Raw genomic sequence first — 57,671 nt, 5'->3', positions numbered from 1 at the left:
GTCACCCAGCACGATAATTAAAAACATGAGGAACGCTCCAGCGACAAATGTAGACAGTCGCGTTCTACCACCTGATTTGACGTTAATGACAGACTGACCAATCATCGCACAACCAGCCATGCCTCCGAAAAATCCATTAATGAAATTAGCAATTCCTTGCCCGCGGGCTTCTCTGTTTTTTTCACTATCTGTAGCGGTCATATCGTCTACAATCGTTGCAGTGAGAAGTGTTTCTAGTAAACCGACAATCGCTAAAGCAACTGAATAAGGTAATATAATCATCAATGTCTCGAGTGTAAATGGCACATCGGGAATGATGAAGTTTGGTAATGATTTTGTTATTGTACCTAGATCACCTACTGTTTGTAAATTTGTACCTGAGTAGATTGCAACGATACTCAAGACCACAATCGCGATAAGTGGAGCAGGGATTGCTGTGAAAAATCTAGGTAAAATATAAATAATAAGCAATGTAATTGCAACGAAAACATACGTCATAGTTGAAATGCCAATGAAATGAGGGACTTGAGCCATAAAAATGAGAATTGATAGGGCATTCACAAATCCAATCATGACGGCATTCGGAATGAACTTCATCAGCTTGGCTACTTTGAAGATGCCAAAGATAACTTGTATTACACCCGTTAGAATTGTTGCGGCAAGTAAGTAATCGAGTCCATAGTCACGAATAAGCGGGGTCATTAGTAATGCCATGGATCCTGTTGCTGCTGAAATCATGCCAGGACGTCCGCCTGTAAAAGAAATTACGACAGCAATGATGAAAGACGCATATAACCCAACCATCGGGTCAACGCCTGCGATAATCGAAAAAGCAATGGCTTCAGGAATGAGTGCGAGTGCTACGACTATACCTGCGAGAACATCAGCTCGCACATTCGAGAACCAATGCTGTTTTAAGTATGTTGCCATTATTGTGGACTCCCTTATTGAAAAAGTTGCAGAGTTGTCTTAGTGTACTGCATCTTTTTAGTGTATCACGGGGAGTCGCGACAATAAATGGGTATTGTTGTATCTGTACAATAAATCTCAACACTTTTCGGAATTAGATCGATTCTTGAGGAAGTTGAATTGTAAATAATGCTCCATGCCCTTTTTGGCTTGAGACTTCAATCGTTCCGCCATGCAGCGTGACCAGCTGACGAACAATAGAAAGACCAAGACCGAATTCTCCGTAAGGATTGGATGTCCGTGAATCGATCGCTTTATAAAAACGGCTCCAAATCTTTTCGACTTCTTCCGAATCCATTCCAATGCCGGTATCTTGAATCTCTAAAATCACGTGATGACTATCTGTTTTCGCCAATAGCGAAATTTCTCCTTCTTCCGTGAACTGGATACTATTTTTCGTAATGTTCAACAAGATTTGAGTGAGACGATCATAATCAGCAAACACGGTCAATGTTTCCGGTGCTTCCACATGGATTGTTGTGCCACGTTGTTCAGCTGCGGGTTCTAACTGTTCACGAATTACCTCGAATAACTCTATAATACGAATCGGTTGCTTAACTAGTGTAATTTGGTTCGATCTGATCTTTTCATAATCGAGATTTTCGTTAACAAGTCGTAACAATCGTTTCGTTTCTCCACTTGCAAGTTGTAACGCTTTGTCTTTTTCGTTTTCTGAAATCAGGTCACTCCGTAATCCTTCAATTGTTCCCCGAATTGTCGTTAGCGGCGTCCGGAGTTCATGGGAGACGTCTGCCATGAACTGGCGTCTACGGTTTTCAAGATTCTCAATTTCTTCATGGGAAGTGTACAGGTCACTGACCATTGCATTGAAATCAGTCGCCAACGCATCGATCTCATCACGACCACTTTCAGGAATTCGAATAGTATAGTCACCTGCAGAGACTGCCGCAGTGGCTAACCGTAGTCGCTTAATCCGTCGTCCATGATAAATGGAAAGCAAGCCGCTCAGAATGACAGCAACTGCGAATGCAGTAAGGGCCGCGTAAATCAAATAACGATTCATTTGGGAAATGATTGCCCGAGGACCTTCAATAGGGGAGGTGAGTAAAACGCCTCCGACAAATTGGGGTCCTTGGAAGTAAGGGAGTAATACAAAAGTAACAGCCTTATCAAAACGACTTTGCTCCTGGCGTACCGAAACGGCTTTTCCACTTTGAAGCTGTGCCCACTCCGATTCATTGAGTTCAATCAGTGGAGTTTTGAGTCCGGTTGAGTAGATAATTTTCGATTCTTCGTCGAACAAACTGTATTGGATATCCCGGCTGTTTAGCACTTGACCAAAGGATTGAAGAGTTTGTTGAGAAGGCTTGGGACTGCGATCGATGTCTGTAAGAAGGGCATGCCCATATTGTTCAAGCTCATCGGTTTTCGTATCGTATACATATTGCTCAAAGAAATGGGAAAAGAGCAGTCCGACTAGTAGCACTGCAGCAACAATCACACTCACGTGACTGACTAACTGTTGGGTAAAGTAGTTCACTTTCATAAGGATTCCTCTTCTGATTCATCAAATTTATATCCGACTCCCCAAACGGTATGGAGGACTGACTTTCCAATTCCTGAAATTTTCGTTCTCAGCCGCTTAATATGGACATCCACAGTCCGATCATCACCGTAAAAATCGAATCCCCAGACGCGTTCCAGCAACTGGTCCCGTGAGAAAACCTGTTTTGGATGGCGGATGAAAAAGACGAGTAAATCATATTCTTTCGGTGTTAAGTTTTCTATAGAAACACCATCTGCTAACACTTCACGGGCGTTTTCATCCACACGGAAATGCACTGTTTCAAGCATTGGATTCGTTTCCATCTCTTTTGTAGGGCGTCTGCGTGTCACGGCTTTAATACGTGCCATTAACGCAAGTGGGCTGAATGGTTTGGTCACATAATCGTCAGCTCCCATTTCCAAGCCTAGCACCTGATCAGACTCGCCATCCTTTGCGGTGAGCATAATAATCGGGACGTCATCTCCCATTTTTCGAAGCGACTTACATATCGTCACACCATCCATTGAAGGAAGCATCCAGTCGACTATGAGACAATCCCAGGCTTCTTGGTGAGCCCTTTCAAAACCGATTTTTCCGTCCAAGACGAACTCGCCGTCAATGCCTTCTTTTTCAAAAAACAGCCCAATCATCTGTGACACACTTTCATTATCTTCAATGACAAGAATCTTCAACGAAGTTCGCCTCCTTTACTTTAAAGCTATCGGGAAATGCCCATTCATGCAACTCATTTGTCCACTATAAAAAAGTTGCCCAGCACCCAACAATCAGGCATCTGGACAACTGTTCTTCAACTTACTTTTGGATGTCAGCATTACTCGAAAGGGTCACGTTCAAAACTTGTTGTTTGCCTTCTCGATAGATGGTGAATTTCGCTTTGTCTCCAACTTTTAAATCGGTATAAAGGACTTTACGTAATGCAGTCGAAGAGTCGATTGCTTTTCCATTTACTTCAGTAATGACATCTTCCTCTTTGAAACCAGCTTTTCCACCAGGAGAATTTTGGTCTACATTACCCACCATTACGCCACCTTTCACACTGTCTGGAATGTCTTGGATATACATTTCAGGGACATCTGCAAGGTCAACGAGCCCAACCCCGATATAAGGCCGAGTAATTTTACCGCCCTTCATCAATTTCTCTGCAAGTGGTTGTACATCATTGCTTGGGATGGCGAATCCGATTCCTTCGACGCCGTTTTGAGCGATTTTCAAGCTATTTATCCCAATCAATTCACCTGCTGTATTTAACAATGCACCGCCGCTGTTACCTGGGTTAATAGCTGCGTCAGTCTGAATGACATCCATCTCCCATTTACCAGCGGATGTATCTACATCGATTGAACGGGTCGGAGCACTCACGATCCCTTGTGTTACAGTACCTGAGAAATCGAGACCAAGTGGATTTCCAATCGCAACGACCGCATCGCCTGCACGAAGTTTTGCAGAATCTCCAAATGATAATGTACCTTCTGCATATTTTTTATCCATCTTAAGGACTGCTAAATCCGTGAGGGGATCTGTACCGACTAAGACAGCGTCTGTTTCCTCACCGCTTGCTGTTGTAATTCCGATTTTTCCTGCATTCTCAATTACGTGGTTATTCGTAATAATATAGGCATCGGTTCCTTCCGTTTTAAAGACAACTCCTGAACCTGTTCCGACCTTCTGAGATTCGGATGAACCCGCAAATCGATTTCCAGAGGATTGATAGTTGTCAACTCCGACAATAGCTTTAGAAGCATCGGCTACCATATCAGATAACGATGTTTGAGGAGAGGAGCCGGTCGCTTGGACGTTATAGGGAGTAGTGGTCTCCGAATGTGAAGCTGCCTGGAGCCCGGTGTCCTGTTTTAAGATATCTGTATTCGTAACTGCACCAAGTGTTAATGCTGAGCCAAGAACCCCTGCACCAACTGTAGATAATAGCCATTTACCTTTTGATGTATTCATTGTCCATCGCTCCTTTATATTTTGTTGATAAAGTAAGTGTAAATCGAAATTGTGAACAAATTATTACCGAGACGTTAACAAGTTATTAATTGTTAGAAGCATGAATTCTATAGTAGAATAAAATTGTAATAGTTAGACTAGTCAGATATAGTGGTGGTGAAAGGCAAAATTTTTTTATTTTCAAATGAAAGCGCATACACCATGCATTCTAGAGAACAATCCAACATAGAGTGTTCATGTGTGCAATGTGTACATGCACCAATTTTCTACTAAACTTGCAGAAATGGGAGGAATGGAAATGGTACAACAAGTTGAAAGCTTAGTTTATGCAAACCCTAACACAGAAGGCGCAAAGGTGAATTTCAAGGAACGATACGATAACTTCATAAATGGTAAATGGACAGCACCTGTCAATGGGGAATACTTTGACAACCCGACTCCGGTCACGGGTAAGGTGTTTACTCAAGTTGCACGCTCTACTGCGGAGGACATTGAACTTGCAATAGATGCAGCGCATGCCGCAAAGGATGCATGGGGGACGACTTCTGTAACGGAGCGCTCTAATATTCTTTTGAAGATTGCAGACCGAATTGAAGAAAATCTAGAGATGCTTGCAGTAGCAGAAACGTGGGAGAACGGGAAAGCAGTTAGGGAAACGCTAAATGCAGACTTACCTTTAGCAATTGACCACTTCCGGTATTTCGCATCAGCGATCCGCGCTCAAGAAGGTGGCGTCAGTCAGATTGATAATGATACGGTTGCCTATCATTTTCATGAGCCGATAGGAGTCGTTGGACAAATTATCCCTTGGAACTTCCCAATCCTTATGGCAGTTTGGAAGCTCGCACCTGCACTTGCTGCAGGTAACTGCGTGATTCTAAAACCGGCGGAGCAAACTCCAGCATCAATTTTAGTACTCGTTGAATTGATTGAAGACTTATTGCCAGCAGGCGTATTAAACGTCGTGAATGGATTTGGTCTGGAAGCAGGTAAACCACTTGCGTCCAATCCACGAATCGGAAAGATTGCCTTCACTGGAGAGACGACGACAGGTCGATTGATTATGCAGTACGCATCCCAAAATACCATTCCAGTGACACTAGAACTTGGCGGAAAGTCACCAAATATCTTCTTTGAAGATGTTATGGCAGAAGACGACGACTTCCTTGATAAAGCGGTAGAAGGATTTGTCATGTTTGCATTGAACCAGGGAGAAGTATGTACATGCCCATCACGTGCGCTCATTCAAGAATCCATTTACGAACAATTCATGGAAAAAGCATTGGCGCGTGTGGAAGCTATCAAAGTCGGGAATCCACTCGACCCAACAGTCATGATGGGCGCACAAGCGTCTACAGAGCAGCTTGAGAAGATTTTGTCTTACCTCGACATCGGTAAGCAAGAAGGTGCTGAATGTCTAACAGGCGGCGAACAAAATAAGTTGGAGGGCGACTTGGCAGAAGGGTATTACGTGAAGCCGACCGTCTTCAAAGGCCACAATAAGATGCGGATCTTCCAAGAAGAAATCTTTGGACCCGTTGTTGCAGTTACAACGTTCAAGACAAAAGAAGAAGCACTTGAAATCGCAAATGACACATTGTACGGACTTGGGTCAGGTGTATGGACACGTGATATGAATACGGCGTACCGTTTCGGACGTGGTATAGAAGCGGGCCGCGTATGGACGAATTGTTACCATACTTACCCTGCGCACTCTGCGTTTGGTGGGTATAAAGCATCTGGAATCGGACGCGAAAACCACTTGATGATGCTCGACCATTACCAGCAGACGAAAAATATGCTTGTCAGCTACAGTGAACAGAAGCAAGGATTCTTTTAAGCGAACTAGAGAGGTGAGCAGCAAATGACAGAGCGGGTTATTGCGACAGAAGCAACGTTAGCGCTGATCAATCAACTCGAACAGAAACACGGTCCGTTGATGTTTCACCAATCAGGAGGATGTTGTGACGGCTCATCACCTATGTGTTATCCAGAAGGGGATTTAATTATAGGGGATCAAGATGTGCTTCTTGGATCTATTGGCGGTGTTCCATTCTATATGTTGCGGAGTCAATTTGAGTACTGGAAGCATACTCAGCTGATTATAGATGTTGTGGACGGAAGAGGCGGTATGTTTTCACTTGAAGGAGTCGAAGGCAAAAGGTTCCTTACACGTTCGCGTACGTTTACAAAGGATGAGTTTAAGCAGCTCCTAACTTAACAAAGACGGCACCCGAATCATGGGTGCCGTCTTTGTTTGAGTAAAGGGGATTATAGGAAACGTTTTCGTTCAGAAGTCGTCGGAAGCATACAGGCCTCTTCTTTTTTTCCGAACCACTTGTAGCGATTGCGTGCAAAGAAGTCATAGACGCTATTCCGGATAGGAGATGGCACGATGATGAACAAAAACGTAAGATGCCACAATCCATCAAGCTTCTTTGCAATACGCAGTGCTGCCCCTGATTTCGTATAGGCTTTGCCCTTTTCAATGAGAACTAAACTGTCTACATATTCCGGGACTCCGAAGTCTTTAGATAGTTGCTGACCCGTTTCGCTTTGGAGAGAGGCAAACTGAAAATACTCATACGGATCACGTTTTATAATGAATTGAACACTCGCATCACAAAAGTTGCATTCCCCATCGAATAACACCGTTCGCTTCATGGACGAACCTCCTTAAAATGCTTGGTAATGATACTATAACCGAAAACAAAATGGCTGAAACAATCCAGAGCGTTCGTAATATACATACAATAGATTGAATAGTGTTTTCATTCTAATAATAGTGTGCTAGACTATATGTGAGAAAACGTTGGTTGTTTGACTTCTAAGTGCTTCACCGTTGGTTGTCCCGCCTGTGATTACAATAAGGGAAGGTGATCAAAGTGGAACGTCAAAACATTCATCCAGATGAAATGAACTTACGTAGCGACATGGATTACATCGCGATGCTGCACATGATTGGAGAGGGTGCACCAGACTTTAGTAGAGGTCATGACTATCGTCCAGAACCTCCTTTAGCAATGGGATTCGATGAGCACGAACTCCCTCGAGACTATCAGTAAAAGCCTTCCTGTTGGAAGGCTTTTTGTTTAGTTGAAGAAAAGTCTTTCATCATTTTTACTTTCTTCAAGGCGAGAGCCCGTGCTCTAAACGGTAACTTGCATGTAATGGAGGGAGGAGGTGATGAAGATGATGCAACAAAATCACAATCGCTGCATGGGATCACAACAAATGCCAGCAATGCAACCTTGTAACAATCAGGCACAACCAGTAATCTGCCCGACGCAGTACCGCTTCCACGATACGTTCTCGCCACAAGAGCTACCTGTAGTTCATCCGTTCGTCAACGTAAACCGCCAACATACCGTTCAAATCCCTCGCCATTATTACACAGAAGTGAATGAAACAATGATGGGGCAGACAGTTCAAGGAATGCCTGGTTACGGACCGGGAATGGGGCAATGGGGTTCTCAACGACCTCCGATGGGACCTGGACCAATGCCTTGGGGAAGAAGATAATGTAAGAAAAGACCCTGCAGAGGAGTGAAGCCACTCTACTGCAGGATCTTTTGTGTCCGTTATTCAACGTTGAAGTAACGTGCATCTGGATGAGCAAAGACGATTGCGGACACGGAAGCTTCCGGCTCCATCATGAACTCTTCTGTTAAGTGAACACCAATTTCTTCCGGCTTTAACAACCCGAACAGCTTCGACTGATCTTCTAAATTGGGACATGCAGGATACCCGAAGGAGAATCGCTGTCCTTGGTATTTCGCTGCAAATCGGTCTTTCATCGTAAAATCAGTGGCATCTGGGAATCCCCATTGGTCGCGAATCTCTTGGTGTACACGCTCGGCAAAGCCTTCTGCGAGTTCAAGCGCAGTCGCTTGAAACGCATGACTCTCAAGGAATTTGCCTTCTTCTTTCAACCGTACCGCTTCTGCCCGGACTCCATGACCTGCAGTTACTTGCATAAATGCCACATAATCCATTTCGCCACTATCTACAGGTTTTAAATAGTCAGCCAAGCAAAGGAATGGATCCTGTCGTTGGCGCGGAAATGTAAATCGCTCAATTTCAGTTTTTCCATCTTGTGGATCATAGATGATTACATCATCTCCATCTGCTTGAGCAGGGAAAAACTGATACAGACCTGATGCACTGAGTTTTCCAGCTTCTAAAAATCCAGTGACCATTTCATGCAGTTCAACTGCGCGCGGTTCTTGCTTTTGCAATGTTGAATCCGTAAATCCTCGGAGTCCCAGATGATGTCCAATCAATGTCCTCATGTTGACGTAAGGTGAGAGGTGGGAAATTGAGTAATCCCGTAGCACCCGTTTCCTACAATCATTCGGAACAAAGATAGGAGCATCCGTCCGCACTGTTTTCACTGGACGGGGAGCAACTGCAATTGCGACTCCGCCTTTTTCTGTTGCTTTAGCTGCTTTAATGGCATCATTCGCCACTCGCTTTTCCAGTTGCTGATCAAGTTCGAGAAGTAAAGCATCTTTTTCATTACTCTGCAGTCGATTCGCGAGATCCAATCCTTGCATCGCATCTTTAGCATAGATGACAGGACCATCGTATTCAGGTGCAATTTTCGTATCCGTAAAACGACGCGTGAGTGCAGCACCACCAACCATTACAGGTAAATCGATTCCTGCAGATTTAAAGTCTTGCGCAGTCAAAACCATTTGCTGTGCAGATTTCACAAGTAGCCCGGATAGCCCAATAATATCTGGTTTTTCTGTCCGGATGACTTCAATTAGCTGCGCAGGTGTCACTTTAATACCGATATCCACAACTTTGAAACCATTGTTGCTCAATATGATTTCCACTAGGTTTTTCCCGATATCGTGGACGTCCCCTTTAACAGTCGCGAGTACTATTTTACCTTTACCGTTATCGTTCTCTTTTTTCTCCATGAACTGTTCCAAATAGGACACCGAGGCTTTCATAACTTCTGCACTCTGGAGCACTTCAGCAACAATTAGCTGATTTGTATTGAACAGTCGACCGACTTCTGCCATACCCAGCATAAGGGGGCCGTTAATAATATCGAGAGGTTCATCATACTGGATCATTGCTGCGTCCAAATCCGGAATCAAACCTTCTTTTGTTCCTTCAACGACATAATAGGCAAGACGTTCAGGGACAGTTTTTGGGATATCGTCTTCTGTTTTCTCTTTTTTCTTCCCACGATAAAAATCAGTGAATGTCGCAAGCGTTTCATCGGTTGTTGTAAATAACAACGTATTTGCCATATCGTTTTCTGCTTGAGGGATTGACGCATAGCGCTCTAGCTTTTCTGTATTCACAATCGCGTAATCCAATCCTGCTTGCGTGCAGTGATACAAATAGACAGCATTCAATACTTCACGTCCTACAGGAGGAAGTCCGAATGAAACGTTACTGACACCAAGGACAGTAAGTGCTCGCGGGAGGTATTCTTTTATCAGACGGATACCTTCAATTGTCTCAACAGCGGAGCCGATGTACTGGGCATCGCCTGTTCCAACGGGGAATACAAGTGGATCGAAAATAATGTCCTCGGGCGCAAGTCCCCACTTGTTTGTCAGTAAATCATACGATCGTTTGGCAATTTCCAATTTACGTTCTCGCGTTACAGCCATTCCGATTTCATCAATTGTACCTACAACAACTGCTGCCCCGTACTTCTTCACAATAGGCATTACAGCATCGAAACGTTCTTCGCCATCTTCTAAATTTATGGAGTTAATAATCGCTTTTCCTTGGGAATATTTCAATGCTTCTTCAATCACGTTTTCGTCTGTGGAGTCAATGACGAGTGGCGCTTTTATCTTTTTTACAACTTCTTTCATGAAATCGGTCATGTCCGTCAACTCATCACGATCAGGATTGGCGAGACAAACGTCAATGACATGTGCACCGTTTTTCACTTGTGCCCGGGCGATTTCAGCCGCTTCTTCCACCTTACCATCGACAATAAGCTGTTTAAACTTACGGGACCCAATGACATTGGTACGTTCTCCGATTAAGATAGGGCGCATACTCGAATCGTATAAAAGCGGTTCAATTCCTGAGACAGTATGTCCATGTGTTTCAGTAGGAAGAGGACGTGGAGTTTTCCCAGCTACTGAACGACAGATCGCTTGAATATGAGCAGGTGTCGTCCCGCAACAGCCGCCAACAATATTCAGCCAACCTTTCTCTGCAAACCCTTCTAGTTTTTTGGAAAGTGATTCAGGAGATTCATGATAATGACCTTCCTCGTCTGGTAAACCGGCGTTTGGATAGCAACTGACAAACCCTGTTGCGAGTTCTGACAAAGAACGTAAATGATCTGTCATGAATTCAGGCCCTGTCGCACAATTCAAGCCGACAGATAGTGGTTTAATATGCTCGATAGAAACGTAAAATGCTTCAATACTTTGTCCAGCTAACGTCGTACCCATCGGTTCAATCGTTCCAGATATCATCACTGGGAGTTCCCGTCCAGTTTCTTCAAATGCACGACGAATACCAATCGTACCGGCTTTCACGTTGAGCATGTCTTGACTGGTTTCCATCAATAGAAGATCCGAGCCCCCGTCGATTAACCCCTTCGCCTGCACATAGAAATCGTCTGCCAACTGGTCAAACGTAATTCCACCTGTTACGGACAGTGTTTTAGTCGTCGGACCCATTGCCCCTGCAACGAATCGAGGACGAACAGAAGTAGAAAATTCATTCGCTGCAGCGCGAGCAAGTTCTGCGCCGCGGCGGTTGATCACATCCGCTTCACTACCTAAATCATAATCGTCTAACACGACAGGAGTACCACCGAACGTATTCGTGCAGATGATATCAGCACCAGCCTCTAAGTACTCTCGATGAATCCGAGTCAAAACATCGGGCTTAGTCAGGTTCAAATACTCATTGCAACCTTCATACTCTTCACCGCCAAAGTCAGCCGCCGTTAAATTAGCATTTTGCAACATCGTGCCCATCGCACCGTCCATCACGAGAATGCGTTTCTTTAGTTGTTGTTCAATTTGTGCTTGTGGCATGGTGCACCTCTCTTTCTTTTGCAACGTCAATCTGGTTGATATAATGCACTAGCTCTACAGTCATGTCATACCGTAAAAATGGAGTAATCAAGTAAATTCCATTAAATAATGATGCGGCTGTATCGATAAGTTCTCTAGCAATTTGTACGCCTTCCGCAGTCGATGCTTCTCGATCATCTCCGCATGCTCTCATGCGCTCTAGCACTTCATCAGACAACTTGATGCCGGGTACTTCATGATGCAGGAATTCAGCGTTACGAATATTCGTCAATGGCATGATTCCGATGAAAATTGGAGTATCTAAATGTTTGACAGCTTCATGGATTTCGATAATTTTTTCTTTCGTATAGACCGGTTGTGTGATGAAATAATCAGCACCACACTCGATCTTTTTCTCAAGACGCTTAACGGCACGTTCTACGACTCGGACATTCGGATTGAACGCACCCGCTACTGAAAAGTTCGCCTTTTTTCGTAAAGGACGACCGGAGAACGAAATTCCTTCATTCAGCTTTTTAATGAGCTGGAAGAGCTCGAGGCTAGAGACATCATAAACGTCTGTTGCCCCTGGAAAATCACCGATCTTAGTCGGGTCACCGGTAACAGCTAAAACATCATGTATGCCAAGTGCGTCCAGCCCCATTAAATGAGACTGCAAACCAATCAAATTATGATCCCTACAGGTGATATGAACGAGAGGGCGGACGTCATCTTGATGTTTAACAAGGGATGCCATCGCAAGATTGCTAATCCGTGGCGATGCGAGAGAGTTATCTGCCATGGTCACAGCATGCGCTCCAGCTTCTTGAAGTTGACGGGCTCCTTCGAAATAATTTTCAGTTTCCAAGTGTCGCGGTGTATCTAACTCAACGAGGATTGTGCGCTCTCGTTTAGCCTTTATGTGCAAAGGTTCATAGCGAGTCGGTTCGGCATCCCGTATAACAATCGGCTTATGTGGGACTACAGTTTTTTCGGTAAGGGGGGCAAGATTAGCCAATTGGGATTTCACTGCGACAATGTGTGCAGGGGTTGTTCCGCAACATCCGCCAATCAATCGCACACCTTCATCCCGTAACAAGCGAGCTGCTCGCCCGTAATAGTCGGTTTCAGATACATAGACGATACGTCCATCTTCGACGTCTAGCAAACTCGCATTAGGATACGCAGATAAGAATGCCTTCTTAGGGAGTTCGACTCCTTCAAATGCTTGAATCGTATGGTACGGGCCGAGCCGGCAATTCACACCTACTACGTCTGCGCCTAATGTTTCTAGTTGGTGTAAAGCGTCGTTTAATTGCAATCCATTTTGCAGGACACCAGGTTCGTGCATGGAGACTTGAGCAATTAGTGGAATATCTGTTTGTTTTCGAAGGTGCTTCACAACTGCAGATAGCTCTTCAAAGTCGTAGTATGTTTCCAGTAATAATCCGTCTGGATCACCTGCAAGCAACGGCTCGGCCTGCTGCTGAACAATGGATAGCACTTCATCAATCGTTGCATCGCTTTTACGGATACTCCGGATTCCACCGATTGTACCGAGCACGTATTGGCCACCCGCTGCAGCAGCTCGTTTAGCGATATGAATTCCAGCTTCGTTGAATTCTTTTACCCTATGCTCTAGACCGTAGCGGGCAAGTTTATAAGCGTTAGCACTATAGGTATTGGTTTGGATGATATCCGCGCCTGCATGTATATATTGTTTATGAATCTCTTGAATGACATCCGGCTTTTCTATATTTAATTGCTCATAGCAAAAATCCAGACCCTCCGCATAGAGTAACGTGCCCATTGCACCATCCGCTGTCAGAACTTCTGTTTTTAAACGCTCCAGTAATTTCATTTCCCCATCATCCTTTCTTACGGCAGAGCAATGAAGTAGAGAATAATAAAAAAGCCTTCTAACGTACGAAGAAGGCTTTGTCATCTAAATGATTGTCTCCTCCTCATCTGCCGGACTACAAACATCCGCTGGAAGTAGCACCTGACCGGTTGGCTGGTTGCTGAAGCATCGACGGGCCAGATCCCTACGCTTCTCTGGATAAGAATGACTATTAAGTTGTGTGAATAATTTAACACATCATATCGTTGTTTGAGAGTTCCGTCAATAGGTAATGTCGGAAGTGAGTTGGGAGTTACCTAGTGTATGTGGTAAACTGTAGGAACATGCAAGGAAAGGGGATTGCTATGAGGGCGTTTAAATTTGTTATCCCGATGGTGTTATTAGTCGGTGGAGTTGCCTGGGTTATGCTCAACAAAAACTTTACAGATGTACCGGTTATGAATCGTTTTTATATAACACTTGGCGCAATGGTTTTGAGTGGTGTCATTTCATTTTTTCTATTTCCGAAAAATGAAGGGGAAAGACGATAAACTGACAGAAATCAGCTGTCAGTTTTAAAATTGCTTAAATTTGAGTTAACTATAAGTAAAATCAGGTTGACACATTGAATCATTCCTTTTATCCTATAACTATATAGTAAAAGGAGTGGTACAAATGGGGACAACTGCAACCATGAAACCAAATCGGTCGAAGACGATGATCGGAACGCTTGGACTCGTCTATTCAGCGATGTTTGCTGCGTTGATGATGATCGGAGCGAATATTACATATTTCCTACCAGCTTTATCAGTTAGTGGTGTGCCGATTACATTGCAAACGTTTTTTGCGGTTTTAGCAGGATTGCTGCTTGGAAGCCGATATGGTGCGGTCTCAATGACTGTATATATGGCAATAGGACTTGCAGGTGCACCCGTATTTGCGAAATTTAGTGGAGGTTTCGGTGAAATTGTCAGCCCGTTGTTCGGATTTGTTTTATCATTTATTGTCGTCGCCTACGTTGTGGGGAAGATTGCAGAAAAGAATAGCACTGTTACAGGATTCGTCGTTGCAGCACTTGTCGGGTGCTTCTTCAATTATGTTATCGGGACAAACTGGATGTTTGTTGCATACAAACTATGGGCAGCGGCACCGGATGCGTTTACATATAAAATGGCGTGGATTTGGATGGTGCCACCGTTACCTAAAGACATTATTCTTTCTGTATTTGCAGGAGTATTCGGCCATCGAATGGTACGCATTCTTAGAACGCGTCGCTCTATTTAATAAACCAAGTAGGCTTCTCTTTAAAAGAGTAGCCTGTTTTTCTATGTTTAAACTTATACAGCTGAAACATTTTGCCTATCCTATTCGTATACAAGAGTAAGTACTCAACAAACGGAAGGAAGGCTACTCTATGATTCACTTACTCATATTCTCTCTTATTGCAGGTATCGTGGCATCCTTGCTGTCGGTGCCGCTGTACAAGAAATTCGCTGGCGAAGAAAAAGAAAGCAAATCCGACTTCAGGGCGCCCGCTCTAATCAGTGCTGCTGTAGTGATTTCGATCGGAACAGCTATTTTTTATTACACAACTAATCTGGACCAGCATTGGTCTTCTATATGGGTCCTGTTACTCGCAGCAGCGGTATTAGGAGCTATTTTAGACGGAGGTATTTATCGGAAAGTCAAAATCGTTGTGGCAGTACTCGCAGTGCTCGCGGGTATTTACATCTTATCTGCGCCTCTATTAAATGCGAATACTAAATTCAAAGCAGTTGAAATGGATCAGCAAGTTGAAATCGAGGCATTTGACGAAACTCAGACGCCTGCCAGTGTACCGCCAAAATTTGCGCGCAATAAAATGAAAAAAGCATTCGGGCAAGTTCCGAATACAAGTTATTACGACTTAGGTCATCTACAAATTCAAAAGGTGAAAGATGACTATGTATATATTGCTCCAGTCGAATTCTCTGGGTTTTTCAAATGGTGGAATGGAAAGACAACGCCTGGCTACTTCCGCATGAGTGCAACGGACTCTGCGGATAATCCTAAGTTTGTATCATCGGAGATGGCGTACACAGAGACATCTTACTTCAACAAACAGGTGGACCGTCATATGCGTTTACAATTTCCTGAACTGATTTTTTATGGAGACGTTCAATTGGAAATCGACGACGAAGGCAACCCTCACTACATCCGTTCTTACGGAGAGTTCATCACAGCTCGCAACGGATTTGACGTGAAAGGAATTGTCATGACGGATCCGACGACCGGAGCAGTTGAGAAGTTTGCACTTCGGGATATCCCAGACTATATTGACGGGGCTGTCTCGCCTGAAGCCGTCAGTTTGCAAAACAGCTATTTCGGAAAGTATGTTCATGGCTTCTGGAACTCAATTGTCGGCAAAAAAGATGTCAAACTACCGTCCGATGAAGGAACGGAAGCAAACGTCAGCCCGATTTTTGATGAAAATGGACGTATGTATTATTTCACTGACTTTACAAGTCCGAAAGAAGGCGTAGATTCCATGCTTGGCTATGCGCTGACAGATGGGCGTACTGGCGAAGCAACGTATTACACGGGGGACCTCGAGGAATCATACATGGACTCTCAAGGTGCCTTGCAAATTATCGAAAAGAAGTTCATCGAGAAAAAATGGTCGGGCGAAATGCCTGTCCTTTATAACTTTTATGGGGAAGCAAGCTGGTTGACCCCCGTGCTAGATTCGAATGGTTTCCTGCAAAACTACTTCATTGTATCTGCTGCGAATCCGGAAATATCGGTGTTTGGCAACTCCCCGAATGATGCACTGAAACTGTATAAAACAGCATTGCAACGCGGAGGGAGTTCTGTGAATGGCAGCTCGGAAGCTGAAGAAACGAAGGCGGCGATCACTGTCAAACGTGTCTATAAAGAGCGGGCAGGTGACTATACCTTGGTTTCTGTAAAATCAGAAGACGGCCGGAACTTCCTCGTTTCGTCTGAAACGATTCCGGAAGCGGTTTACATCCAAGATGGTGACAAATTATCGATTACGTATGTAGAAACAGGGGAGCTATTCCTTCCTGTCAAGGAACTCACAAATGTCTCGCTCACAGAATAGTGAGTTAGGTTTAAAAATCATAACAAAAGCGGAAGCCAATTAGATGGCTTCCGCTTTTGTTGTTTTAGTGATGGACGATTGTCAATTAAGCACTCACTGTTACAAAAGGTTTCAGGATATTTGTTTTACCTTCTGTACGGAATGTCAATACTTTTTCTATCGGGTCGTATGATTCACCGTAAAATTCATCATCCTTATACGTATGGATTTCCTCATACGTCATCTTCATAGCATCATATACCGTTTCTTCTTCTGCATCTTCAGGAGACCAGTAAAGGATTTCGAGGTCAGTTTGTTCTCCTGTAGCGAGCGAACGGCGGCTATACCCGATGCGGGATGCATGATGGAAATTTTCACGAGCATAGAACCGTAGCCGTTTTCCAGTGTCCGTATCTTCGTAATTGACCGGTTCCACTTCTAACAAAATGGGCTTACCCTTTTCCTTTAGCTGTGTCAGTAGCTTTTTACCAAGACCTTCACCTCGCGAAGCTGAAGAAACAAACAAATAATCGACAAACACAAACGATTCTGTTTCAACGTACATGAGCACGTGTTTTGGACCTTCGTCTTTGCGATAAACATTATGTTTATCCTTTAATAACGCGTCCATATGCTCTTTTGACTTCATTTCTTCGATCGGAAAGTACTCACTTAGTTTCTCGTACCAATTCATAAATTTAATCTCCTCCGTCGGTATGGGTGTACCCGGAGCTTTTTGTTTGGGGGTCAAACGCAGGGAGAGGAAAAAAGAGGTCAGAAAAAAATCCTCGACTTCATTCTATACCTCTATTATAAACATACTAAACATAAAATGTTCAACTATTTTACTTTTTTCTCCTTTATATAGCCGGTTGGCAAATTTCTTGCGTGCCTATTGTTTAATACGTTACAATTAAGTCAAAGATAGTCAAAGTCAACAATCATGACTGTGCCAATAAAAGAGGTGAGAGGATGCGTAATATTTCCGACATCATAGAAGGGTATTTAAAAACGATTATCGAACATGAGGATAATGGAATCGTGGAAATCAAGCGCAACGAAGTGGCGGAAAAGTTTCAATGTGTTCCTTCGCAGATCAATTATGTCATTAAAACACGCTTCACATTGGAACGGGGCTACGCCGTGGAATCTAAACGTGGGGGCGGGGGGTACATCCGTATTTATCGAGTTCAAACGAATTCGCGTAAGGAATTGTTAGATCACGTATTGGAAAGCGTACAGCAAGGCGCTTCGTACACAATGGCAGAAGATGTGATCTATCGATTGATTGCGGAGCAAGTAATTTCCAAAAGGGAAGCGGGTTTAATGCTTGCGGCTGTTGAGCCGACTGTCCTCAATTATCCGTTACCTGAGCGGGATATAATCCGTGCACGAATCTTGCAGGCAATGTTATTCTCGCTCCTATACGAACAATCGGAGTGACTAGTTATCTAAAACGATGGGGTGGTAATACATGCTTTGTGAAAACTGTAAAGAACGTCAAGCTTCCGTAATCTTAATGCAAGATACACCAACTGGGTCGATTGAGCGGAATTTGTGTGAGAAATGCGCATTTAACTTACAAACGTTTTCAATCAGCCCAAATCAGGAGCCGATGTCCATTCAACAATTTTTGTCTCAATGGCTAAGTGGAAGTGAAGCGCTACAACAGCAAACGCGAGAGGTTCAGACAATGCCTGAATGTCCAGAGTGTGGTCTAACCTTCCATCGTTTTTTAGAAATCGGGAAGTTCGGATGTCCAACATGTTATGAAACGTTCCGTGAGCGACTGCCCAAAGTATTCGGGAAATTGCATAATGGAAATACAATCCACAAAGGTAAAATCCCAGCGTCTTTCAATGAAAAGATGACCATTAAAAAGAAAATCGAAGAGCTTCGAGCCACTATGCAAGAAACGATTCAAGAAGAACAGTTTGAACAGGCTGCTGTGCTGCGAGATGAAATAAAAGACTGGAAGCAGAAACTCGCTAAGGAAATAGAGGAAGGGGGAAGTGCACATGGGGAATAATCGGTTTATGCAGAACGCTGTCACAGGCTGGATGGTGCCCCATGGCGAACATTCCGATATTGTGATGTCGACTCGGATTCGACTGGCCCGTAACATTCGTGAATTTCGTTTCCCTATTGCCTTTTCTGATGAGCAGGCTGAAGAAGTCGGTAAAATTGTTTCAGAAGCATTGCTTAGCACGGATGAAAAAGGGTATTCCTATACGAGAATGAAAGAATTATCTCAACTGGACCGTCAAGTGCTTGTTGAAAAACACTTGATCAGCCCGCAGCTGGCAGATGCTGAGCAATTCGGTTCGGTATTCCTCTCTGAAGATGAAACAATCAGCGTTATGGTCAATGAAGAAGATCACTTACGAATCCAGTGCATTTATCCGGGCTTACAGCTCGAAAGTGCCTATCAAAAGGCAAATGAAACCGATAGTGCACTGGAAAAGAAACTTCCCTATGCATTTGATGAAGAGTTTGGATATCTCACAAGCTGTCCATCGAATACGGGAACAGGAATGCGGGCGTCTGTCATGCTCCATTTACCGGCGCTTACGATTACCCGACAAATTAACCGGATCATCCCAGCGGTTTCACGGCTTGGAATGGTGGTTAGAGGAAGTTATGGGGAAGGCAGTGAAGCACCCGGGAATGTGTACCAAGTATCCAATCAGTTGACGCTCGGTAAATCTGAGAAAGAGATTTTAGCGGAACTTGCAAATATCGTCTCTAGATTAATTGCGCACGAACGCAGGTCCCGTGAATTGCTTCTTGAAAAGTCACGAATTGCACTTGAAAATAAAGTGTTCCGTTCACTTGGAACGATTTCGTATGCGCGGCTGCTCCCTTCCGCAGAAGCGGCACGATGTCTATCAGACGTTCGACTCGGCATAGATCTTGAATTGATTGAAGACGTAGATATGACGATTTTGAATGAGCTGATGATTTTCATGCAGTCGGGGTTTCTTCAACATTATGAAGGAGAAGAGCTTACGTCTGAAGAATTAGATATTAGTCGTGCTAAACTTTTCAGAGAACGGTTGAAAAATGGACCGTCATTAGATGAGAAACAGAAAGACAACACTTGAGCGTCTCTTTTGCGCGCATCTAACCAACCCGTTATAATAGTCAAAGATGGTCAAAGTCAATTCACTCGGAAACCGATTGTTTAGCGGCCCGGAAGAATATAGATAGAAGTAGTACGATGAAAATTATTCTCTGCAGAAGGAGAGGAATGTTAATGATGTTTAATCGATTCACACAACGTGCACAAAAAGTACTCCAACTCGCTCAAGAAGAAGCCATTCGGTTGAAACACGAAGCGATTGGAACAGAACATATTCTACTTGGACTTATCCGCGAAGGCGGTGGCATTGCAGCAAAGGCACTGGAAGCAATCGGCGTAAGCTTCGATACAATTGAAACAGGCGTAGAAACTCTCGTTGGAACAGGAAGTAAAGAAGTGGGGCCAATCGTCCATTACACACCACGCGCAAAAAAGGTTATTGAGCTTTCTGTCGATGAATCCCGTAAACTCGGCCATTCGTATATCGGAACAGAACACATATTACTTGCGCTCATCCGTGAAGGAGAAGGTGTAGCTGCTAGAGTACTCAATAATGCAGGCGTCAGCTTGAACAAAGCGCGTCAGCAAGTATTGCAACTGCTTGGAAGTAACGACGCTGCAAATGCAAGTGGTCAAAATGCTTCTGCTACAGCTGCGACCCCAACATTGGATGGCTTAGCACGAGATTTGACTGAGATTGCACGTGAAGGGACGCTCGACCCTGTAATCGGACGCGGTAAAGAAATTACACGTGTTATCGAAGTATTAGCGCGTCGTACAAAGAACAATCCGGTTTTAATCGGTGAGCCAGGTGTTGGTAAAACAGCAATTGCTGAAGGCCTTGCATTGCAAGTTGTTAACAACGAAGTCCCTGAAATCTTGCGCGATAAACGTGTTATGACATTAGACATGGGAACTGTCGTTGCAGGTACAAAATACCGTGGTGAGTTTGAAGATCGCATGAAAAAAGTGATGGAAGAGATTCGCCAAGCAGGCAACATTATTCTATTCATTGATGAGTTGCATACACTCATTGGTGCTGGTGGAGCAGAAGGTGCCATCGATGCATCGAATATTTTAAAACCATCACTCGCTCGTGGTGAGTTGCAATGTATCGGAGCAACGACACTTGATGAGTACCGAAAGTATATTGAAAAAGATGCTGCGCTCGAGCGTCGTTTCCAACCAATTCAAGTGGATGAACCATCTGTTGATGAGACAGTTCAAATCATTAAAGGACTGCGGGATCGTTATGAAGCACACCACCGTGTGAAGATTACGGACGAAGCGATTGATGCGGCAGCTAAAATGTCCGATCGCTACATCTCGGATCGATTCTTACCTGACAAAGCGATCGACTTGATCGATGAAGCTGGTTCGAAAGTTCGATTGCGTTCTTATACGACACCGCCGAACTTGCGTGAACTTGAGAAGAAGCTCGAAGCCATCCGTTCAGAGAAAAATGCAGCTGTTCAAAGTCAAGAATTTGAAAAAGCTGCGTCTTATCGTGATAAAGAGCAGAAGATGAAAGAAGAGCTTGAAACAACGAAAACGGAGTGGAAAGAAAAACAAGGTAAAACGGAATCTGAAGTAACTGTCAATGATATCGCTGAAGTTGTAGCGATGTGGACGGGAATTCCAGTTGCCCGAATCGCAGAAACGGAATCCGCAAAGCTATTGAACATGGAAGAAGAGCTGCATAACCGTGTTGTAGGACAAAAAGAAGCGGTTGCCGCTATTTCCCGGGCAATACGTCGTGCACGAGCAGGATTGAAAGATCCGAAACGTCCAATTGGTTCGTTCATCTTTCTTGGACCTACTGGTGTTGGTAAAACCGAACTTGCAAGAGCCCTTGCTGAAACGATGTTCGGTGACGAGGATTCCATGATCCGTATCGATATGTCCGAGTACATGGAAAAACATACGACATCACGTTTAGTCGGTTCACCTCCAGGATACGTAGGTTATGAAGAAGGCGGACAGTTGACTGAAAAAGTACGTCGTAAACCATACTCTGTGATTCTGCTAGACGAAATTGAAAAAGCGCATCCCGATGTCTTCAACATTCTGTTACAAGTACTGGAAGATGGACGCTTGACAGATTCGAAAGGTCGTACTGTCGATTTCCGCAACACAGTCATTATCATGACTTCGAACGTAGGTGCGCAAGAGTTGAGAAAGAACAAATACGTTGGATTCAATCTTCAAGATGGTGAACAGGACTACGAAGACATGAAGAAAAAGATGTTGGAAGAACTGAAAAAAGCCTTCCGTCCTGAATTCCTGAACCGTGTAGACGAAATGATCGTGTTCCATTCACTTGAGAAAGAGCAGTTGCAACAAATCGTTTCGTTGATGGCAGATGAGTTGAGCAAACGACTCGCAGAACAAGACATTGAACTGATATTAACTCAAGAAGCGAAGTTGAAAATTGCAGATGAAGGATATGATCCTGAATACGGGGCTCGTCCACTTCGTCGCGCACTTCAGAAGCACGTGGAAGACCGCCTTTCAGAGGAACTGTTGAAAGGTACTGCGCTTGCGGGAAGAAAAGTAACGGTCGACTATGTAGACGGTGACTTCACAGTAGAAACACAACAAGAAGAAATGGTGGAAAATTAATAAGAAGTAGAGGAATAGGATAGTCCATCCCTAGGTATAAAAAAAGGGAAGGGCTGTCCTCTTCGTCGTTTGGAGGAAGGATATGGCGAAAAAGAAAACGAAGTTCATGTGCAGGTCGTGCGGATATGAGTCTCCTAAGTGGATGGGGCGATGTCCGGGTTGTGGTGAATGGAACACGATGGATGAAGAAACGGAAATCGTTCAAAAAGGACCTCGCGGAGCATTCCAACATTCTGACGCTGTAAAGCAGAAAGCAATGCCTATCAATGCAGTCGCAATAGAGGATGAACCGAGAATTCGAACAGAAATGGAAGAGTTGAACCGTGTATTAGGAGGAGGAATTGTCCCAGGGTCGCTCGTGTTGATCGGCGGAGACCCAGGTATCGGGAAGTCTACCTTGCTACTTCAAGTATCCGCGCTTTTAGCGAACCAACAGCAGCGCGTGTTATATATATCTGGTGAGGAATCGATTCGGCAAACAAAGCTACGTGCTCAACGTCTTGGTGTGTTATCTGATGAGTTGTACATATACGCAGAAACAGATCTTGCGCTAATTCACACTACAATCGATAATGTGAAACCAAAGTTTGTCATCGTAGATTCGATTCAAACCATCCATCACCCGGAAGTTGCCTCTGCTCCAGGAAGTGTTTCGCAGGTAAGGGAATGTACAGCGGAATTAATGAAGATTGCAAAAACACAAGGGATTGCAATCTTCTTGGTTGGGCATGTCACTAAGGACGGACAAATCGCAGGTCCGCGTTTGCTTGAACACATGGTGGATACCGTCCTGTATTTTGAAGGGGAGCGCCATCATACGTATCGTATTTTACGTAGTGTAAAAAATCGCTTCGGCTCAACAAATGAAATAGCCATTTTTGAAATGCTGCAAGCTGGGTTGAAAGAAGTTTTGAATCCTTCGGAAATGTTCATCCAAGAACGTTCTCAAGGTGGTGCTGGTTCAACCATTGTTGCCTCAATGGAAGGGACACGACCGATTCTTGTGGAAATTCAAGCGCTTGTTACACCTTCTAGTTTCAACTATCCGAAACGGATGGCGACGGGGTTAGACCAAAATCGAATATCACTTTTGATGGCGGTATTGGAAAAACGGATGGGAATGCTATTGCAAGCGCAGGATGCGTATATTAAAGTGGCGGGTGGCGTGAAGCTCGACGAACCTGCGATTGACCTTGCTGTTCTCATGAGTATTGTATCCAGTTATCGTGACGTTGCAGTCCGTACTTCTGATTGTTATATGGGTGAGGTGGGACTGACAGGTGAAGTCCGACGAGTTTCCCGTATCGAACAGCGTGTAGGTGAGGCCGCTAAACTTGGATTTGAGCGTGCGGTTATACCAGCTTCCAATATTGGTGGATGGGACTTTCCAGAAGGGATTCAAGTCATCGGAGTGGAAACAGTCCGGGATGCGCTCGATCTTTGTTTGCCACAGTAGGCACCAGATTGCTAGGAACTTTTGAGTGTATTTAGGAGTCCTGTTCTATAGATACAGGATTCCTGGGTTTTAAGGTTCAAAAAGGCAATCAATAGGGAATACATGTATACTAGGACTACTTAAAGGAGGTGGATCGAATGCTAAAACGAATTGTACAAATCATGTTTTTACTGGTTGGTGGGACACTTGGCGTATTGTTTCTTCCGTACTTATTCCAATTATCTTCTTTCACAGCATCACCATTTATAAATAACCCTTATGTCGCGGCCATTTTAGGAGCACTTTTCCTATTTGTATTCAGTACGTTTTTAACAGATCCGATAGTCAACTTTATAAAATGGTTAGAGGATTTACTGATGAAAGCTCCCATTTTGGATTTACTATTTGGTTCAGCAGGGTTAGTGATAGGGTTGTTCGTTGCCTTTTTAGCTGGATGGGGGTTAAGTAATATTCAAATTCCTGGTTTCACTTCAGTTGTACCAATTTTATTGTCGGTGTTACTAGGATATTTAGGATTCCAGGTAGGCTTTAAAAAGCGAGATGAGTTTTTGACGGCCATCTTCTCAATACGCAATGTAGGACGGAAAAAAGATCCTGAAACTGAAGCAGGTCTCTCTACAGATCCTGTTTATAAGGTACTTGATACTAGTGTCATTATCGACGGACGTATTGCGGATATCGTTGACACAGGGTTTCTCGAAGGTGTATTGGTTGTATCCCAGTTTGTATTAACTGAGCTACAACATATTGCGGACTCTGCGGATACGTTGAAACGGACAAAAGGAAGACGCGGTCTGGATGTACTCCGCCGCTTGCAAGAAGGGGACGGTAAGAAAATCCTAATTACGGATGAAGACTTCCCAAATGTAGCTGAAGTCGATTTGAAACTAGTGAAGCTTGCTAAAAAGATGAGTGGACTCGTCGTCACAAACGATTTCAACTTGAATAAAGTTGCAGATTTACACGGAGTCTCTGTGTTGAATATTAATGACCTTGCGAATGCTGTCAAACCAGTTGTAATTCCCGGCGAAGAAATGCATGTTGTGGTCATTAAAGACGGAAAAGAACACAACCAAGGCGTTGCTTACTTAGATGACGGTACAATGATTGTTATTGAAGATGGCCGGAACTTTATTGGGAATGCAATAGAAGTTGTGGTTACGAGTGTATTGCAAACTTCAGCAGGTCGTATGATTTTTGCAAAGCCTAAAAACGGTAAACAAACCAAAGCCCACTGAAAAACAGTCAGTGAAAAGGAGTCATGATGGACTATACGGTAATGATGCCTGCTGCCGGAAGCGGAACGCGGATGGGAGCAGGGCATAACAAACTTTTTCTTGAAATTGAAGGGAAGTCAATTTTGGCCCATACGCTTGCAGTGTTCCAGAAGGATCCTTGGTGTACAGGAATCATTTTAGCAGTAAAAGATGCAGAACGCGCTAAAATTAAAACAATCATTCAGCAAGAACAACTCACTAAAGTATGTGCATTGCCTAAAGGCGGAACTGAACGTCAGCACAGTGTAAAAGCATGTCTGTTGGCAAGTGAAGCTGGAGGGATTGTTCTCGTGCATGATGCGGCGCGTCCTTTTATCAAGCAAAATGTCATTCACGAACTCGTGATTAGCGCGTCCCGTTATGGAGGTGCAGTTGCTGGCGTGAAGGCAAAAGATACGATGAAGTATGTCACCGATGGGGTTATTGAAGAAACGGCAGATCGCGAACGCTTATGGGTCATCCAGACGCCACAAGCGTTTCGCTATGAAATTTTAAAAGAGGCTTCTCAAATAGCAGAAAAAGAAAACTTTTTAGGAACCGATGAGGCGATGCTTGCAGAACATGCAGGCTTTGAAGTTCGAATCGTTGAGAGTACGTACGATAATATTAAAATGACAACACCAGAGGATCTTGCTTATGGTGAATACTTGCTGAAAAAAAGGCTAGAGGAGACGTTATGATGATACGAATTGGACAAGGTTTTGACGTACATGAATTTGCAGAAGGACGCCCTTTAATCATTGGCGGAATTACGATTCCTCACACAAAAGGCTTAATCGGCCATTCGGACGCAGATGTCCTGTTGCACACGATTACAGATGCAGCTTTAGGAGCGATCGGTAAAGGTGACATCGGTCATCACTTCCCAGATACAGATGCAGCGTTTAAAGATGCAGATTCAGCTGTGCTGCTTCAGGATGTATGGAAGTTAGTAGAAGAAGAAGGATATGTGCTAGGGAATATAGATTGTACGATTATGGCACAACAGCCAAAGATGGCGCCTCATATTGAAACAATCAAAAACCGCATAGCGGACTTATTACATGCAGATCCCAGTCAAGTGAATGTTAAAGCAACTACTACAGAAAAGTTAGGATTTGTCGGAAGAGAAGAAGGGATTGCATCTCTTGCGGCAATTCTTTTGGTGAAAGCTTAAGTTTTTGGTAAACTAGTCTATACAGGCAATTATTATTTTTACTAACAGAACGGAGATGTCTAGTCATGACAGCAGAAGTACGTGTGCGCTACGCGCCGAGCCCAACAGGTCATTTACATATCGGAGGGGCTCGTACCGCATTATTCAACTATTTGTTCGCTCGCCATCACGGCGGTAAATTCATAGTACGGATTGAAGATACTGACACGGTTCGCAATATTGAAGCCGGTGAATTATCCCAACTTGAAAACTTGAAGTGGCTTGGTATCGAGCATGACGAGTCTGTTGATATTGGTGGGCCTTATAGTCCGTATCGCCAAATGGAGCGTCTCGATACGTACAAAAAGTATTCAGAGGAAATGCTCGAAAAAGGCGCTGCTTATAAATGTTTCTGTACGACGGAGGAATTGGAAGAAGAGCGTGAACAACAAAAGGCATCAGGAATTGCAGCTCCTATGTACAAAGGGACTTGCCGTCATTTGAGTGCGGAAGAAGTTGCGCAAAAAGAAGCAGCAAGCACTCCGTATACAATTCGTATGCGTGTTCCTGAAAATGTAACGTACACAATTGACGATCTCGTTCGCGGTAGCGTCCAATTCGAATCTAAAGACATTGGTGATTGGGTGCTTGTGAAAGCGAACGGCATTCCAACGTATAACTTCGCGGTAGTCATTGACGACTACATGATGAAGATGTCTCACGTTTTCCGCGGAGAAGAGCATCTGACGAATACCCCGAAACAACTTATGGTGTTCGATACATTTGGTTGGGAAGCACCGCGTTATGGACATATGACACTCATCGTTAACGAGGATCGCAAGAAGTTATCCAAGCGTGATGAGTCAATCATTCAGTTTATTTCCCAGTATAAGGACCTTGGGTTCTTACCGGAAGCAATGTTCAATTTCTTTGGGCTTCTCGGATGGTCTCCTGTCGGGGAAGAAGAGTTGTTCACAAAAGAAGAACTCATCGAACAGTTTGACGTGAGCCGTCTATCCAAATCACCTTCTATGTTCGATAAGCAAAAATTGACGTGGATGAATAACCAATATATAAAAAAGCTCAGCCTTGATGAAGTCGTTGCGTTGACATTACCACACCTTGTGAAAGCGGGGCGTGTGAGTGAAGATATGACAGCAGAAGAAAGTGCGTGGATCCATGACTTAATCGCACTCTATCACAGCCAATTAAGTTACGGTGCTGAAATTGTTGAGCTTTCTGCCCAATTCTTTAATGACACAGTTGAGTATGATGAACAATCAAAAGAAATCTTAGCTGGTGAACAAATTCCTGAAGTGATGACTTCTTTCAAGCAGCAACTAGAGAACCTTGAAACTTTCGACGCTCCATCCATCAAAGGAGCTATCAAGGCGGTTCAAAAAGAAACAGGACACAAAGGGAAAAACTTGTTCATGCCAATTCGTGTGGTCTCAACTGGTCAAGCGCACGGTCCGGAATTACCGGAATCGATTGCTTTGCTTGGTAAGGAAAAGACGGTTGCGCGTGTTGAAAAGTTTGTTCAGTAAGCCGTTGTTGACAAGCGGAAACTGCCGTGTACAATAAGAGTAATCTAAGAACGTATCACTTATAACTAAAGCGTTGAAGAGGAGAAGTATGTAAAGCACACCCTTCAGAGAAGATCTCCACCGGCTGAAAGAGATCTGGGTTATCCGTTTTACAGAAATGCACCTTTGAGCGCCAGGCTGAAACTGAGTAAGCCGGACGTATCGTCTGCGTTACAGACGTCGAGTGAAATGGAATTTACCTATTCCTTTTCAAAAAAGAGTGGAACCACGCTACAAATGCGTCTCTGTCATTAGACAGAGACGTTTTTTTTTTTTACAAAAAAGGGGGACCGACATGTTTTCCAGAATGAAAGAAGACATCCGTTGTATTTTTGACCAAGACCCCGCCGCACGAAGTACGTTTGAGGTTGTGCTGACCTACTCAGGATTACATGCCATTTGGTTACATCGCATTGCGCATGTACTGTTTAAAAAGAATATGCACTTCGCAGCTAGGGTACTTTCCCAAATGAGTCGATTCTTCACCGGGATTGAAATTCACCCTGGGGCTAAAATAGGAAGACGACTATTCATCGATCATGGAATGGGCATTGTCATTGGTGAGACATGTGAAATTGGTGATGATGTCACCATCTACCAAGGTGTCACGTTAGGTGGAACAGGTAAAGAAAAAGGGAAAAGACACCCGACCCTTCATGATAAAGTTCTTGTCGCTACGGGTGCTAAAGTGCTTGGGAATATTAGTATTGGCGAAAACAGTAAAGTGGGAGCAGGTTCCGTTGTGCTGAAAGATGTGCCTGCAGAATCCACTGTTGTTGGAATCCCGGGTAAAGTTGTTATTACCAACGGAGTTCGTGTAAAAGACCGATTAAATCATAGCTTGCCTGATCCTGTTTCGGAAATGTGTTCCTCCATGGAAGCTAGAATTTCACAATTGGAACAGCAACTAAATGATTTGAAAATAGAAAAACAAATTTGCGATGAAAAGGATGAGATCCAATGACAATCCAGTTATATAATACGCTGACACGTAAGAAAGAGCCATTTGTTCCAATCACTGAAGGAGAAGTGAAAATGTACGTGTGTGGCCCGACAGTCTACAACTATATTCATATTGGAAATGCCCGTCCAGTCATCGTTTTTGATACAGTCCGCAGATATTTGGAATACCGGGGTTATCAAGTTACGTACGTCTCTAACTTTACAGACGTGGATGACAAAATCATTAAAGCGGCGAACGAACTTGGTGAGGAAGTGCCAGAGTTAACGGAGCGCTTTATCCAAGCATTTTTTGAGGATGTAGGGGCACTTGGCTGTAAGAAAGCAGATATGCATCCCCGTGTAACCGATCATATTCAAGATGTGATCGATTTCATTTCATTGTTGATCGAAAAAGAATATGCTTATGAGTCAGAAGGGGACGTCTATTTCCGTACACGAAAGTTTGATGGATATGGAAAGTTATCGCACCAATCGATAGATGAACTGAAAATTGGAGCCCGTATTCAAGCGAGTGAACGCAAACAAGATGCTCTTGACTTTGTCTTATGGAAAGCAGCAAAGCCAGGTGAAATTTCATGGAGCAGCCCTTGGGGAGAAGGCCGCCCAGGCTGGCATATCGAGTGTTCAGTTATGGCAAGACAACTGCTGGGTGATACGATTGATATACACGCTGGCGGGCAGGACTTGACATTCCCTCACCATGAAAACGAAATCGCCCAGTCTGAAGCACTGACAGGTGAAACGTTTGCACGCTATTGGATGCACAATGGCTATATAAATATTGATAATGAAAAAATGTCTAAATCACTTGGTAATTTTGTAACGGTTCACGACATCATTCAACAGATTGACCCGCAAGTGTTGAGGTTCTTCATGCTCTCCGTTCACTACCATTCTCCTGTGAACTTCTCGCAAGAACTTGTGGAAAGTGCTGCAAATGGATTGGATCGAATACGCACTGCTTATCAAAACATTGAACATCGTCTAGATGTCTCTGCGGATAATGGGGACCAACAGGATATTTGGATTCATAAAATCCAAGAACAGCGAACTGCATTTGAAAAAGCGATGGATGACGACTTCAATACAGCTAATGGGATTGCTGTTATTTTTGAACTAGCAAGCTTAGCGAACGTATATCTACTCGAAAAGAATACTGAAAAAGTAGTGTTGGAAGCATTTTTGAATACGTTCAATCAGTTGATGAGTGTTCTTGGATTGCCGTTCAAGGAGAAAGAAGAATTGCATGATGAGGCAATTGACCAGTTAATTGAAGAACGACTGGAAGCACGTAAAAATCGCGACTTTGCTCGCGCGGATGCAATTCGTGATGAATTGAAAGAGCAAGGCATCTTGTTGGAAGATACTGCTCAAGGGGTCCGGTGGAAAAGATCATGAGTGTGAGTGAGTACAGCTTACGTCCGGCAGATATTCGTCAGTTAAAAGCATTATCCCTCGCCTATATGGGAGATGCGGTCTATGAGCAGGCGGTGCGAGAGCACCTCCTGCGCTCAGGCCGTGTTAAACCGAATATTCTTCACAAGGAAGCAACGCAATTTGTTTCTGCGAAAGCGCAAGCCTCCATTTTGCGTGCCATGATAGACGAAAACTTTTTGACCGAAGAAGAGATGGCGGTCATGAGACGAGGTAGAAACGCAAAGTCCGGATCTGTACCTAAAAATACAGATGTTCTAACGTACAATCACAGCTCTGCATTTGAAGCAGTCATCGGATATCTATATTTGTTGGAAGATAGGGAGAGAACGGCTGAATTCATACGTAAGGCTATTGAGTTTATTGAAGGAGGAGAAGACCGTGTCAGAAACTGAAGGAACAGAAATGATTGGCGGTAAAAATCCAATTGTCGAGGCACTACGTTCAGGAAGAGAACTGAATAAGATCTGGATCGCAGAAGGCTTGAATAAGCAAAGTATCGGGGAGATTACGACTCTTGCTAAACAGGCCGGAGTGGTTGTACAAGCTGTACCTAAAAAGAAGCTTGACCAGTTGTTGGATGTGAATCATCAAGGCATCGTTGCTTCTGTAGCTGCGTATACATATGCCGAGATTGAAGATATCTTTGCTATTGCAGAACAACGCGGAGAGGATCCATTCATTTTGTTGTTGGATGAACTAGAAGATCCACATAATCTTGGGTCGATTCTGCGCACTGCTGACGCTGTCGGTGTACATGGGGTTATCATTCCGAAAAGACGTTCAGTTGGACTTACGGGTGTGGTTGCAAAAGCCTCAACAGGTGCGATTGAACACGTTCCAGTTGTTCGTGTTGTGAATTTAGGACAAACCGTCGATGAGTTGAAGAAGAAAGGCGTTTGGGTTGCTGGAACAGATGCATTAGGATCTGCAGACTATCGAACAATGGACGCGACGCTTCCACTTGCTGTTATTATTGGCAGCGAAGGAAAAGGAATGTCCCGATTGTTGAAAGAGAAATGCGATTTTCTGTACCACTTGCCGATGCGTGGACACGTCACGTCTCTTAACGCTTCTGTTGCGGCTTCGCTGCTTATGTACGAAGTGCTGCGCAAGCGGCTACCGAACCCGTCTACGCCATGAGAAAAGATATCCTGCTAGTGGATGGTTACAACATCATCGGTGCTTGGCCGGAATTACGAGAGTTAAAACGTTTTAAACTTGCGGAGGCGCGTGACCGTTTGATTAACCAGTTAGCAGAGTACCAAGCTTTCAAAGGTTGGCGAGTGATTCTGGTCTTCGATGCGTATCTCGTGCCTGGGATTGAAAACAAAGAGAAGCGTTCCCACGTTGAGATTGTTTTTACGAGAGAAAACGAAACCGCGGATGAACGAATCGAAAAATTGGTTTCAGAACTATCCAAACGTACCGTTCAACTTCATGTTGCCACTTCCGATCTTACAGAACAATGGATTATTTTTGGTCAAGGGGCGTTAAGAATTTCTGCACGGGAATTAGAGATTGAAATGCAGGAAATCGACAAGATCATAACTGCAAAAGTGCGTGAGATCCAAGAAAATCGATCCTTTTCAAAAATACAATTATCTCAGGAAGTGGCAGAAGTTTTCGAGAAATGGCGTAGAGGGAACAGGTGAGCGGTTGACGCAAAAAAATTCCTTGAGCTATAATTGACTAACTAGTATGATAAACCGGAGTGATGGGGAATGGCGGAAAAGACAGCTTATGCACCTAGAACGGTAGACTTCAGTACCTTTTCCGATGAGCAGTTAATCGGAATCATTCAAGAAGGAAACACAGATGCACTCGACTTTCTCATTACCAAATATCAATCATTTGTTAGGATGAAGGCGCGTTCTTACTTCATGATGGGCGGGGACAAGGAAGATATAATTCAAGAAGGCATGATTGGGTTATATAAGGCGATTCGTGACTTCCGTGAAGATCGGCTTAGTTCGTTCAAAGGATTCGCAGAGCTGTGTATTAAACGGCAAATCATCACGGCCATCAAAACAGCAACTCGACAAAAACACATACCGCTAAATTCATCAGTATCTTTAGACAAGCCTGTATATGACGAAGAATCAGATCGTACGTTACTGGATGTCCTGACTGGTTCAGTGAACGATGATCCTGAAGATTTAATGATTTACAAAGAGAATTTTGTACAAATGGAAGTGGAGATGAACAAAGTATTGAGTAGTCTAGAAAAGGAAGTGCTCGGTCTATATCTTGACGGTCAGTCCTATCAAGAAATCTCTGAAGAACTGAACCGTCAAGTTAAATCGGTAGACAATGCGTTACAACGCATTAAACGTAAGCTTGAGAGGTACATGCAAGTAGACGTTGTTACCTAAAGCATCGCCAATTTTCTGACTATCCTTGCATTGACAGGGAATAGGTTAGGTGGTACTCTTTATCAAGACTATGGAAAGACTAGGTGTTCACTAGATATGTCTAAAAAAATTGTAGTAAGCTGTGAAAAATGCGGCTCCAGAAACTATTCACTACCAGCAAGCAGTAACAAAACAAGTGAACGACTGGTCTTGAAGAAACACTGCAGTCATTGCAATGAACATACGTTACACAGACAAACAGCGTGAGGGTCTGGCTAGACTTAAGGCCGTCATATCTACTATTCGGAGGTTTGCAAAAGAATGGGTAAGATAACAAGTTTCTTTAAAAATGTTGTCACGGAAATGCGGAAAGTCAGCTGGCCGAAACGTAAAGAACTGACTCGCTACACGATCGTGGTTATCAGTACAGTAGTATTCATGGCAGTTTATTTCGGTCTTGTGGATCTTGGCTTATCACGAGTAATGGAATGGTATGTTTCGTTATAATAGAGCACGTTGAATCGCATACTGAAAATATCCCGTCTAACTGAAATAGCGGGTTTTTTCATTTGAACAAAAAAGGAGGGACGGACGCACAGTCCTCATCGATATGGAAATGGAGAAAAATTGGTACGTCGTCCATACGTACTCAGGGTACGAAAACAAAGTGAAAGAAAATCTCGAAAAACGCGTTGAAACAATGGGAATGCAAGACAAGATCTTCCGTGTGATTGTTCCTGAAGAAGAAGAAACTGATTTCAAAGAAGGTAAAAAACGTACAGTGATGCGGAAAACGTTCCCTGGTTACGTCCTTGTTGAAATTATCATGACAGATGATTCATGGTATGTCGTCAGAAACACGCCAGGAGTTACAGGGTTCATCGGTTCATCAGGCGGCGGAGCGAAACCGACACCGCTTCTTCCGGAAGAAGTGACGTTCATACTCAAGCAAATGGGTATGAAAGATCGCAAATTGGAAGTCGATTTCGAAATCGGTGAAATGGTAGAAGTATTAGAAGGACCATTCGCTGGATTCCAAGGTAAAGTTGAAGAGATTGAACTGGACCAAGGTAAAGTGAAAGTGTCTGTGGACATGTTCGGCCGCGAAACGAACATGGAACTCGACTTTGAACAAGTTGAACGAACGAGCTGAAAAAATTAATTTGTTCCCTCTTGCAAATCCTGTGAAATAGTGATATTATTTCAAAGGTCAGACATAGAAATGTCTGAACGTCTTAAAAAATTCTACCGGCATTGCCGGCAGGCACATATTGAGTGGGAGGGGCAACCCAAATACCACATCACGGACTTAAGGAGGTGTGTCTCGTGGCTAAAAAAGTAATCAAGCTTGTGAAATTGCAAATTCCAGCAGGAAAAGCAAATCCAGCACCGCCAGTCGGACCGGCGTTAGGTCAGGCAGGCGTCAATATCATGGGATTCTGTAAAGAATTCAATGCGCGTACATCTGATCAAGCAGGACTTATTATTCCTGTTGAAATCACTGTATTCGAAGATCGTTCATTTACATTCATCACAAAAACTCCGCCAGCAGCGGTTTTGTTGAAAGTTGCAGCTAAAATCCAAAAGGGTTCAGGCGAACCGAACAAAACGAAAGTTGCTGTCGTGAAACGTGAGCAAGTTAAAGAAATTGCTGAACAAAAAATGCAAGATTTGAATGCTGCATCAGTTGAAGCAGCGATGGCAATGGTTGAAGGTACTGCTCGCAGTATGGGAATCACGATCGAAGACTGATCTGAAACCTAAATTCTATTGTATGTTTTCATGGGGGTTGCGGTTGTTCTATAGAACACGGCAACCCTTAATCGTGGGAGGTTTATTCCGCTAAAACCACAATCGAGGAGGAACTATCTGATGGCTAAAAGAGGTAAGAAGTTCGTAGAAGCTGCAAAGCTTGTAGACCGTACATCGGCATACGACTTAAAAGAAGCAATCGAACTCGCTAAAAAAACAAGCACAACAAACTTTGATGCAACAGTTGAAGTGGCTTTCCGTCTTGGAATCGACACGCGTAAGAATGATCAGCAAATTCGTGGAGCAGTAGTACTGCCGAACGGTACTGGTAAAACACAACGTGTACTCGTTTTCGCTAAAGGTGAAAAAGTTAAAGAAGCTGAAGCAGCAGGCGCTGACTTTGTAGGCGATGCAGAATATATTACTAAAATCCAACAAGGATGGTTCGATTTCGATGTTATCGTTGCGACTCCTGACATGATGGGTGAAGTCGGTAAAATCGGACGTGTACTAGGACCAAAAGGTCTTATGCCGAACCCGAAAACTGGCACAGTAACATTCGACGTTACTAAAGCAGTTCAAGAAATCAAAGCTGGTAAGGTTGAATATCGTGCGGACAAAGCTGGAATCATTCACGCTCCAATCGGTAAAGTTTCTTTCGATAACGAAAAACTTGCAGAAAACCTTACAACAGTATTTGAAGTTATTCAGAAGGCTAAACCGGCTGCAGCGAAAGGTACTTATATGAAGTCAGTTAACTTAACGACTACAATGGGACCTGCTGTGAAGATCAACCCTTCTTCAGTAAACGTAAAATAATTAGTTGACATACACCCTATCTTTTGGTAGGATAACGTTTGTTGCAATATACGATTTGTACCGCAGACAGCAGGAGTGGGCAACCACTTAATAATCCTGCCGAGGGACAAGACGCTCTTTTTAACTGTAAAAAGATGACGACTTTCCAACCCTCCGTCTGCCAGTCAGGTCGGAGGGTTTTTTATGCATATGGTATAAATGCCCCTACACTTAAACAGGAGGTGTCAAGATGAGCAAAGTATTAGAAGCGAAACAAGCAGTAGTAACTGAAATCGCGGATAAGATGAAAGCATCAGCTTCAATGGTCGTTGTTGACTATCGTGGTCTTAACGTTGCGCAAGCAACTGAACTTCGTAAGCAACTTCGTGAAGCTGGCGTGGAATTCAAAGTCTACAAAAACTCGATGGCTCGCCGTGCGGCTGAAGCATCAGGTCTTGAAGGACTTAACGAACATCTTACAGGACCGAACGCAATTGCGTTTTCAACTGAAGATGTAATCGCACCCGCAAAAATCATCAACAACTTCGCTAAAACCAATGAAGCTTTGGAAATCAAAGCTGGTGTCATCGAAGGTGTACTTGCTTCTGTTGAAGAAGTGGAAGCATTGGCGACTCTTCCTTCACGCGAAGGACTTCTCTCTATGCTACTCAGCGTGCTTCAAGCTCCAATGCGTAACTTCGCATTGGCTACAAAAGCCGTTGCAGACCAAAAAGAAGAACAAGGCGCGTAACATCGCATCTTGACCCATTAGCGAGCTAACTCGCAAAAACATACCCATTAGGAGGAACTATAATGACTAACGAACAAATCTTAGGCGCTATCAAAGAAATGACAGTTCTTGAACTTAACGACCTAGTAAAAGCAATCGAAGAAGAATTTGGCGTAACTGCTGCAGCTCCTGTAGCTATGGCTGGCGCTGGTGGCGGAGAAGCAGCTGCTGAGCAGACTGAATTCGACGTTGTTCTAACTGCTGCTGGAGACCAAAAAATTAAAGTCATCAAAGTCGTTCGCGAAATCACAGGCCTAGGCTTGAAAGAAGCGAAAGAAGTTGTTGATAACGCACCTAAAGCTATCAAAGAAGGCGTAGAAAAGGCTGAAGCTGAAGAAGTTAAAGCTAAACTTGAAGAAGTAGGCGCTTCTGTAGAAGTTAAGTAATTCGTAAACTACGAAGAAAACCTCGTCTTTTCAGACGGGTTTTTCTTCGTTTTTTTTATACCTGGATTTATTAAGTGGACAGTAAGGGGGGATTCATGTGACTGAACATTACTATTCGAAAAATCCCGATGTGAAAAGCGAACAGAAACAATGGCAAACGACTTTGGGTGGTACTAGCTTTGTTTTTGTTACAGATGCAGGCGTATTCAGTAAAGGGGAAGTGGACTTTGGTTCACGTCTACTCATCGATACATTCCGAGCTCCGGAAATTGAGGGAGATATTCTTGATGTGGGATGTGGGTACGGACCAGTAGGACTTTCTGTAGCTTCGTTGTTAAAAGACCGGACGATCCAGATGGTGGACGTGAACGAACGTGCGTTAGCTCTAACCCGGACCAATTCCCAAAAAAATAATATTGAAAACGTTTCGATTTACTCTAGCGATGCACTAGATGAAGTTGAAACGAAAGAGTTTGCTTCGATACTAACAAATCCTCCAATTCGGGCTGGGAAGGATACTGTTTTTAAGATTTATCGTCAAGCAAGTGAACACTTAGCGATTGGTGGAGAGCTTTGGGTGGTTATTCAGAAAAAGCAAGGAGCTCCTTCGACTATCACGAGATTAGAGGAATTGTTCGGTAATGCAGAAATTGCGGCGAAAAGCAAGGGGTATTATATTATCAAGTCAAAAAAACATTGACTCCATTTAAGCCTTGTGATAGCATTATAAAATGCAACAATAAATATACTGCATTCGTGTGCCTTTTTATGCGTTTGCATAAGTGTTGGAAATGTTAGGTATACTGACGTTGGATAAAAGATTGGTAAATCGAAAATGAGCTCTAGCCGGAACTCGTTTTATTTTTGTTTTTTCGATATCATACACTATTTTTTTGATTTCGAAAAGACTTTTTATGAGGTGTTTGGTCAAGCTTGGCGCTAATTTCAACCCGGCCCGAAATTGCCAGGGGACCAAACGAGCTCTATTAATGTCTTATGAGGGGTGAAAGAGTTGACAAATCACTTAGTTCAGTATGGTCAACACCGTCAGCGCAGAAGTTTCGCAAGAATTAGCGAAGTACTCGATCTGCCGAATCTGATTGAAATTCAGACGGAATCTTATGAGTGGTTTTTGGAAGAGGGACTGCGGGAAATGTTCCACGATATTTCTCCTATCCAAGACTTTACCGGAAATCTGTCATTGGAATTTGTCGATTATCAGCTTGGCGAACCTAAATATCCTGTGGATGAGTCAAAGGAACGGGACGTAACATTCGCTGCGCCACTTCGGGTGAAAGTCCGTTTGCACAATAAAGAAACTGATGATGTAAAAGAGCAAGATGTCTTCATGGGTGACTTCCCATTGATGACAGAAAACGGTACTTTTATTATCAATGGTGCTGAGCGGGTTATTGTTTCTCAGCTCGTACGTTCACCTAGTGTATATTTCAACGATAAGACAGACAAAAATGGTAAACGTGGATTTGGTGCAACTGTCATTCCGAACCGTGGTGCATGGCTTGAATACGAAACGGACGCAAAAGATGTTGTCCATGTTCGAATTGACCGCACACGTAAATTACCAATTACAGTCCTATTACGTGCCCTTGGTTTTTCAAGTGATCAGGAGATTATCGATTTAATCGGCGATAATGAATACCTTCGAAACTCTCTTGAAAAAGATAACACGGAAAACTCGGAGAAAGCACTTCTCGAAATTTATGAGCGTTTACGCCCGGGTGAACCACCGACTTTAGATAGCGCGAAAAACTTGCTGTTTTCTCGTTTCTTTGATGCAAAACGTTATGATCTAGCAAATGTCGGTCGTTATAAAATGAACAAAAAGCTCCACCTTCAAAACCGTTTGTTCAACCAAACGATTGCAGAAACTCTTGCCGATCCTGAAACAGGAGAAATTCTGATTGAAAAGGGACAGCTAATTGATCGTCGTATGTTGGACAAATTACTTCCTTATTTTGAAAAAGGTGTGGGAGAAGAAGATTTAAAACAAATGGGCGGAGTGTTGGAAGATGACATTCGCATTCAATCTGTGAAAATCTATGCTCCAAAAGGTGAAGAAGGACAAATCATTAATGTCATTTCCAATGGCGTTATCGATGATTCCATTAAGCATGTTACACCTTCAGATATCATTGCTTCCATCAGCTTCTTCTTCAACTTGCTGCACGGTGTGGGCGATACAGATGACATCGACCACCTAGGGAACAGACGTCTCCGTTCTGTCGGTGAACTTCTGCAAAACCAATTCCGTATCGGTTTATCGCGTATGGAACGTGTCGTCAAGGAACGTATGTCCATTAATGACACGCAATCGATTGTACCTCAACAACTGATTAATATCAGACCTGTTATCGCGTCTATTAAAGAGTTCTTTGGTAGTTCTCAGCTATCCCAGTTCATGGACCAAACGAACCCTCTTGCAGAGTTAACGCACAAACGAAGACTATCTGCACTTGGACCGGGTGGTTTGACACGTGAACGTGCTGGAATGGAAGTACGTGACGTTCACTACTCCCACTATGGCCGTATGTGTCCGATTGAAACTCCAGAGGGACCGAATATCGGGCTCATTAACACCCTTTCTACATTTGCGAAAGTAAATAAGTTCGGGTTTATTGAGACTCCTTACCGGAAAGTTGATCCAGATACTGGACGTGTAACATCACGTATCGATTATCTGACAGCTGACTTGGAAGATAATTATATTGTCGCTCAAGCAAATGCGCTTCTAAACGATGACGGTACATTCGTTAACGAAGAAGTAGTAGGTCGTTTCCAAGGGGATAACACTGTATTCAAACGCGAACAAATTGACTATATGGATGTATCTCCTAAACAAGTTGTTTCTGCGGCGACAGCGTGTATTCCTTTCTTGGAAAATGATGACTCGAACCGTGCGCTAATGGGAGCAAACATGCAACGACAAGCAGTACCTCTTCTGAATCCGAAAGCACCTTTCGTGGGTACGGGAATGGAGCACGTATCAGCACGTGACTCTGGAGCTGCTGTTGTATCGAAGCACGAAGGAATTATTGAACACGTCGAAGCGAAAGAAATCCGCGTTCGTCGTATCAACATGGTTGAAGGAAAAGAAGTTAAGGGAGACCTTGACGTCTACCGTCTATCGAACTTTATCCGTTCAAACCAAGGAACTTGTTATAACCAACGGCCAATTGTTAGCGTTGGCGATCGTATTTCGAAGAAAGATATTCTCGCAGATGGCCCATCGATGGAAAATGGAGAAATGGCTCTTGGTCAAAATATCCTGATTGCATTCATGACATGGGATGGTTACAACTACGAGGATGCTATTATCATGAGCGAGCGTCTTGTTAAAGATGATGTCTTCACTTCTGTCCATATCGAAGAATATGAATCAGATGCTCGTGATACAAAGCTTGGACCAGAAGAAATCACACGTGATATTCCAAACATCGGTGAAGATGCACTTCGCAACTTGGACGACCGTGGAATTATCCGTATTGGTGCTGAAGTTCATGATGGAGACATCTTGGTCGGAAAAGTGACGCCTAAGGGTGTAACGGAACTTACTGCAGAAGAACGTCTTCTACATGCGATCTTTGGTGAGAAAGCACGTGAAGTTCGTGATACATCACTTCGTGTACCACACGGAGCAGGTGGAATCGTTCTTGATGTGAAAGTGTTCAATCGTGAAGATGGCGATGAACTCGCACCTGGCGTAAACCAATTAGTCCGTGTCTATATCGTTCAGAAGCGTAAAATCTCTGTAGGAGATAAGATGGCTGGACGTCATGGTAACAAAGGGGTTATCTCACGGATTCTTCCTGAATCCGATATGCCGTTCATGCCTGATGGAACACCTGTAGATGTCATGCTTAACCCACTGGGTGTACCATCCCGTATGAACATCGGACAGGTACTCGAGATGCACCTTGGAATGGCTGGCCGTGCGCTAGGCGTTCACATGGCTTCTCCTGTATTTGATGGTGCGAACGAACAAGACGTGTGGGATACGATGGAAGAAGCGGGAATGGATCGTGACGGAAAGACTGTTTTGTATGATGGTCGTTCTGGTGAAACGTTCGACAACCGTGTATCTGTCGGAATCATGTACATGATCAAACTTGCCCACATGGTTGATGACAAACTTCACGCCCGTTCAACCGGGCCTTACTCGCTTGTTACACAACAACCACTCGGCGGTAAAGCTCAGTTTGGTGGACAGCGTTTCGGAGAGATGGAAGTTTGGGCACTCGAGGCTTATGGTGCGGCTTATACACTTCAAGAAATCTTGACAGTGAAGTCGGATGACGTCGTAGGTCGAGTGAAAACGTATGAAGCGATTGTTAAAGGCGACAGCGTTCCACAACCAGGTGTACCAGAATCCTTTAAAGTTCTGATTAAAGAACTTCAAAGTCTTGGATTGGATGTTAAAATGCTATCCGAAGACTTCGAGGAAATTGAATTACGTGACTTAGAAGAAGATGATGATATGCAGCCAACGGATGCGTTAAACCTTATGAAGGAAGACCAACCAGTCTGATTCGTAAGTGGAAGTTAATAATTAAGGGGGCACTGTCCCCCTTTTTTAAATGGTATAACAGGGCCATCAAGTCAGCGACTAGACAAAAGGGAGGTAGGCTCCTTGGTAGATGTTAATAATTTTGAGTATATGAAAATAGGGCTAGCTTCTCCGGATAAGATCCGTTCTTGGTCTTATGGTGAAGTAAAGAAGCCTGAAACAATCAATTATCGTACATTGAAGCCTGAAAAAGATGGGTTGTTCTGTGAGCGTATTTTCGGACCTACAAAGGACTGGGAGTGTCATTGTGGGAAGTATAAGCGCGTTCGTTATAAAGGTGTAGTTTGTGACCGTTGTGGCGTAGAAGTCACACGTCAGAAAGTTCGTCGTGAACGTATGGGTCATATCGAACTTGCGGCACCAGTAACACACATTTGGTACTTCAAAGGGATTCCTAGCCGAATGGGACTTATTCTGGATATGACACCACGCGCACTAGAAGAAGTAATCTATTTCGCCTCTTATGTGGTTGTTGATCCAGCGGATACACCACTTGAGCGTAAGCAACTACTCTCTGAAAAAGAGTACCGTCTGTATCGTGAAAAGTATGGCACGAAGTTCCAAGCACTTATGGGTGCTGAAGCTATTGAACAACTTCTATCCGCTATAGATTTAGATAAAGAAACAGAAAGCTTGAAAGAAGAGCTTAAAACAGTTCAAGGACAACGTCGTACACGTGCGATCCGCCGTTTAGAGGTTGTGGAATCATTCCGTAACTCTGGAAACAAACCTGAATGGATGGTTCTTGAAGTGCTACCTGTCGTTCCGCCTGAACTTCGTCCGATGGTTCAATTAGATGGGGGTCGCTTTGCGACATCCGATTTAAATGATCTTTATCGTCGAGTGATTAACCGGAATAACCGTTTGAAACGACTATTGGATCTTGGTGCTCCAGGAATCATCGTTCAAAACGAGAAGCGTATGCTTCAAGAAGCTGTCGATGCTCTTGTGGATAACGGTCGTCGCGGACGTCCTGTAACTGGACCGGGTAACCGTCCATTGAAATCACTTTCTCACATGTTGAAAGGTAAGCAAGGACGTTTCCGTCAAAACTTACTTGGTAAACGTGTTGACTACTCTGGTCGTTCAGTTATCGTCGTAGGACCTAACTTGAAAATGTATCAGTGTGGTCTTCCGAAAGAAATGGCGATTGAGCTATTCAAGCCATTCGTTATGAAAGAACTCGTTGAACGTGGTCTTGCGCACAACATTAAGAGCGCGAAACGTAAAATCGAGCGATTGCATTCGGAAGTATGGGATGTTCTTGAAGAAGTCATCCGGGAGCATCCGGTTCTCTTGAACCGTGCCCCAACGCTTCACCGTCTTGGTATCCAGGCGTTCGAACCGATGCTTGTTGAAGGTCGCGCTATCCAGCTTCACCCACTCGTATGTACAGCTTATAACGCTGACTTCGACGGTGACCAAATGGCTGTTCACGTACCTTTATCAGCAGAAGCTCAAGCAGAAGCGCGTCTTCTTATGCTAGCTGCACAAAACATCTTGAACCCTAAGGATGGTAAGCCAGTCGTAACGCCTTCACAGGATATGGTGCTTGGTAACTATTACTTAACTCTTGAGCGTAGTGGTGTAGTTGGAGAAGGTAAAACGTTCAGTAATATGAACGAAGCATTGATTGCCTATCAAAATGGACATGTGCACTTGCACTCTCGGATTGCGATAGCAGCCAGCTCTCTCAAAAACCCTACATTTACAGAAGAACAGAATAGTCAATTGTTAATTACGACAGTAGGTAAAGTAATCTTTAACGAGATTCTTCCTGATTCATTCCCGTATATTAATGAGCCAACTATGAACAATCTTCAAATCGAAACACCTGCTAAATACTTTGTGCCAGGCACAACTGATATTCCTAAGCACGTCCAAGCTGCAGAAATTGTGTCACCATTCAAGAAGGCGATCCTTGGCGAAATCATTGCTGAGATCTTCCGTAGATTCCACATTACTGAAACTTCTAAAATGCTTGACCGTATGAAAAATCTCGGATTCAAATACTCGACACGTGCAGGAATTACAATTGGTATCGCTGATATTGTCGTACTTCCAGATAAGCACGAAATCTTACAGGATGCACAAGCGAAAGTAGATAAAGTGACACAACAGTTCCGTCGTGGTCTAATTACAGACGAAGAACGGTACGATCGTGTTATTTCCTACTGGAGTCACGCGAAAGATGTCATTCAAGGTAAATTGATGGACTCTCTAGAGGACACAAACCCAATCTTCATGATGAGTGACTCTGGAGCCCGTGGTAACGCATCTAACTTTACACAACTCGCAGGTATGCGCGGACTGATGGCCAACCCGGCAGGACGTATTATTGAATTGCCGATCAAGTCATCGTTCCGTGAAGGACTTACAGTTCTTGAATACTTCATCTCTACACACGGTGCACGTAAAGGACTTGCCGATACAGCCCTTAAAACTGCTGACTCAGGATATCTTACACGTCGTCTCGTTGATGTGGCACAAGATGTTATTGTTCGAGAGGACGACTGTGGCACAGACCGTGGTCTTGAAATTTCCGCACTCACAGAAGGCGTTGAAATGATTGAACCACTAGATGAGCGTATCGAAGGTCGCCATGCTAAGAAGAAAGTACTTCATCCTGAAACGGGCGAAGTCTTAGTGGAGAAAAATCAGCTTATTACAGCGGATATATCACAAGCAATCATCGGTGCTGGTATTACTACAATGTCGATCCGTTCAGCGTTCACATGTAATACTAAACACGGTGTGTGTAAGAAATGTTACGGCATTAACTTGGCAACTGGAGAAGAGGTTGAAGTTGGAGAAGCTGTTGGAATTATTGCAGCTCAGTCAATCGGTGAACCAGGTACACAGCTTACAATGCGTACGTTCCACACAGGCGGTGTAGCAGGAGACGATATTACACAAGGTCTTCCGCGTATCCAGGAGATCTTCGAATCACGTAATCCTAAAGGGCAAGCTGTTATTTCACAAATCAAAGGTATTGTTACAGATATCGATGAGATTCGTGAAGGGCAGAAAGAAATCACAATTAAAGGTGACGTGGAAACACGTAAGTACCTTGCTCCTTACAATGGTCGTTTGAAAGTTGATGTTGGAGATGAGATCGAACGCGGTCAAGGATTGACTGAAGGGTCGATTGATCCTAAAGAATTGATCGTTGTTAAAGACGTTTCAACTGTTCAGGAATACCTTCTTAAAGAAGTACAGAAAGTATACCGGATGCAGGGTGTTGAAATCGGGGATAAGCACGTTGAGGTCATGGTTCGTCAAATGATGCGCAAAGTCCGCGTCATTGAAGCTGGTGACACAGACTTGCTACCAGGTTCATTACTCGACATCCATCAGTTTGCGGATGCCAACAAAAAAGTTCTTAAAGCTAATAAACTTCCAGCGACAGCGCGTCCTGTAATCCTTGGTATTACAAAAGCGTCGCTAGAAACAGAATCATTCCTATCTGCAGCTTCGTTCCAGGAAACAACACGCGTATTAACGGATGCAGCCATTAAAGGTAAAACGGATGATCTTCTCGGGTTGAAAGAGAATGTAATCATCGGTAAGCTCATTCCAGCAGGAACGGGTATGCAACGTTATCGTGGAATTGAAATGGATCGTGACGAAGTCGAAGAGGATGCAGTACCAGCAGAGTAATAAAACTAAAACGGGAGGCAGAACTCCCTCCCGTTTTTCTTTTTACTGTTGACATGAAGTCTGGTAGATGGTACTATACAAAAGGTTGATAGTTGAATGTCTGTACTTTGGAGGATGTCATCATGTCTTATGATAAAGTCACTCAGGCAAAGAAGCTGATCATCGGTACAAAGCAAGCAGTGAAAACGATTCGTCTGAATAAGGCGCAAGAAGTCTTCATTGCACAAGATGCAGAAGAGCGGGTAACCACTCCTGTAATTGAAGAAGCAGCTCGTCAAGGTGTTCCGTTATCATATGTTGATTCTCGGGATGAACTTGGGAAAGCTTGTGGTATTCAAGTAGCTGCATCAGTGGTCGTCATCACTGATTAACGGTTTTTGCGCAAAAAATGTGCAAAGCCTTTGTTTTTACCCAAAAAATGAACCACCTGGATGTGTGGTCTTAAAAAGAAGTTGGAAGGAGGAAAAACCGATGCCTACAATTAACCAATTGGTCCGCAAACCTCGCCAGTCGAAAACTAGCGGTTCAAAAGCTCCGGCACTTGGAAAAACGTATAACAGTTTCAAAAAGTCAATGACAAATGTCAACTCGCCACAAAAACGAGGTGTCTGCACACGTGTGGGCACAATGACTCCGAAGAAGCCAAACTCGGCTCTTCGTAAATATGCTCGTGTTCGTTTGACAAACACATTGGAAGTTAACGCTTATATCCCTGGTGAAGGTCACAACCTTCAAGAGCACAGTGTTGTTCTTATCCGCGGAGGAAAAGTAAAAGACTTACCAGGTGTTCGTTACCACATCGTACGTGGAGCACTTGATACTGCTGGTGTAACTGGCCGTATGCAAAGTCGTTCACATTACGGTGCGAAAAAGCCAAAAGAAAAGAAATAATAAAATAATAACTATTTTGAAAGGAGGAACACCCCATGCCTCGTAAAGGTCCAGTTGCAAAACGTGACGTTTTGCCAGATCCGATTTATAATTCGAAGCTTGTAAGCCGCCTCATCAACAAAATGATGGTAGACGGTAAAAAAGGTACTTCTCAGAAAATTTTATACGGTGCGTTTGAACTTGTTAAAGAACGCTCTGGAAATGATCCGATTGAAGTATTTGAAGCAGCACTTAACAATGTAATGCCAGTTCTTGAAGTTCGCGCACGCCGAGTAGGTGGAGCTAACTATCAGGTACCAGTAGAAGTTCGTCCTGAGCGACGTACGACTCTTGGTCTTCGTTACCTTGTAAACTATTCACGTACTCGCGGTGAAAAGACAATGGAAGAACGTCTTGCGAACGAAATTCTTGACGCATCAAACAACACAGGCGCATCAGTTAAGCGTCGTGAAGAAATGCACAAGATGGCAGAAGCGAACAAAGCATTCGCTCACTACCGCTGGTAAAATCCATTCGTTCATTAATTCGTTATTCCTATATGGAAGGAGCAATACAAAATGGGTAGAGAGTTCTCCTTAGAGAATACTCGTAACATTGGTATCATGGCTCACATCGATGCTGGTAAAACAACAACGACTGAGCGGATCCTTTATTACACAGGTCGTATCCACAAAATCGGAGAAACGCACGAAGGTGCGTCTCAGATGGACTGGATGGAGCAGGAGCAAGAGCGTGGAATCACGATCACTTCAGCTGCGACAACTGCAAGTTGGAAAGGCCACCGCATAAACATCATCGATACTCCAGGACACGTAGACTTCACTGTAGAAGTTGAACGTTCACTTCGCGTACTTGATGGTGCTGTAACGGTACTTGATGCACAATCAGGTGTTGAACCACAGACTGAAACAGTTTGGCGTCAAGCGACAACATACGGCGTTCCACGTATCGTATTTGTCAACAAAATGGACAAAACTGGAGCGGACTTCCTTTACTCGGTAGGAACACTCCACGACCGTCTTCAAGCGAATGCTCATCCAATCCAATTACCAATTGGTGCGGAAGACGAATTCGAAGCGATCATCGACCTAGTCGAAATGAAAGCTAACTTCTATCCAGATGATACTGGCATGAACGTTGAAGTTCGAGAAATTCCTGAAGAACACCGCGCGGATGCAGAAAAAGCTCGCGAACGTTTGATTGAAGCTGTTGTAGATTTCGATGAAGTACTCATGGAAAAATACCTTGGCGGAGAAGAACTTACAGTCGAAGAACTTAAAAATGCAATCCGTAAAGCAACATTGGCTGTAGAATTCTACCCAGTTGTTTGTGGTACGGCGTTCAAAAACAAAGGAGTTCAGCTAGTACTAGACGCAGTTCTAGACTACCTACCAGCTCCAACTGATGTACCACCAATGATAGGCTTCAACCCTGATACTGAAGAAGACGAAGAGCGTAACCCGAGTGATGAATCACCATTCTCAGCACTTGCGTTTAAAGTTATGACTGACCCTTATGTCGGTAAACTTACATTCTTCCGTGTATATTCAGGAGTCTTGCAGTCGGGTTCTTACATCAAGAACTCAACTAAAGACAAGCGTGAGCGCGTAGGTCGTATCCTACAAATGCACGCTAACCACCGTGAAGAAATATCAGAAGTTCACTCAGGCGAGATTGCTGCGGCTGTTGGACTTAAAGATACAGGAACTGGCGATACGCTTTGTGACGACAAAGCACCGATCATTCTTGAATCTATGGTATTCCCTGAGCCAGTTATCTCTGTTGCGATTGAGCCGAAAACAAAGGCCGACCAAGACAAAATGGGACAAGCTCTTGGTAAACTTCAAGAAGAAGATCCAACGTTCCGTGCACACACTGACCAGGAAACTGGTGAAGTCATTATCGCAGGTATGGGTGAGCTCCACTTGGACATCATCGTAGACCGTATGCGTCGTGAATTCAAAGTGGAAGCAAACGTTGGAGCGCCACAAGTATCATATCGTGAAACGTTCCGCAAAAGTGCTGAAGTCGAAGGTAAATTCGTACGTCAGTCTGGTGGACGTGGACAATTTGGTCACGTTTGGATCGAGTTCGAGCCAAACGAAGAGGGTGCAGGTTTTGAATTCAAAAACGCGGTTGTCGGTGGCGTTGTTCCACGTGAATACATCCCAGCAATCGAAGCAGGAATTCGTGACTCATTAAATAACGGTGTACTCGCTGGATATCCACTGATTGACATCAAGGCTCGTCTATTCGACGGTTCTTATCATGATGTTGACTCCAACGAAATGGCCTTCAAAATTGCGGCATCTATGGCATTGAAAAATGCGGTAGCTAAGTGTGATCCAGTACTTCTTGAGCCAATGATGAAAGTTGAAGTCATCATCCCAGACGAATACATGGGAGATATTATGGGTGACATCACTTCACGTCGTGGACGTGTAGAAGGAATGGAAGCTCGTGGTAATGCGCAAACAGTTCGTTCAATGGTTCCTTTGGCAGAAATGTTTGGTTATGCGACATCTCTCCGTTCGAATACACAAGGACGCGGCGTATTCTCAATGACTTTCGATCACTACGAAGAAGTGCCTAAATCAGTTGCTGAAGAAATCATTAAAAAGAATAAAGGCGAATAATTGAAATTCTGCCTTATTTAAAGTATAACTACTTTGTAAGCTATGGTTTCGGAGGTCGCGCGGCCTTCGCTCCATATCTATAAAACTAAAATCATACTCAATTTAGAGGAGGAACTCCATAATGGCTAAAGAAAAATTCGATCGTTCCAAAACGCACGCTAACGTTGGTACAATTGGTCACGTTGACCATGGTAAAACAACTTTGACTGCTGCAATTGCAACAGTACTTGCAAAGCGCGGTGGCGGTGAAGCACGTTCATACGCTGACGTTGATAACGCACCAGAAGAAAAAGAGCGTGGTATCACAATCAATACTTCACACGTTGAATATGAAACTGAAACTCGTCACTACGCACACGTAGACTGCCCAGGACACGCTGACTATGTTAAAAACATGATCACAGGTGCTGCTCAAATGGACGGCGGAATCCTAGTTGTATCTGCAGCTGACGGCCCGATGCCACAAACACGTGAGCACATCCTTCTTTCACGTCAAGTAGGGGTACCATACTTGGTAGTCTTCATGAACAAATGTGACATGGTAGACGACGAAGAGCTTCTTGAGCTTGTTGAAATGGAAATTCGTGATCTTCTTACTGAATACGACTTCCCTGGCGATGACATTCCTGTTATCAAAGGTTCAGCACTTAAAGCACTAGAAGGCGAAGAAGCATGGGAAGAAAAAATCGTTGAACTTATGGATGCTGTTGATAGCTATATCCCAACTCCAGAGCGCGACACAGAAAAACCTTTCATGATGCCTGTTGAGGATGTATTCTCAATCACAGGACGTGGTACAGTTGCAACTGGCCGCGTTGAGCGTGGAGTAGTTAAAGTCGGCGATACTGTTGACATCATCGGTTTGACTGAAGAGCCTAAATCTACAACTGTAACAGGTGTAGAAATGTTCCGTAAACTTCTTGACTATGCTGAAGCTGGCGACAACATCGGAGCATTGCTTCGTGGTGTAGCACGTGAAGACATCGAGCGTGGACAAGTACTTGCTAAGCCAGGTACTATCACGCCACACACAAACTTCAAATCTGAAGTTTACGTTCTATCAAAAGAAGAGGGTGGACGTCACACTCCATTCTTCTCAAACTACCGCCCACAGTTCTACTTCCGTACAACTGACGTAACTGGAATCATTTCTCTTCCAGAAGGCGTAGAAATGGTTATGCCTGGCGATAACGTTGAAATGACTATCGAACTGATCTCTCCAATCGCGATTGAAGAAGGTACTAAATTCTCAATCCGTGAAGGTGGACGTACAGTTGGAGCTGGCGTTGTAGCTACAATCGTTAAGTAAAACCTTTTAACCCGCCCTTGTGGCGGGTTTTTTATTTTGTTTGAATAGGAGAAGGGGGCAGACCAATGTAGGGGTTGGACTATTGGAAAGTCGGCATACACCATAGAAATTGCTCATAAACCTCTAGGAATGATCATAAACAAAAAAATTGCTCATAAACCTATAGGAACGCTCATAAAAATAGAAAAGTGATCATAAACCATGTAAAGCGCTCATAAACCTCCGATAGTGATCATATATCCTGGAAACTGATCATAAACCTACAGCACAACTCCTCTAACCTCGCGAAAGTCTCCCCAGCTGCTGTGAAGTGTTGTCTGTTATAACTCATAATAAAAATGTGGGATTGTTTTCTCTCACAGAGTTTCGCCCGAACAAAACTTACACCAACTCGAACTCAATGTCTTCTAAGCTTTTCTTTAGAATGGAGTAGACATTCACCTGCTATGTTGAGTAAACTCATTATCTCTATTAAAAAAGAGATAAAATCTCTCGCTACTTTGAATGAGAGACTTGGAAAACAAGATAAGTGAAATCACAACCTTTATATACTCTATATACCTACAGGAAACATTCTACAAAAAACAATCTTAATTTCTCGCAAATATTTACAACAAATTAGTTGCATCTCTAGCCATTTCGTTCTATACTATAAAAGTTGTTAAAGAATATCGCTAAACCTATTGCGACATTCTTTTTTTATGTGTATAATGTTTAGTGTTGGTCTTTGACTGCGATGAAGCGGGAGGTTACCGACACACCCGGCCGCTTTGCCATGGCATGTGTGTGGGAAAATTTTCGTGGAGAATGTCTAGAAAATAGGCGAGAGGGAGGGAAAATAATGGCAAAACAAAAGATTCGTATTCGTTTGAAAGCTTATGATCACCGTGTGCTTGATCAGTCAGCTGAAAAGATTGTTGAAACTGCAAAGCGTTCCGGAGCTAGTGTCTCAGGTCCGATTCCATTGCCGACAGAACGTACAGTGTACACAGTTCTTCGTGCGGTCCACAAATACAAGGACTCACGTGAGCAGTTCGAAATGCGTACTCACAAGCGTCTGATCGATATCGTCAATCCGACACCACAAACTGTTGATGCATTGATGAAGCTTGACTTACCATCAGGTGTTGACATTGAAATCAAACTTTAATGGCAAATATAATACTAAAAACAATTAATCAGGAGGTGTGACAAATGACCAAAGGAATCTTAGGAAGAAAAGTCGGTATGACGCAAATTTTTGCTGAAAACGGCGATTTGATACCCGTAACTGTAATTGCAGCTGCTCCAAACGTAGTTCTTCAAAAGAAGACTATCGAGACAGACGGCTACGAAGCGATTCAGCTCGGATTCGAAGACAAACGTGAAAAGCTTTCAAACAAACCAGAAATGGGACATGTTGCAAAAGCTGAAACGACACCTAAGCGCTTCATTCGCGAATTCCGCGGAGTCGACGTAGCTGGGTACGAAGTTGGTCAGGAAGTCAAAGTCGATACATTCGCAGAAGGCGAAATCATCGACATCACAGGAGTATCAAAAGGTAAAGGTTTCCAAGGTGTAATTAAGCGCCACGGTTTCTCACGTGGACCAATGAGCCACGGATCTCGACACCACCGTTCAACAGGTTCAATCGGTTCTGTTGACGCTCAGCGCGTATTTAAAGGTAAAAAAATGCCAGGCCGTATGGGTGGCAAAACTGTAACAATCCAAAACCTTGAAATTGTACGAGTTGACACAGAGCGCAACTTGCTACTAGTAAAAGGTAACGTTCCAGGTTCACGCAAATCACTTGTAGTAGTGAAAAGCGCGATTAAAGGGAACTAATTAACGAAGGAAGGAGGAAACACTAATGCCAAAAGTATCCGTAGTGAATCAAACAGGATCTGCAGCAGGCGAAATCGAATTGAATGAACTTGTGTTCGGAATTGAGCCGAATGAAGCAGTCCTATTCGAAGCATTGGTTCAACAACGCGCTTCATTGCGTCAAGGGAACCATAAAGTAAAAAACCGTTCTGAAGTAGCTGGTGGTGGTCGTAAACCATGGCGTCAAAAAGGAACAGGTCGTGCTCGTCAGGGCTCAATCAGATCTCCACAATGGCGTGGAGGCGGTATCGTATTCGGACCAACACCACGTAGCTACAGCTACAAGATGCCGAAGAAAGTCCGTCGTCTTGCTCTTCGTTCTGCTTTGTCTTCAAAAGTACGCGACGAAGAAATGGTTGTATTAGAAGCTTTGGCTTTCGATGCACCAAAGACAAAAGAATTCACAAAAGTGCTGAAAGACTTGTCAATCAGCAAAAAAGCATTATTCGTAACTGCTGACCTTGATGAAACAGTAGCATTGTCTGCTCGTAACATTCCTGGTATCAGCGTAGTTACAGCAAACGGTATCAACGTCTTAGATCTAGTTGGTCACGATCAACTAATCTTGACTAAAGATGCTGTCAAAAAAATCGAGGAGGTGCTTGGTTAATGGAAGCACGTGATGTATTGAAGCGTCCGGTCATTACCGAGCGATCTTCTGAAGCAATGGAATTCAACAAGTACACTTTCGAAGTTGATACTCGTGCTAACAAAACGCACATCAAGCAAGCTATCGAAGAAATCTTCGGAGTAACAGTGGAAAAAGTGAACGTCCAGAACTATAAAGGTAAATTCAAGCGCATGGGTAAACATGCTGGTTATACTAACAAACGCCGTAAAGCGATTGTTACACTAACTTCAGATTCTAAAGACATCGAACTTTTCGATATCTAATCACAATAAACGAAGGAGGGAACACAAATGGCGATTAAGAAATACAAACCTACCTCCAACGGACGCCGTAACATGACGACTTCTGATTTCGCAGAAATCACAGCAAGCAAACCTGAAAAATCATTGCTTCAGCCAGTCAAACGTAAAGGCGGCCGTAACAACCAAGGTAGGATTACAGTTCGTCACCAAGGTGGAGGCCACAAGCGCCAATACCGTGTCATCGACTTCCAACGTCGGAAAGATGGCATACCAGGACGCGTTGCTACGATCGAATACGATCCAAACCGTTCTGCAAACATCGCATTGATCAACTATGCAGATGGAGAAAAGCGTTATATCCTAGCTCCTAAAGGATTGACAGTTGGAACGACAATTATGTCAGGACCTGAAGCGGATATCCGTGTAGGGAACGCGCTTCCACTTGAAAACATCCCAATGGGTTCTACAATCCACAACATCGAGATGAAACCTGGTAAAGGCGGACAATTAGTTCGTTCAGCTGGTACATCTGCACAATTGCTCGGACGTGAAGGCAAATATGTCATCATCCGTTTGCAATCTGGTGAAGTTCGCATGATTTTGTCAGCTTGCCGTGCTACAATCGGTCAAGTTGGTAACGAACAACACGAACTCATCAACATCGGTAAAGCAGGACGTTCACGCTGGATGGGTAAACGCCCAACTGTACGTGGATCTGTCATGAACCCGAACGATCACCCACACGGTGGTGGTGAAGGACGTACTCCAATCGGTCGTCCAAGCCCAGTTACACCTTGGGGCAAGCCGACTCTTGGTTACAAAACTCGTTCTAAGAGAAACAAATCCGACAAACTTATCGTTCGTCGTCGCAAAAAATAATGTGATTGCACTGCGGTTCAATGATTGGGCCGTAGTACGAACACAAAGGGAGGTAACGAAATGGGCCGCAGCTTGAAAAAAGGACCTTTCGCAGATGATCATTTGCTTAAAAAGGTCGATGCTCAAAAAGACGCAGAAAAGAAACAAGTCATCAAGACTTGGTCACGTCGCTCTACAATATTCCCGACTTTCATCGGATTGACGATTGCTGTATATGACGGACGTAAACACGTTCCTGTCTACGTCACTGAAGATATGGTTGGACACAAACTTGGTGAATTCGCACCTACCCGTACTTACAGAGGCCACGGTGCCGATGATAAGAAGACAAAACGCTAATTGAGAGGAGGAATTTCTGATGCAACAAGCTAAAGCATCTGCGCAAACAGTCCGTATTGCTCCTCGTAAAGTCCGATTAGTCGTTGATCTTATCCGGGGCAAGAAAATCGGTGAAGCTGTCGCGATTCTACGTTTGACGCCTAAAGCGGCATCTCCAGTCGTAGAAAAAGTATTGAAATCAGCTATCGCTAATGCTGAGCACAACTACGAAATGGATCTAGAGAACCTAATTGTTAGCGAAGTATTCGTTGATGAAGGTCCTACTATGAAACGTTTCCGTCCACGTGCACAAGGCCGTGCGAGCGCTATTAACAAACGCACAAGCCACATCACTGTAGTGGTATCTGAAAAGAAGGAGGGATAATTCGTGGGTCAAAAAGTACATCCTAACGGTCTGCGGGTCGGTATAATTCGTGACTGGGATTCGAAATGGTATGCAGAAAAAGACTATGCGACTCTCTTGCACGAAGACCTTAAAATCCGCAAATACATCGAAACACGTTTAGTAGACGCTTCAGTTTCTAAAGTAGAAATCGAGCGCGCTGCGAAAAAAGTAAACATTACAATCCACACAGCTAAGCCTGGTATGGTTATCGGTAAAGGTGGTACTGAAGTCGAAGCACTTCGTAAACAACTTAACGAAATCTCTGGCAAGCGTGTACACATTAACATCGTTGAAATCAAGCGTGCTGATCTTGACGCGAAATTGGTTGCAGAATCAATTGCTCGTCAACTAGAAAGCCGCGTATCATTCCGCCGTGCACAAAAACAAGCTATCCAACGTACAATCCGTTCTGGAGCTAAGGGTATCAAAACTCAAGTATCCGGACGTCTTGGTGGAGCTGACATCGCACGTGCAGAACATTACAGCGAAGGAACTGTTCCACTTCATACACTTCGTGCAGATATCGATTATGCACATGCTGAAGCCGATACAACATACGGTAAACTTGGAGTTAAAGTATGGATCTATCGTGGAGAAGTCCTTCCAGTGAAGAAGAACTCTGGGGAAGGAGGCAACTAATCATGTTAGTACCAAAGCGAGTAAAACATCGTCGTGTATTCCGCGGCAAAATGCGCGGACAGACAAAAGGCGGCGCAACGGTTCAATTCGGTGAGTTCGGCCTTCAGTCTCTTGAGGCTGCATGGATCACGAATCGTCAAATCGAATCAGCACGTATCGCAATGACACGTTACATGAAACGTGGCGGTAAAGTTTGGATCAATATTTTCCCACACAAATCGTATACTAAGAAGCCTCTCGAAGTTCGAATGGGTTCTGGTAAAGGTGCTGTTGAGGGATGGGTAGCAGTAGTAAAACCTGGCCGAGTTATGTTTGAAATCGCAGGCGTCTCTGAAGAGGTCGCTCGTGAAGCACTCCGCCTTGCAGCGCACAAACTTCCTGTTAAGTGTAAGTTTGTAAAACGTGAAGAAATTGGTGGTGAATCTAATGAAAGCTAATGAAATCCGTGACTTGACAACTGCAGAGATCGAGCAAAAAGTGAAATCACTGAAAGAAGAGCTTTTCAACCTTCGCTTCCAGTTAGCGACAGGACAATTAGAAAACACTGCACGCATCCGTGAAGTACGCAAATCGATTGCGCGCATGAAGACTGTAATACGTCAAAGAGAAATCAGTGCAAATAACTGATGAAGGAGGTTGCACCCATGACTGAGCGTAACCAACGCAAAGTATACACAGGCCGTGTTGTATCCGACAAAATGGACAAAACGGTAACGGTAATGGTAGAAACACACAAAAAGCATTCTTTGTATGGCAAGCGTGTAAAGTATTCTAAAAAGTATAAAGCACATGATGAAATGAACGAAGCGAACATTGGCGATGTAGTCCGCATTATGGAAACTCGTCCTTTATCAGCTACAAAACGTTTCCGCCTTCTTGAAGTAATCGAAAAAGCGGTCATCATCTAATAACGTTCGGAACACAGTATCCGAGGGGAGGTAACCAAATTGATTCAACAGGAATCCCGCATGAAAGTCGCAGATAACTCTGGGGCACGTGAAGTACTTACAATCAAAGTTCTTGGCGGTTCAGGCCGTAAAGTTGCTAACATCGGCGACGTTGTCGTTGTTACAGTCAAGAAAGCAACACCAGGTGGCGTTGTTAAGAAGGGTGAAGTCGTTAAAGCGGTTATCGTTCGTACTAAGAGCGGTATGCGTCGTAAAGACGGATCTTATATCACATTCGACGAGAATGCTTGTGTCATCATTCGTGACGACAAGAGCCCTCGTGGAACACGTATTTTCGGACCAGTTGCACGCGAATTGCGCGAGAGCAACTTCATGAAAATCATTTCTCTTGCTCCAGAAGTACTTTAATTAAGAGCAGTGCCAATCAAGGAGGTGCAACAGAATGCACATTAAAAAAGGCGATAAAGTAAAAGTTATCTCCGGGAAAGACAAAGGAAAGACAGGTGTCATCCTTACTGTATTCCCGAACAAAGAACGAATCCTCGTTGAAGGCGTGAACATCGTCAAAAAGCATACAAAGCCTAACCAAGCGAATCCGCAAGGTGGTATTGTAAGCCTTGAAGCTGCAATTCACGTATCAAATGTAATGTTTGTCGATCCTAAGTCGGGTGAACCTACACGTATCGGTTATAAGTTTGAAGAAAAAACCGAAGGCGACAAAACGTTCCGTATTAAGTCCCGTGTTGCGAAAAAGTCTGGGGAAGTTATCGACGAGATTAGCAAAAAAGAACTCAAAAAATAACTCTCTAAGAAGGGAGGTTCTTCTGAATGAGCCGATTAAAGGATAAATATCAAAAAGAAATTACTCCTGCTCTAATGAGCAAGTTTAACTATACATCTGTAATGCAAGTACCAAAAGTTGATAAGATCGTTATCAACATGGGTGTTGGCGACGCGGTTCAAAACACAAAAGCACTTGATGCTGCTGTGGAAGACTTGACAATTATCTCAGGTCAAAAACCAGTCGTAACTAAAGCGAAGAAGTCTATCGCTGGATTCCGTCTTCGTGAAGGAATGCCTATCGGAACAAAAGTTACTCTACGTGGAGAACGCATGTATGAGTTCCTGGACAAATTGATCGCAGTATCACTTCCACGTGTACGTGACTTCCGTGGCGTATCGAATAAATCTTTCGACGGACGCGGAAACTATACACTTGGTGTGAAAGAGCAACTAATTTTCCCGGAAATTGACTTCGATAAAGTGTCTAAAGTACGCGGAATGGATATCGTCATCGTTACGACTGCCAACTCAGACGAGGAAGCTCGTGAGTTGTTAGCGCAGTGCGGCATGCCGTTCCAAAAGTAAACATAAGGGAGGCGTAAAACGTGGCTAAAAAATCAATGATCGCTAAACAGAAACGTACGCCAAAGTTCCAGGTCCAAGAATATACACGTTGTGAGCGCTGTGGGCGCCCGCACTCAGTATATCGGAAGTTCAAACTTTGCCGTATTTGTTTCCGCGAACTCGCATACAAAGGACAAATTCCTGGCGTTAAAAAAGCAAGCTGGTAAACCCCATTTTGGGAAGGAGGTTAATGTAATGACAATGAGTGATCCGATCGCAGATATGCTTACTCGTATCCGTAACGCCAACATGGTGCGTCACGAGAAACTTGAGGTACCTGCTTCAAACCTTAAAAAAGAGATCGCAGAAATCCTCAAACGTGAAGGTTTCGTCCGCGACGTAGAATATGTGGAAGACAGCAAACAAGGCATCATCCGCATTTTCCTCAAATATGGTAAAAACGAAGAACGTGTAATCACTGGACTTAAGCGTATTTCTAAGCCTGGTCTTCGTGTATATGCAAAGTCAACAGAAGTACCAAGAGTGTTGAACGGACTAGGTATCGCCCTTGTTTCAACTTCTAACGGTGTTCTAACTGACAAAGAAGCGCGCGCTAAACAAGTTGGCGGAGAAGTCGTCGCTTACGTTTGGTAATCTGTAACAATTGAATGGAGGTGCAAACTAATGTCCCGAATTGGTAAACGTCCTATTGAGGTGCCTGAAAACGTAACAGTTACGATCGATGAGAATAACTTTGTTACAGTTAAAGGACCAAAAGGCGAACTTACAAATACATTTACTAAAGACATAAAGATCGAACAAGAAGGTAACGTGATCACATTGACACGTCCATCTGAATCTAAACAACACCGTTCGATGCACGGTACAACACGTTCGCTTTTAGCGAACATGGTTACTGGAGTATCAACTGGTTTCGAGCGTGCGCTTGAACTAGTAGGTGTTGGTTACCGTGCTCAAATGCAAGGGAAGAAGCTTATCTTGAACGTCGGTTACTCACAGCCGGTTGAATTTTCACCGGAAGAGGGCATCGAAGTTGAAGTCCCTGCAAACACAAAAATTATCGTACGTGGTACTAACAAAGAACGCGTTGGTGCTCTTGCTTCTAACATTCGCAAAGTACGTCCACCAGAGCCATACAAAGGTAAAGGTATTAAGTACGAAGGCGAAGTTGTTCGACGCAAAGAAGGTAAAACAGGTAAATAATGCCGCTTAGGCATCTGGAAGGAGTGACCTCTAGTGATCACAAAACAAGATAAGAACGCTGTCCGTAGAAAACGGCATTCACGTGTCCGTACAAAGATCAACGGTACTGCTGAGCG

Annotated in this window: 63 protein-coding genes, 1 riboswitch and 2 other annotated features (2 of these 66 only partly in view); of the genes, 55 read left to right on the top strand and 8 right to left on the bottom strand. The window is 43.7% G+C overall.

The window, feature by feature from the left end; genetic code table 11:
• From DVB69_RS08250 to DVB69_RS08235, 4 genes are all read right to left on the bottom strand, one after another.
• Window positions 1–930, bottom strand: the 5' portion of a protein-coding gene (locus DVB69_RS08250) for a SulP family inorganic anion transporter (RefSeq protein WP_116018428.1). 501 nt of this gene lie to the left of the window's left edge; 930 of the gene's 1,431 nt are visible here — the first part of the coding sequence; its start codon is at window positions 928–930; the stop codon falls past the left edge of the window.
• 133 nt (window positions 931–1,063) lie between these two features.
• A complete protein-coding gene (locus DVB69_RS08245; RefSeq protein WP_116018426.1) occupies window positions 1,064–2,476 on the bottom strand; it encodes a sensor histidine kinase in 1,413 nt (470 codons plus the stop codon).
• Window positions 2,473–3,168 (bottom strand): response regulator transcription factor, encoded by a 696-nt coding sequence (locus DVB69_RS08240; RefSeq protein WP_116018424.1) that lies wholly within the window; start codon window positions 3,166–3,168, stop codon window positions 2,473–2,475. The genes DVB69_RS08245 and DVB69_RS08240 overlap by 4 nt, the downstream gene beginning before the upstream one ends.
• A gap of 121 nt (window positions 3,169–3,289) precedes the next feature.
• A complete protein-coding gene (locus DVB69_RS08235; protein WP_116018422.1) occupies window positions 3,290–4,447 on the bottom strand; it encodes a S1C family serine protease in 1,158 nt (385 codons plus the stop codon).
• A gap of 298 nt (window positions 4,448–4,745) precedes the next feature.
• Here DVB69_RS08235 and adh point away from each other — a divergent pair, with 298 nt between their 5' ends.
• Both adh and DVB69_RS08225 read left to right on the top strand, forming a co-directional pair.
• The gene (adh, locus tag DVB69_RS08230) at window positions 4,746–6,287 is read left to right on the top strand and encodes an aldehyde dehydrogenase (RefSeq protein WP_116018420.1); all 1,542 of its coding nucleotides are present in this window, start codon (window positions 4,746–4,748) and stop codon (window positions 6,285–6,287) included.
• A 24-nt stretch (window positions 6,288–6,311) separates the two neighbouring features.
• A complete protein-coding gene (locus DVB69_RS08225; protein WP_116018418.1) occupies window positions 6,312–6,668 on the top strand; it encodes a DUF779 domain-containing protein in 357 nt (118 codons plus the stop codon).
• A 50-nt stretch (window positions 6,669–6,718) separates the two neighbouring features.
• Here the strand turns inward: DVB69_RS08225 and DVB69_RS08220 are convergent, their stop codons facing one another.
• Complete coding sequence (locus tag DVB69_RS08220; protein ID WP_116018416.1) at window positions 6,719–7,111, bottom strand: thiol-disulfide oxidoreductase DCC family protein; 393 nt, start codon at window positions 7,109–7,111, stop codon at window positions 6,719–6,721.
• 221 nt (window positions 7,112–7,332) lie between these two features.
• Between DVB69_RS08220 and DVB69_RS08215 the strand changes: the two genes are divergently transcribed.
• Complete coding sequence (locus tag DVB69_RS08215) at window positions 7,333–7,512, top strand: hypothetical protein (protein ID WP_116018414.1); 180 nt, start codon at window positions 7,333–7,335, stop codon at window positions 7,510–7,512.
• Window positions 7,513–7,639: 127 nt separating this feature from the next.
• Window positions 7,640–7,969, top strand: a complete 330-nt coding sequence (locus DVB69_RS17685; protein WP_199562827.1) for a hypothetical protein — start codon at window positions 7,640–7,642, stop codon at window positions 7,967–7,969.
• A gap of 59 nt (window positions 7,970–8,028) precedes the next feature.
• Here the strand turns inward: DVB69_RS17685 and metH are convergent, their stop codons facing one another.
• Both metH and DVB69_RS08200 read right to left on the bottom strand, forming a co-directional pair.
• A complete protein-coding gene (gene metH / locus DVB69_RS08205; RefSeq protein WP_116018412.1) occupies window positions 8,029–11,481 on the bottom strand; it encodes a methionine synthase in 3,453 nt (1,150 codons plus the stop codon).
• Complete coding sequence (locus DVB69_RS08200) at window positions 11,462–13,321, bottom strand: bifunctional homocysteine S-methyltransferase/methylenetetrahydrofolate reductase (RefSeq protein WP_116018410.1); 1,860 nt, start codon at window positions 13,319–13,321, stop codon at window positions 11,462–11,464. The genes metH and DVB69_RS08200 overlap by 20 nt, the downstream gene beginning before the upstream one ends.
• 100 nt (window positions 13,322–13,421) lie before the next feature.
• Window positions 13,422–13,526: riboswitch (SAM riboswitch) on the bottom strand.
• Between the two features lie 139 nt (window positions 13,527–13,665).
• Between DVB69_RS08200 and DVB69_RS08195 the strand changes: the two genes are divergently transcribed.
• The 3 genes from DVB69_RS08195 to DVB69_RS08185 all read left to right on the top strand — a co-directional run bounded on the left by DVB69_RS08195 (window position 13,666) and on the right by DVB69_RS08185 (window position 16,403).
• The gene (locus tag DVB69_RS08195; RefSeq protein WP_147300768.1) at window positions 13,666–13,851 is read left to right on the top strand and encodes a histidine kinase; all 186 of its coding nucleotides are present in this window, start codon (window positions 13,666–13,668) and stop codon (window positions 13,849–13,851) included.
• Window positions 13,852–13,975: 124 nt separating this feature from the next.
• Entirely contained in the window at window positions 13,976–14,584 is a 609-nt protein-coding gene (locus DVB69_RS08190; RefSeq protein ID WP_116018406.1) for a biotin transporter BioY, read from the top strand.
• A gap of 130 nt (window positions 14,585–14,714) precedes the next feature.
• Window positions 14,715–16,403 carry a hypothetical protein gene (locus DVB69_RS08185; protein WP_116018404.1) on the top strand — a complete coding sequence of 563 codons (1,689 nt, stop codon included), beginning with the start codon at window positions 14,715–14,717 and terminating at the stop codon, window positions 16,401–16,403.
• Window positions 16,404–16,488: 85 nt separating this feature from the next.
• Here the strand turns inward: DVB69_RS08185 and DVB69_RS08180 are convergent, their stop codons facing one another.
• Window positions 16,489–17,076, bottom strand: a complete 588-nt coding sequence (locus tag DVB69_RS08180; protein ID WP_116018402.1) for an N-acetyltransferase — start codon at window positions 17,074–17,076, stop codon at window positions 16,489–16,491.
• Window positions 17,077–17,354: 278 nt separating this feature from the next.
• Here DVB69_RS08180 and DVB69_RS08175 point away from each other — a divergent pair, with 278 nt between their 5' ends.
• The 48 genes from DVB69_RS08175 to rplR form a co-directional block, all read left to right on the top strand.
• Window positions 17,355–17,825: a CtsR family transcriptional regulator gene (locus DVB69_RS08175; RefSeq protein ID WP_116018400.1), complete on the top strand. Its 471-nt coding sequence runs from the start codon at window positions 17,355–17,357 to the stop codon at window positions 17,823–17,825.
• A 31-nt stretch (window positions 17,826–17,856) separates the two neighbouring features.
• The gene (locus tag DVB69_RS08170; RefSeq protein ID WP_116018398.1) at window positions 17,857–18,411 is read left to right on the top strand and encodes a UvrB/UvrC motif-containing protein; all 555 of its coding nucleotides are present in this window, start codon (window positions 17,857–17,859) and stop codon (window positions 18,409–18,411) included.
• The gene (mcsB, locus tag DVB69_RS08165; protein WP_116018396.1) at window positions 18,401–19,486 is read left to right on the top strand and encodes a protein-arginine kinase McsB; all 1,086 of its coding nucleotides are present in this window, start codon (window positions 18,401–18,403) and stop codon (window positions 19,484–19,486) included. The genes DVB69_RS08170 and mcsB overlap by 11 nt, the downstream gene beginning before the upstream one ends.
• A gap of 152 nt (window positions 19,487–19,638) precedes the next feature.
• Window positions 19,639–22,086 carry an ATP-dependent Clp protease ATP-binding subunit gene (locus DVB69_RS08160; RefSeq protein WP_116018394.1) on the top strand — a complete coding sequence of 816 codons (2,448 nt, stop codon included), beginning with the start codon at window positions 19,639–19,641 and terminating at the stop codon, window positions 22,084–22,086.
• A gap of 82 nt (window positions 22,087–22,168) precedes the next feature.
• A complete protein-coding gene (radA, locus tag DVB69_RS08155) occupies window positions 22,169–23,542 on the top strand; it encodes a DNA repair protein RadA (protein ID WP_116018392.1) in 1,374 nt (457 codons plus the stop codon).
• A 137-nt stretch (window positions 23,543–23,679) separates the two neighbouring features.
• A complete protein-coding gene (locus DVB69_RS08150; RefSeq protein ID WP_116018390.1) occupies window positions 23,680–24,780 on the top strand; it encodes a PIN/TRAM domain-containing protein in 1,101 nt (366 codons plus the stop codon).
• A 26-nt stretch (window positions 24,781–24,806) separates the two neighbouring features.
• Complete coding sequence (gene ispD / locus DVB69_RS08145; protein WP_116018388.1) at window positions 24,807–25,499, top strand: 2-C-methyl-D-erythritol 4-phosphate cytidylyltransferase; 693 nt, start codon at window positions 24,807–24,809, stop codon at window positions 25,497–25,499.
• On the top strand, window positions 25,499–25,975 hold the full coding sequence (gene ispF, locus DVB69_RS08140; protein ID WP_116018386.1) for a 2-C-methyl-D-erythritol 2,4-cyclodiphosphate synthase: 477 nt from the start codon (window positions 25,499–25,501) through the stop codon (window positions 25,973–25,975). The genes ispD and ispF overlap by 1 nt, the downstream gene beginning before the upstream one ends.
• 65 nt (window positions 25,976–26,040) lie before the next feature.
• Entirely contained in the window at window positions 26,041–27,501 is a 1,461-nt protein-coding gene (gltX, locus tag DVB69_RS08135) for a glutamate--tRNA ligase (protein WP_116018384.1), read from the top strand.
• Between the two features lie 64 nt (window positions 27,502–27,565).
• Window positions 27,566–27,790, top strand: a binding site (T-box leader).
• A 45-nt stretch (window positions 27,791–27,835) separates the two neighbouring features.
• Window positions 27,836–28,504: a serine O-acetyltransferase gene (cysE, locus tag DVB69_RS08130; RefSeq protein ID WP_116018382.1), complete on the top strand. Its 669-nt coding sequence runs from the start codon at window positions 27,836–27,838 to the stop codon at window positions 28,502–28,504.
• Entirely contained in the window at window positions 28,501–29,901 is a 1,401-nt protein-coding gene (gene cysS / locus DVB69_RS08125) for a cysteine--tRNA ligase (RefSeq protein WP_116018380.1), read from the top strand. The genes cysE and cysS overlap by 4 nt, the downstream gene beginning before the upstream one ends.
• A complete protein-coding gene (locus DVB69_RS08120; protein WP_116018378.1) occupies window positions 29,898–30,332 on the top strand; it encodes a Mini-ribonuclease 3 in 435 nt (144 codons plus the stop codon). Before cysS ends, DVB69_RS08120 begins: the two co-directional genes overlap by 4 nt.
• 10 nt (window positions 30,333–30,342) lie before the next feature.
• A complete protein-coding gene (rlmB, locus tag DVB69_RS08115) occupies window positions 30,343–31,080 on the top strand; it encodes a 23S rRNA (guanosine(2251)-2'-O)-methyltransferase RlmB (protein ID WP_116018838.1) in 738 nt (245 codons plus the stop codon).
• Entirely contained in the window at window positions 31,077–31,592 is a 516-nt protein-coding gene (locus DVB69_RS08110) for an NYN domain-containing protein (protein ID WP_116018376.1), read from the top strand. The genes rlmB and DVB69_RS08110 overlap by 4 nt, the downstream gene beginning before the upstream one ends.
• A 69-nt stretch (window positions 31,593–31,661) precedes the next feature.
• On the top strand, window positions 31,662–32,312 hold the full coding sequence (sigH, locus tag DVB69_RS08105; RefSeq protein ID WP_116018374.1) for an RNA polymerase sporulation sigma factor SigH: 651 nt from the start codon (window positions 31,662–31,664) through the stop codon (window positions 32,310–32,312).
• A 96-nt stretch (window positions 32,313–32,408) separates the two neighbouring features.
• Window positions 32,409–32,558 (top strand): 50S ribosomal protein L33, encoded by a 150-nt coding sequence (gene rpmG / locus DVB69_RS08100; RefSeq protein ID WP_116018372.1) that lies wholly within the window; start codon window positions 32,409–32,411, stop codon window positions 32,556–32,558.
• Between the two features lie 54 nt (window positions 32,559–32,612).
• The gene (gene secE, locus DVB69_RS08095; protein ID WP_025782831.1) at window positions 32,613–32,798 is read left to right on the top strand and encodes a preprotein translocase subunit SecE; all 186 of its coding nucleotides are present in this window, start codon (window positions 32,613–32,615) and stop codon (window positions 32,796–32,798) included.
• A 109-nt stretch (window positions 32,799–32,907) separates the two neighbouring features.
• Window positions 32,908–33,444, top strand: a complete 537-nt coding sequence (gene nusG / locus DVB69_RS08090; protein ID WP_116018837.1) for a transcription termination/antitermination protein NusG — start codon at window positions 32,908–32,910, stop codon at window positions 33,442–33,444.
• Between the two features lie 173 nt (window positions 33,445–33,617).
• Window positions 33,618–34,043: a 50S ribosomal protein L11 gene (gene rplK / locus DVB69_RS08085; protein ID WP_147300767.1), complete on the top strand. Its 426-nt coding sequence runs from the start codon at window positions 33,618–33,620 to the stop codon at window positions 34,041–34,043.
• A gap of 120 nt (window positions 34,044–34,163) precedes the next feature.
• A complete protein-coding gene (gene rplA / locus DVB69_RS08080) occupies window positions 34,164–34,862 on the top strand; it encodes a 50S ribosomal protein L1 (RefSeq protein WP_116018368.1) in 699 nt (232 codons plus the stop codon).
• A 42-nt stretch (window positions 34,863–34,904) separates the two neighbouring features.
• Window positions 34,905–35,055: a sequence feature (ribosomal protein L10 leader region), on the top strand.
• 36 nt (window positions 35,056–35,091) lie between these two features.
• Window positions 35,092–35,592, top strand: coding sequence for a 50S ribosomal protein L10 (rplJ, locus tag DVB69_RS08075; RefSeq protein ID WP_116018366.1), 501 nt, complete (start codon window positions 35,092–35,094; stop codon window positions 35,590–35,592).
• 62 nt (window positions 35,593–35,654) lie between these two features.
• Entirely contained in the window at window positions 35,655–36,017 is a 363-nt protein-coding gene (gene rplL, locus DVB69_RS08070) for a 50S ribosomal protein L7/L12 (protein ID WP_116018364.1), read from the top strand.
• Window positions 36,018–36,114: 97 nt separating this feature from the next.
• Window positions 36,115–36,717, top strand: a complete 603-nt coding sequence (locus tag DVB69_RS08065) for a class I SAM-dependent methyltransferase (RefSeq protein ID WP_116018362.1) — start codon at window positions 36,115–36,117, stop codon at window positions 36,715–36,717.
• 312 nt (window positions 36,718–37,029) lie between these two features.
• The gene (gene rpoB, locus DVB69_RS08060) at window positions 37,030–40,563 is read left to right on the top strand and encodes a DNA-directed RNA polymerase subunit beta (RefSeq protein ID WP_116018360.1); all 3,534 of its coding nucleotides are present in this window, start codon (window positions 37,030–37,032) and stop codon (window positions 40,561–40,563) included.
• Between the two features lie 102 nt (window positions 40,564–40,665).
• Window positions 40,666–44,262 carry a DNA-directed RNA polymerase subunit beta' gene (rpoC, locus tag DVB69_RS08055; protein ID WP_116018358.1) on the top strand — a complete coding sequence of 1,199 codons (3,597 nt, stop codon included), beginning with the start codon at window positions 40,666–40,668 and terminating at the stop codon, window positions 44,260–44,262.
• A gap of 122 nt (window positions 44,263–44,384) precedes the next feature.
• The gene (locus DVB69_RS08050) at window positions 44,385–44,633 is read left to right on the top strand and encodes a ribosomal L7Ae/L30e/S12e/Gadd45 family protein (RefSeq protein WP_116018356.1); all 249 of its coding nucleotides are present in this window, start codon (window positions 44,385–44,387) and stop codon (window positions 44,631–44,633) included.
• A 100-nt stretch (window positions 44,634–44,733) separates the two neighbouring features.
• Window positions 44,734–45,153 (top strand): 30S ribosomal protein S12, encoded by a 420-nt coding sequence (gene rpsL / locus DVB69_RS08045; protein WP_116018354.1) that lies wholly within the window; start codon window positions 44,734–44,736, stop codon window positions 45,151–45,153.
• Between the two features lie 35 nt (window positions 45,154–45,188).
• Window positions 45,189–45,659 (top strand): 30S ribosomal protein S7, encoded by a 471-nt coding sequence (gene rpsG / locus DVB69_RS08040; protein WP_025782820.1) that lies wholly within the window; start codon window positions 45,189–45,191, stop codon window positions 45,657–45,659.
• A gap of 51 nt (window positions 45,660–45,710) precedes the next feature.
• Entirely contained in the window at window positions 45,711–47,789 is a 2,079-nt protein-coding gene (gene fusA, locus DVB69_RS08035) for an elongation factor G (RefSeq protein ID WP_116018352.1), read from the top strand.
• A 121-nt stretch (window positions 47,790–47,910) separates the two neighbouring features.
• On the top strand, window positions 47,911–49,098 hold the full coding sequence (tuf, locus tag DVB69_RS08030) for an elongation factor Tu (protein ID WP_116018350.1): 1,188 nt from the start codon (window positions 47,911–47,913) through the stop codon (window positions 49,096–49,098).
• An 841-nt stretch (window positions 49,099–49,939) separates the two neighbouring features.
• Window positions 49,940–50,248, top strand: coding sequence for a 30S ribosomal protein S10 (gene rpsJ / locus DVB69_RS08025; RefSeq protein ID WP_147300766.1), 309 nt, complete (start codon window positions 49,940–49,942; stop codon window positions 50,246–50,248).
• A 44-nt stretch (window positions 50,249–50,292) separates the two neighbouring features.
• Window positions 50,293–50,922: a 50S ribosomal protein L3 gene (gene rplC, locus DVB69_RS08020; protein WP_116018346.1), complete on the top strand. Its 630-nt coding sequence runs from the start codon at window positions 50,293–50,295 to the stop codon at window positions 50,920–50,922.
• A gap of 25 nt (window positions 50,923–50,947) precedes the next feature.
• Window positions 50,948–51,571 carry a 50S ribosomal protein L4 gene (gene rplD / locus DVB69_RS08015; RefSeq protein WP_116018344.1) on the top strand — a complete coding sequence of 208 codons (624 nt, stop codon included), beginning with the start codon at window positions 50,948–50,950 and terminating at the stop codon, window positions 51,569–51,571.
• Window positions 51,571–51,855: a 50S ribosomal protein L23 gene (gene rplW, locus DVB69_RS08010; RefSeq protein WP_116018342.1), complete on the top strand. Its 285-nt coding sequence runs from the start codon at window positions 51,571–51,573 to the stop codon at window positions 51,853–51,855. Before rplD ends, rplW begins: the two co-directional genes overlap by 1 nt.
• 27 nt (window positions 51,856–51,882) lie before the next feature.
• Entirely contained in the window at window positions 51,883–52,713 is an 831-nt protein-coding gene (rplB, locus tag DVB69_RS08005; protein WP_116018340.1) for a 50S ribosomal protein L2, read from the top strand.
• Window positions 52,714–52,773: 60 nt separating this feature from the next.
• Window positions 52,774–53,052: a 30S ribosomal protein S19 gene (rpsS, locus tag DVB69_RS08000; protein ID WP_116018338.1), complete on the top strand. Its 279-nt coding sequence runs from the start codon at window positions 52,774–52,776 to the stop codon at window positions 53,050–53,052.
• 19 nt (window positions 53,053–53,071) lie between these two features.
• Complete coding sequence (gene rplV / locus DVB69_RS07995) at window positions 53,072–53,416, top strand: 50S ribosomal protein L22 (RefSeq protein WP_116018336.1); 345 nt, start codon at window positions 53,072–53,074, stop codon at window positions 53,414–53,416.
• A 3-nt stretch (window positions 53,417–53,419) separates the two neighbouring features.
• Complete coding sequence (gene rpsC / locus DVB69_RS07990) at window positions 53,420–54,076, top strand: 30S ribosomal protein S3 (RefSeq protein WP_116018334.1); 657 nt, start codon at window positions 53,420–53,422, stop codon at window positions 54,074–54,076.
• A 2-nt stretch (window positions 54,077–54,078) separates the two neighbouring features.
• Complete coding sequence (gene rplP, locus DVB69_RS07985; protein ID WP_025783857.1) at window positions 54,079–54,513, top strand: 50S ribosomal protein L16; 435 nt, start codon at window positions 54,079–54,081, stop codon at window positions 54,511–54,513.
• Window positions 54,503–54,703: a 50S ribosomal protein L29 gene (gene rpmC / locus DVB69_RS07980; RefSeq protein WP_025783856.1), complete on the top strand. Its 201-nt coding sequence runs from the start codon at window positions 54,503–54,505 to the stop codon at window positions 54,701–54,703. The genes rplP and rpmC overlap by 11 nt, the downstream gene beginning before the upstream one ends.
• 17 nt (window positions 54,704–54,720) lie before the next feature.
• The gene (gene rpsQ, locus DVB69_RS07975; RefSeq protein ID WP_116018332.1) at window positions 54,721–54,984 is read left to right on the top strand and encodes a 30S ribosomal protein S17; all 264 of its coding nucleotides are present in this window, start codon (window positions 54,721–54,723) and stop codon (window positions 54,982–54,984) included.
• 39 nt (window positions 54,985–55,023) lie between these two features.
• Window positions 55,024–55,392: a 50S ribosomal protein L14 gene (rplN, locus tag DVB69_RS07970; RefSeq protein WP_116018330.1), complete on the top strand. Its 369-nt coding sequence runs from the start codon at window positions 55,024–55,026 to the stop codon at window positions 55,390–55,392.
• Window positions 55,393–55,426: 34 nt separating this feature from the next.
• A complete protein-coding gene (gene rplX, locus DVB69_RS07965) occupies window positions 55,427–55,786 on the top strand; it encodes a 50S ribosomal protein L24 (protein ID WP_116018328.1) in 360 nt (119 codons plus the stop codon).
• A 26-nt stretch (window positions 55,787–55,812) separates the two neighbouring features.
• The gene (rplE, locus tag DVB69_RS07960) at window positions 55,813–56,352 is read left to right on the top strand and encodes a 50S ribosomal protein L5 (RefSeq protein WP_025783852.1); all 540 of its coding nucleotides are present in this window, start codon (window positions 55,813–55,815) and stop codon (window positions 56,350–56,352) included.
• A gap of 20 nt (window positions 56,353–56,372) precedes the next feature.
• Window positions 56,373–56,558, top strand: coding sequence for a 30S ribosomal protein S14 (gene rpsN, locus DVB69_RS07955; RefSeq protein ID WP_025783851.1), 186 nt, complete (start codon window positions 56,373–56,375; stop codon window positions 56,556–56,558).
• A 28-nt stretch (window positions 56,559–56,586) separates the two neighbouring features.
• Complete coding sequence (gene rpsH, locus DVB69_RS07950) at window positions 56,587–56,985, top strand: 30S ribosomal protein S8 (RefSeq protein WP_025783850.1); 399 nt, start codon at window positions 56,587–56,589, stop codon at window positions 56,983–56,985.
• Window positions 56,986–57,015: 30 nt separating this feature from the next.
• Window positions 57,016–57,555 (top strand): 50S ribosomal protein L6, encoded by a 540-nt coding sequence (rplF, locus tag DVB69_RS07945; RefSeq protein ID WP_116018326.1) that lies wholly within the window; start codon window positions 57,016–57,018, stop codon window positions 57,553–57,555.
• Window positions 57,556–57,588: 33 nt separating this feature from the next.
• Window positions 57,589–57,671: the 5' portion of a 50S ribosomal protein L18 gene (rplR, locus tag DVB69_RS07940; protein ID WP_116018324.1), read on the top strand. The gene runs 280 nt beyond the window's last position; only the first 83 of its 363 coding nucleotides appear in the window; the start codon lies at window positions 57,589–57,591; its stop codon lies off the right edge, out of view.

It is taken from the genome of Sporosarcina sp. BI001-red, assembly GCF_003384035.1.
Taxonomy (GTDB): domain Bacteria; phylum Bacillota; class Bacilli; order Bacillales_A; family Planococcaceae; genus Sporosarcina.
Note: the sequence above shows the minus strand (reverse complement) of the source record. Positions and strands in the feature narration are given on the sequence as shown.

Bases quoted from the DNA above. Each gene is read 5' to 3' on its own strand.
- fusA (WP_116018352.1), top strand. From the start codon at position 45,711: ATGGGTAGAGAGTTCTCCTTAGAGAATACTCGTAACATTGGTATCATG.
- rplC (WP_116018346.1), top strand. From the start codon at position 50,293: ATGACCAAAGGAATCTTAGGAAGAAAAGTCGGTATGACGCAAATTTTT.
- cysS (WP_116018380.1), top strand. From the start codon at position 28,501: ATGACAATCCAGTTATATAATACGCTGACACGTAAGAAAGAGCCATTT.
- rplV (WP_116018336.1), top strand. From the start codon at position 53,072: ATGCAACAAGCTAAAGCATCTGCGCAAACAGTCCGTATTGCTCCTCGT.
- DVB69_RS08190 (WP_116018406.1), top strand. From the start codon at position 13,976: ATGGGGACAACTGCAACCATGAAACCAAATCGGTCGAAGACGATGATC.
- DVB69_RS08245 (WP_116018426.1), bottom strand. From the start codon at position 2,476: ATGAAAGTGAACTACTTTACCCAACAGTTAGTCAGTCACGTGAGTGTG.
- rplP (WP_025783857.1), top strand. From the start codon at position 54,079: ATGTTAGTACCAAAGCGAGTAAAACATCGTCGTGTATTCCGCGGCAAA.
- DVB69_RS08180 (WP_116018402.1), bottom strand. From the start codon at position 17,076: ATGAATTGGTACGAGAAACTAAGTGAGTACTTTCCGATCGAAGAAATG.
- mcsB (WP_116018396.1), top strand. From the start codon at position 18,401: ATGGGGAATAATCGGTTTATGCAGAACGCTGTCACAGGCTGGATGGTG.
- rlmB (WP_116018838.1), top strand. From the start codon at position 30,343: ATGATTGGCGGTAAAAATCCAATTGTCGAGGCACTACGTTCAGGAAGA.
- rplJ (WP_116018366.1), top strand. From the start codon at position 35,092: ATGAGCAAAGTATTAGAAGCGAAACAAGCAGTAGTAACTGAAATCGCG.
- DVB69_RS08050 (WP_116018356.1), top strand. From the start codon at position 44,385: ATGTCTTATGATAAAGTCACTCAGGCAAAGAAGCTGATCATCGGTACA.
- DVB69_RS08200 (WP_116018410.1), bottom strand. From the start codon at position 13,321: ATGAAATTACTGGAGCGTTTAAAAACAGAAGTTCTGACAGCGGATGGT.
- rpsS (WP_116018338.1), top strand. From the start codon at position 52,774: ATGGGCCGCAGCTTGAAAAAAGGACCTTTCGCAGATGATCATTTGCTT.
- rpsL (WP_116018354.1), top strand. From the start codon at position 44,734: ATGCCTACAATTAACCAATTGGTCCGCAAACCTCGCCAGTCGAAAACT.
- rpsJ (WP_147300766.1), top strand. From the start codon at position 49,940: ATGGCAAAACAAAAGATTCGTATTCGTTTGAAAGCTTATGATCACCGT.
- rplL (WP_116018364.1), top strand. From the start codon at position 35,655: ATGACTAACGAACAAATCTTAGGCGCTATCAAAGAAATGACAGTTCTT.
- tuf (WP_116018350.1), top strand. From the start codon at position 47,911: ATGGCTAAAGAAAAATTCGATCGTTCCAAAACGCACGCTAACGTTGGT.
- DVB69_RS08150 (WP_116018390.1), top strand. From the start codon at position 23,680: ATGCTAAAACGAATTGTACAAATCATGTTTTTACTGGTTGGTGGGACA.
- DVB69_RS08160 (WP_116018394.1), top strand. From the start codon at position 19,639: ATGATGTTTAATCGATTCACACAACGTGCACAAAAAGTACTCCAACTC.
- DVB69_RS08195 (WP_147300768.1), top strand. From the start codon at position 13,666: ATGAGGGCGTTTAAATTTGTTATCCCGATGGTGTTATTAGTCGGTGGA.
- rpmC (WP_025783856.1), top strand. From the start codon at position 54,503: ATGAAAGCTAATGAAATCCGTGACTTGACAACTGCAGAGATCGAGCAA.
- secE (WP_025782831.1), top strand. From the start codon at position 32,613: ATGGGTAAGATAACAAGTTTCTTTAAAAATGTTGTCACGGAAATGCGG.
- sigH (WP_116018374.1), top strand. From the start codon at position 31,662: ATGGCGGAAAAGACAGCTTATGCACCTAGAACGGTAGACTTCAGTACC.
- rplW (WP_116018342.1), top strand. From the start codon at position 51,571: ATGGAAGCACGTGATGTATTGAAGCGTCCGGTCATTACCGAGCGATCT.
- DVB69_RS08170 (WP_116018398.1), top strand. From the start codon at position 17,857: ATGCTTTGTGAAAACTGTAAAGAACGTCAAGCTTCCGTAATCTTAATG.
- DVB69_RS08110 (WP_116018376.1), top strand. From the start codon at position 31,077: ATGAGAAAAGATATCCTGCTAGTGGATGGTTACAACATCATCGGTGCT.
- DVB69_RS08185 (WP_116018404.1), top strand. From the start codon at position 14,715: ATGATTCACTTACTCATATTCTCTCTTATTGCAGGTATCGTGGCATCC.
- ispD (WP_116018388.1), top strand. From the start codon at position 24,807: ATGGACTATACGGTAATGATGCCTGCTGCCGGAAGCGGAACGCGGATG.
- DVB69_RS08175 (WP_116018400.1), top strand. From the start codon at position 17,355: ATGCGTAATATTTCCGACATCATAGAAGGGTATTTAAAAACGATTATC.
- rpsQ (WP_116018332.1), top strand. From the start codon at position 54,721: ATGACTGAGCGTAACCAACGCAAAGTATACACAGGCCGTGTTGTATCC.
- rplA (WP_116018368.1), top strand. From the start codon at position 34,164: ATGGCTAAAAGAGGTAAGAAGTTCGTAGAAGCTGCAAAGCTTGTAGAC.
- ispF (WP_116018386.1), top strand. From the start codon at position 25,499: ATGATACGAATTGGACAAGGTTTTGACGTACATGAATTTGCAGAAGGA.
- rplB (WP_116018340.1), top strand. From the start codon at position 51,883: ATGGCGATTAAGAAATACAAACCTACCTCCAACGGACGCCGTAACATG.
- nusG (WP_116018837.1), top strand. From the start codon at position 32,908: ATGGAGAAAAATTGGTACGTCGTCCATACGTACTCAGGGTACGAAAAC.
- metH (WP_116018412.1), bottom strand. From the start codon at position 11,481: ATGCCACAAGCACAAATTGAACAACAACTAAAGAAACGCATTCTCGTG.
- rpmG (WP_116018372.1), top strand. From the start codon at position 32,409: ATGTCTAAAAAAATTGTAGTAAGCTGTGAAAAATGCGGCTCCAGAAAC.
- DVB69_RS08220 (WP_116018416.1), bottom strand. From the start codon at position 7,111: ATGAAGCGAACGGTGTTATTCGATGGGGAATGCAACTTTTGTGATGCG.
- rplE (WP_025783852.1), top strand. From the start codon at position 55,813: ATGAGCCGATTAAAGGATAAATATCAAAAAGAAATTACTCCTGCTCTA.
- rplF (WP_116018326.1), top strand. From the start codon at position 57,016: ATGTCCCGAATTGGTAAACGTCCTATTGAGGTGCCTGAAAACGTAACA.
- DVB69_RS08120 (WP_116018378.1), top strand. From the start codon at position 29,898: ATGAGTGTGAGTGAGTACAGCTTACGTCCGGCAGATATTCGTCAGTTA.
- rplD (WP_116018344.1), top strand. From the start codon at position 50,948: ATGCCAAAAGTATCCGTAGTGAATCAAACAGGATCTGCAGCAGGCGAA.
- radA (WP_116018392.1), top strand. From the start codon at position 22,169: ATGGCGAAAAAGAAAACGAAGTTCATGTGCAGGTCGTGCGGATATGAG.
- adh (WP_116018420.1), top strand. From the start codon at position 4,746: ATGGTACAACAAGTTGAAAGCTTAGTTTATGCAAACCCTAACACAGAA.
- cysE (WP_116018382.1), top strand. From the start codon at position 27,836: ATGTTTTCCAGAATGAAAGAAGACATCCGTTGTATTTTTGACCAAGAC.
- DVB69_RS08235 (WP_116018422.1), bottom strand. From the start codon at position 4,447: ATGAATACATCAAAAGGTAAATGGCTATTATCTACAGTTGGTGCAGGG.
- rpsH (WP_025783850.1), top strand. From the start codon at position 56,587: ATGACAATGAGTGATCCGATCGCAGATATGCTTACTCGTATCCGTAAC.
- DVB69_RS08225 (WP_116018418.1), top strand. From the start codon at position 6,312: ATGACAGAGCGGGTTATTGCGACAGAAGCAACGTTAGCGCTGATCAAT.
- gltX (WP_116018384.1), top strand. From the start codon at position 26,041: ATGACAGCAGAAGTACGTGTGCGCTACGCGCCGAGCCCAACAGGTCAT.
- DVB69_RS17685 (WP_199562827.1), top strand. From the start codon at position 7,640: ATGATGCAACAAAATCACAATCGCTGCATGGGATCACAACAAATGCCA.
- rplX (WP_116018328.1), top strand. From the start codon at position 55,427: ATGCACATTAAAAAAGGCGATAAAGTAAAAGTTATCTCCGGGAAAGAC.
- rpsG (WP_025782820.1), top strand. From the start codon at position 45,189: ATGCCTCGTAAAGGTCCAGTTGCAAAACGTGACGTTTTGCCAGATCCG.